The 56013-nt window shown below is 70.1% G+C and carries 52 protein-coding genes (1 of these 52 only partly in view); 22 read left to right on the top strand and 30 right to left on the bottom strand.

Features of this window, described 5'->3' with window-relative positions:
* Positions 1-165 carry the 5' portion of a winged helix-turn-helix transcriptional regulator gene (locus ACIO3R_RS34210; RefSeq protein WP_402110924.1) on the bottom strand. The gene continues 270 nt to the left of window position 1, outside the view, so only the first 165 of its 435 coding nucleotides appear in the window; its start codon is at positions 163-165; the stop codon falls past the left edge of the window.
* A gap of 108 nt (positions 166-273) precedes the next feature.
* Here ACIO3R_RS34210 and ACIO3R_RS34205 point away from each other — a divergent pair, with 108 nt between their 5' ends.
* The 6 genes from ACIO3R_RS34205 to ACIO3R_RS34180 all read left to right on the top strand — a co-directional run bounded on the left by ACIO3R_RS34205 (position 274) and on the right by ACIO3R_RS34180 (position 6679).
* Entirely contained in the window at positions 274-1134 is an 861-nt protein-coding gene (locus tag ACIO3R_RS34205; protein ID WP_402110922.1) for an SDR family oxidoreductase, read from the top strand.
* Positions 1135-1289: 155 nt separating this feature from the next.
* Entirely contained in the window at positions 1290-2300 is a 1011-nt protein-coding gene (gene rarD, locus ACIO3R_RS34200) for an EamA family transporter RarD (RefSeq protein ID WP_385035459.1), read from the top strand.
* Between the two features lie 112 nt (positions 2301-2412).
* Positions 2413-4005, top strand: coding sequence for an FAD-dependent monooxygenase (locus ACIO3R_RS34195; protein WP_402110920.1), 1593 nt, complete (start codon positions 2413-2415; stop codon positions 4003-4005).
* 57 nt (positions 4006-4062) lie between these two features.
* Complete coding sequence (locus tag ACIO3R_RS34190; protein WP_402110918.1) at positions 4063-5523, top strand: hypothetical protein; 1461 nt, start codon at positions 4063-4065, stop codon at positions 5521-5523.
* A complete protein-coding gene (locus ACIO3R_RS34185) occupies positions 5520-6164 on the top strand; it encodes a class F sortase (RefSeq protein ID WP_402110916.1) in 645 nt (214 codons plus the stop codon). Before ACIO3R_RS34190 ends, ACIO3R_RS34185 begins: the two co-directional genes overlap by 4 nt.
* Before the next feature lie 65 nt (positions 6165-6229).
* A complete protein-coding gene (locus tag ACIO3R_RS34180; RefSeq protein ID WP_385037707.1) occupies positions 6230-6679 on the top strand; it encodes a VOC family protein in 450 nt (149 codons plus the stop codon).
* A 35-nt stretch (positions 6680-6714) separates the two neighbouring features.
* On the opposite strand, the gene ACIO3R_RS34175 is transcribed toward ACIO3R_RS34180, so the two are convergent.
* Entirely contained in the window at positions 6715-7251 is a 537-nt protein-coding gene (locus ACIO3R_RS34175; RefSeq protein ID WP_402110914.1) for a GNAT family N-acetyltransferase, read from the bottom strand.
* A 92-nt stretch (positions 7252-7343) separates the two neighbouring features.
* Between ACIO3R_RS34175 and ACIO3R_RS34170 the strand changes: the two genes are divergently transcribed.
* Positions 7344-8189 carry an HAD family hydrolase gene (locus ACIO3R_RS34170; protein WP_385037701.1) on the top strand — a complete coding sequence of 282 codons (846 nt, stop codon included), beginning with the start codon at positions 7344-7346 and terminating at the stop codon, positions 8187-8189.
* On the opposite strand, the gene ACIO3R_RS34165 is transcribed toward ACIO3R_RS34170, so the two are convergent.
* Together ACIO3R_RS34165 and ACIO3R_RS34160 are read right to left on the bottom strand one after the other, a co-directional pair.
* Complete coding sequence (locus ACIO3R_RS34165; RefSeq protein WP_402110912.1) at positions 8156-8902, bottom strand: class I SAM-dependent methyltransferase; 747 nt, start codon at positions 8900-8902, stop codon at positions 8156-8158. The two genes, ACIO3R_RS34170 and ACIO3R_RS34165, sit on opposite strands and share 34 nt — an antisense overlap.
* A gap of 62 nt (positions 8903-8964) precedes the next feature.
* The gene (locus ACIO3R_RS34160) at positions 8965-10110 is read right to left on the bottom strand and encodes an FAD-dependent oxidoreductase (RefSeq protein WP_402110910.1); all 1146 of its coding nucleotides are present in this window, start codon (positions 10108-10110) and stop codon (positions 8965-8967) included.
* A 171-nt stretch (positions 10111-10281) separates the two neighbouring features.
* Here ACIO3R_RS34160 and ACIO3R_RS34155 point away from each other — a divergent pair, with 171 nt between their 5' ends.
* On the top strand, positions 10282-10902 hold the full coding sequence (locus ACIO3R_RS34155) for a TetR/AcrR family transcriptional regulator (RefSeq protein WP_385037692.1): 621 nt from the start codon (positions 10282-10284) through the stop codon (positions 10900-10902).
* A gap of 48 nt (positions 10903-10950) precedes the next feature.
* Here the strand turns inward: ACIO3R_RS34155 and ACIO3R_RS34150 are convergent, their stop codons facing one another.
* The 5 genes from ACIO3R_RS34150 to ACIO3R_RS34130 form a co-directional block, all read right to left on the bottom strand.
* A complete protein-coding gene (locus ACIO3R_RS34150) occupies positions 10951-11538 on the bottom strand; it encodes a TetR/AcrR family transcriptional regulator (protein WP_363024372.1) in 588 nt (195 codons plus the stop codon).
* 197 nt (positions 11539-11735) lie between these two features.
* Positions 11736-12626: an ABC transporter permease gene (locus ACIO3R_RS34145; protein ID WP_385037688.1), complete on the bottom strand. Its 891-nt coding sequence runs from the start codon at positions 12624-12626 to the stop codon at positions 11736-11738.
* Positions 12613-13614, bottom strand: coding sequence for an ATP-binding cassette domain-containing protein (locus ACIO3R_RS34140; protein ID WP_402110909.1), 1002 nt, complete (start codon positions 13612-13614; stop codon positions 12613-12615). The genes ACIO3R_RS34145 and ACIO3R_RS34140 overlap by 14 nt, the downstream gene beginning before the upstream one ends.
* A gap of 156 nt (positions 13615-13770) precedes the next feature.
* Entirely contained in the window at positions 13771-15003 is a 1233-nt protein-coding gene (locus ACIO3R_RS34135; protein ID WP_402110908.1) for an outer membrane lipoprotein carrier protein LolA, read from the bottom strand.
* Between the two features lie 252 nt (positions 15004-15255).
* Positions 15256-16266 carry a polyprenyl synthetase family protein gene (locus ACIO3R_RS34130; protein ID WP_385037680.1) on the bottom strand — a complete coding sequence of 337 codons (1011 nt, stop codon included), beginning with the start codon at positions 16264-16266 and terminating at the stop codon, positions 15256-15258.
* Positions 16267-16422: 156 nt separating this feature from the next.
* Between ACIO3R_RS34130 and ACIO3R_RS34125 the strand changes: the two genes are divergently transcribed.
* The 5 genes from ACIO3R_RS34125 (at position 16423) to ACIO3R_RS34105 (ending at position 22740) form a co-directional block, all read left to right on the top strand.
* On the top strand, positions 16423-17922 hold the full coding sequence (locus tag ACIO3R_RS34125) for a peptide MFS transporter (protein ID WP_402110907.1): 1500 nt from the start codon (positions 16423-16425) through the stop codon (positions 17920-17922).
* Positions 17923-17931: 9 nt separating this feature from the next.
* Positions 17932-19956, top strand: coding sequence for a CocE/NonD family hydrolase (locus tag ACIO3R_RS34120; protein WP_402110906.1), 2025 nt, complete (start codon positions 17932-17934; stop codon positions 19954-19956).
* A 160-nt stretch (positions 19957-20116) separates the two neighbouring features.
* Positions 20117-21346, top strand: a complete 1230-nt coding sequence (fahA, locus tag ACIO3R_RS34115) for a fumarylacetoacetase (RefSeq protein ID WP_402110905.1) — start codon at positions 20117-20119, stop codon at positions 21344-21346.
* Positions 21343-21993 (top strand): GPP34 family phosphoprotein, encoded by a 651-nt coding sequence (locus tag ACIO3R_RS34110; RefSeq protein WP_402110904.1) that lies wholly within the window; start codon positions 21343-21345, stop codon positions 21991-21993. The genes fahA and ACIO3R_RS34110 overlap by 4 nt, the downstream gene beginning before the upstream one ends.
* A 132-nt stretch (positions 21994-22125) precedes the next feature.
* Entirely contained in the window at positions 22126-22740 is a 615-nt protein-coding gene (locus ACIO3R_RS34105) for a Uma2 family endonuclease (protein WP_385349840.1), read from the top strand.
* A 24-nt stretch (positions 22741-22764) separates the two neighbouring features.
* Here ACIO3R_RS34105 and recQ read toward each other — a convergent pair whose 3' ends face one another.
* The 15 genes from recQ to ACIO3R_RS34030 all read right to left on the bottom strand — a co-directional run bounded on the left by recQ (position 22765) and on the right by ACIO3R_RS34030 (position 41047).
* Positions 22765-24819: a DNA helicase RecQ gene (gene recQ / locus ACIO3R_RS34100; RefSeq protein WP_402110992.1), complete on the bottom strand. Its 2055-nt coding sequence runs from the start codon at positions 24817-24819 to the stop codon at positions 22765-22767.
* A 134-nt stretch (positions 24820-24953) separates the two neighbouring features.
* Positions 24954-26618, bottom strand: a complete 1665-nt coding sequence (gene nuoN, locus ACIO3R_RS34095) for an NADH-quinone oxidoreductase subunit NuoN (protein WP_385036960.1) — start codon at positions 26616-26618, stop codon at positions 24954-24956.
* Positions 26615-28210: an NADH-quinone oxidoreductase subunit M gene (locus tag ACIO3R_RS34090; RefSeq protein ID WP_385036962.1), complete on the bottom strand. Its 1596-nt coding sequence runs from the start codon at positions 28208-28210 to the stop codon at positions 26615-26617. The genes nuoN and ACIO3R_RS34090 overlap by 4 nt, the downstream gene beginning before the upstream one ends.
* 4 nt (positions 28211-28214) lie before the next feature.
* Positions 28215-30110 carry an NADH-quinone oxidoreductase subunit L gene (gene nuoL, locus ACIO3R_RS34085; RefSeq protein WP_402110901.1) on the bottom strand — a complete coding sequence of 632 codons (1896 nt, stop codon included), beginning with the start codon at positions 30108-30110 and terminating at the stop codon, positions 28215-28217.
* Between the two features lie 15 nt (positions 30111-30125).
* Entirely contained in the window at positions 30126-30425 is a 300-nt protein-coding gene (nuoK, locus tag ACIO3R_RS34080) for an NADH-quinone oxidoreductase subunit NuoK (protein ID WP_024493678.1), read from the bottom strand.
* Positions 30422-31252, bottom strand: coding sequence for an NADH-quinone oxidoreductase subunit J (locus ACIO3R_RS34075; protein WP_385036966.1), 831 nt, complete (start codon positions 31250-31252; stop codon positions 30422-30424). Before ACIO3R_RS34075 ends, nuoK begins: the two co-directional genes overlap by 4 nt.
* The gene (gene nuoI, locus ACIO3R_RS34070) at positions 31249-31977 is read right to left on the bottom strand and encodes an NADH-quinone oxidoreductase subunit NuoI (RefSeq protein ID WP_402110899.1); all 729 of its coding nucleotides are present in this window, start codon (positions 31975-31977) and stop codon (positions 31249-31251) included. The genes ACIO3R_RS34075 and nuoI overlap by 4 nt, the downstream gene beginning before the upstream one ends.
* A complete protein-coding gene (gene nuoH / locus ACIO3R_RS34065; RefSeq protein ID WP_402110898.1) occupies positions 31970-33373 on the bottom strand; it encodes an NADH-quinone oxidoreductase subunit NuoH in 1404 nt (467 codons plus the stop codon). Before nuoH ends, nuoI begins: the two co-directional genes overlap by 8 nt.
* Positions 33370-35877, bottom strand: coding sequence for an NADH-quinone oxidoreductase subunit G (locus ACIO3R_RS34060; protein ID WP_402110896.1), 2508 nt, complete (start codon positions 35875-35877; stop codon positions 33370-33372). Before ACIO3R_RS34060 ends, nuoH begins: the two co-directional genes overlap by 4 nt.
* Positions 35874-37238: an NADH-quinone oxidoreductase subunit NuoF gene (nuoF, locus tag ACIO3R_RS34055; protein ID WP_363024345.1), complete on the bottom strand. Its 1365-nt coding sequence runs from the start codon at positions 37236-37238 to the stop codon at positions 35874-35876. The genes ACIO3R_RS34060 and nuoF overlap by 4 nt, the downstream gene beginning before the upstream one ends.
* The gene (nuoE, locus tag ACIO3R_RS34050; protein WP_385036990.1) at positions 37238-38053 is read right to left on the bottom strand and encodes an NADH-quinone oxidoreductase subunit NuoE; all 816 of its coding nucleotides are present in this window, start codon (positions 38051-38053) and stop codon (positions 37238-37240) included. Before nuoE ends, nuoF begins: the two co-directional genes overlap by 1 nt.
* A gap of 29 nt (positions 38054-38082) precedes the next feature.
* The gene (locus tag ACIO3R_RS34045) at positions 38083-39405 is read right to left on the bottom strand and encodes an NADH-quinone oxidoreductase subunit D (protein WP_123524255.1); all 1323 of its coding nucleotides are present in this window, start codon (positions 39403-39405) and stop codon (positions 38083-38085) included.
* Positions 39405-40118 carry an NADH-quinone oxidoreductase subunit C gene (locus ACIO3R_RS34040; RefSeq protein WP_385349860.1) on the bottom strand — a complete coding sequence of 238 codons (714 nt, stop codon included), beginning with the start codon at positions 40116-40118 and terminating at the stop codon, positions 39405-39407. The genes ACIO3R_RS34045 and ACIO3R_RS34040 overlap by 1 nt, the downstream gene beginning before the upstream one ends.
* Entirely contained in the window at positions 40115-40669 is a 555-nt protein-coding gene (locus ACIO3R_RS34035) for an NADH-quinone oxidoreductase subunit B family protein (RefSeq protein ID WP_024491742.1), read from the bottom strand. Before ACIO3R_RS34035 ends, ACIO3R_RS34040 begins: the two co-directional genes overlap by 4 nt.
* Before the next feature lie 18 nt (positions 40670-40687).
* Entirely contained in the window at positions 40688-41047 is a 360-nt protein-coding gene (locus tag ACIO3R_RS34030) for an NADH-quinone oxidoreductase subunit A (protein ID WP_123460983.1), read from the bottom strand.
* A gap of 800 nt (positions 41048-41847) precedes the next feature.
* Between ACIO3R_RS34030 and ACIO3R_RS34025 the strand changes: the two genes are divergently transcribed.
* On the top strand, positions 41848-42690 hold the full coding sequence (locus ACIO3R_RS34025; RefSeq protein WP_385036977.1) for a C40 family peptidase: 843 nt from the start codon (positions 41848-41850) through the stop codon (positions 42688-42690).
* Positions 42691-43031: 341 nt separating this feature from the next.
* Positions 43032-44237, top strand: coding sequence for an MFS transporter (locus ACIO3R_RS34020; protein ID WP_402110893.1), 1206 nt, complete (start codon positions 43032-43034; stop codon positions 44235-44237).
* A gap of 23 nt (positions 44238-44260) precedes the next feature.
* On the opposite strand, the gene ACIO3R_RS34015 is transcribed toward ACIO3R_RS34020, so the two are convergent.
* Complete coding sequence (locus ACIO3R_RS34015; RefSeq protein WP_402110891.1) at positions 44261-44713, bottom strand: ATP-binding protein; 453 nt, start codon at positions 44711-44713, stop codon at positions 44261-44263.
* Positions 44714-44974: 261 nt separating this feature from the next.
* Between ACIO3R_RS34015 and ACIO3R_RS34010 the strand changes: the two genes are divergently transcribed.
* The 3 genes from ACIO3R_RS34010 to ACIO3R_RS34000 all read left to right on the top strand — a co-directional run bounded on the left by ACIO3R_RS34010 (position 44975) and on the right by ACIO3R_RS34000 (position 47564).
* Positions 44975-45823 (top strand): helix-turn-helix domain-containing protein, encoded by an 849-nt coding sequence (locus ACIO3R_RS34010; protein ID WP_402110890.1) that lies wholly within the window; start codon positions 44975-44977, stop codon positions 45821-45823.
* Between the two features lie 10 nt (positions 45824-45833).
* Positions 45834-46034, top strand: coding sequence for a DUF397 domain-containing protein (locus ACIO3R_RS34005; RefSeq protein ID WP_311303850.1), 201 nt, complete (start codon positions 45834-45836; stop codon positions 46032-46034).
* A 666-nt stretch (positions 46035-46700) separates the two neighbouring features.
* Complete coding sequence (locus ACIO3R_RS34000; protein WP_385349913.1) at positions 46701-47564, top strand: glycosyltransferase family 2 protein; 864 nt, start codon at positions 46701-46703, stop codon at positions 47562-47564.
* Positions 47565-47587: 23 nt separating this feature from the next.
* Here the strand turns inward: ACIO3R_RS34000 and ACIO3R_RS33995 are convergent, their stop codons facing one another.
* From ACIO3R_RS33995 to ACIO3R_RS33985, 3 genes are read right to left on the bottom strand one after another with little or no spacing between them, the layout of a single operon-like run.
* Positions 47588-48766, bottom strand: a complete 1179-nt coding sequence (locus ACIO3R_RS33995) for a DegT/DnrJ/EryC1/StrS family aminotransferase (protein WP_385349874.1) — start codon at positions 48764-48766, stop codon at positions 47588-47590.
* Positions 48763-49818, bottom strand: coding sequence for an NAD-dependent epimerase/dehydratase family protein (locus tag ACIO3R_RS33990; protein ID WP_385349877.1), 1056 nt, complete (start codon positions 49816-49818; stop codon positions 48763-48765). The genes ACIO3R_RS33995 and ACIO3R_RS33990 overlap by 4 nt, the downstream gene beginning before the upstream one ends.
* Positions 49819-49838: 20 nt before the next feature.
* Positions 49839-50870: an NAD-dependent epimerase/dehydratase family protein gene (locus ACIO3R_RS33985; RefSeq protein WP_385349880.1), complete on the bottom strand. Its 1032-nt coding sequence runs from the start codon at positions 50868-50870 to the stop codon at positions 49839-49841.
* A 931-nt stretch (positions 50871-51801) separates the two neighbouring features.
* Here ACIO3R_RS33985 and ACIO3R_RS33980 point away from each other — a divergent pair.
* Positions 51802-52821, top strand: coding sequence for a helix-turn-helix domain-containing protein (locus ACIO3R_RS33980; RefSeq protein ID WP_402110887.1), 1020 nt, complete (start codon positions 51802-51804; stop codon positions 52819-52821).
* 23 nt (positions 52822-52844) lie between these two features.
* Positions 52845-53429, top strand: a complete 585-nt coding sequence (locus ACIO3R_RS33975) for an HD family hydrolase (protein ID WP_402110886.1) — start codon at positions 52845-52847, stop codon at positions 53427-53429.
* A 124-nt stretch (positions 53430-53553) separates the two neighbouring features.
* Here ACIO3R_RS33975 and ACIO3R_RS33970 read toward each other — a convergent pair whose 3' ends face one another.
* Entirely contained in the window at positions 53554-54006 is a 453-nt protein-coding gene (locus tag ACIO3R_RS33970) for an ATP-binding protein (protein ID WP_402110884.1), read from the bottom strand.
* Between the two features lie 255 nt (positions 54007-54261).
* Here ACIO3R_RS33970 and ACIO3R_RS33965 point away from each other — a divergent pair, with 255 nt between their 5' ends.
* Positions 54262-55116, top strand: a complete 855-nt coding sequence (locus tag ACIO3R_RS33965) for a helix-turn-helix domain-containing protein (protein WP_385036984.1) — start codon at positions 54262-54264, stop codon at positions 55114-55116.
* Positions 55117-55127: 11 nt separating this feature from the next.
* Positions 55128-55325, top strand: coding sequence for a DUF397 domain-containing protein (locus ACIO3R_RS33960; RefSeq protein WP_363069715.1), 198 nt, complete (start codon positions 55128-55130; stop codon positions 55323-55325).
* A gap of 250 nt (positions 55326-55575) precedes the next feature.
* Here the strand turns inward: ACIO3R_RS33960 and ACIO3R_RS33955 are convergent, their stop codons facing one another.
* On the bottom strand, positions 55576-55800 hold the full coding sequence (locus tag ACIO3R_RS33955; RefSeq protein ID WP_402110882.1) for a hypothetical protein: 225 nt from the start codon (positions 55798-55800) through the stop codon (positions 55576-55578).
* Positions 55801-56013 lie beyond the last annotated feature (213 nt).

The following is a 56013-nucleotide window of genomic DNA, read 5'->3' as shown; positions in this document are numbered from 1 at the left end:
CTCCAGCAGGGCGGCGAGCACCAGGACCCCCCAGCGGCTGGTGACGTGTTCGAGCACCACCCGGGAGGGACACAGCGGCTCCCGCGCACTCGGTTCCCACGCGGTCAGCTCGCGCACGGTCGGCCGGCGCTCATCCGGCTGCCTCTCCACGCTACTTACGCTCATACCAGTACCTTACTTCAAAGTGGGTACTTTCTTTTGGTTAGTGCTGCCTTTAGGGTGAGTAACAGAACGCACGAACGGAACATAAGCACCTAAAGAGGAGCAACACTCATGAGCATCGTCGTCACCGGAGCCACCGGAGAGCTCGGCCGGCTGGTCATCGACCAGCTGCTGACCACCACGCCCGCCGACGGGATCGCCGCCGTCGTCCGCGACAAGGAGAAGGCGGCAGGCCTGGCCGCCCGCGGCGTCGAGCTCCGGATCGCCGACTACAACCGGCCGGAGACCCTGACCGGCGCCTTCCGCGCCGGTGACCGGGTCCTGCTGATCTCCGGCAGCGAGGTCGGCAGCCGGGTCCCGCAGCACGCCGCCGTCATCGACGCGGCCAAGGCGGCGGGCGTGGCGCAGCTCGCGTACACGGGCGTCCTGGGCGGCCCCGACGCGGACTTCCTGCTGGCCGACGAGCACAAGGCGACCGAGGAGCTGATCCTCGGCTCCGGGCTGCCGTACACCTTCCTGCGCAACGGCTGGTACACCGAGAACCACACGGCCAACCTGGCGCCCGTGCTGGCCCACGGCGCCGTCGTGACCAACGCGGGCGAGGGCAGGGTCGCCTCCGCGCCCCGCGCGGACTACGCCGCCGCGGCCGCCGCGGTACTGACCGGCGAGGGCCACCTGGGCAAGGCCTACGAGCTGAGCGGCGACGTCGCCTGGTCGTTCGAGGAGTACGCCGCCGAGGTCGCCAAGGCGTCCGGCAAGGAGATCGTCCACAACGACGTCCCGGCCGCCGCGCACCAGGAGATCCTGGTCGGCGCCGGTCTGCCCGCGGACTTCGCCGCGATCCTGGTGGACGTGGACGAGGCGACGCGGCGCGGACGGCTCGCCGGCACCAGCGGTGACCTGGCCCGGCTGATCGGCCGCCCGACGACCCCGCTCGCCGAGACCGTCGCCGAGGCGGTCGCCCAGCAGTAGCGGAACACCCGGCGGAAGCCGGGGCGGCAGGGGTGCGCACCAGGGCCCCGGACCCGCGTCATGACCGTCTGGCGATACGGCAATGACACCGGGCCCGGCCGGGGTTACCTTCGTCTGGCCGGCGAAGCGCCGGCGCGCACCTGCCGGGAGGGCTCGTGAAGGGGACGAACGAACAGCGGACCGGGCTCCTGTCCGGATTCGCCGCCTACGGGCTGTGGGGTCTGGTCCCGCTCTTCTGGCCGCTGCTGAAGCCGTCCGGCGCGGTCGAGATCCTCGCCCACCGCATGGTCTGGTCGCTCGGCGTCGTCGGCATCGCGCTCCTCGCGCTGCGCCGCTGGTCCTGGATCGGCGCACTGCTGCGGCAGCCGCGGAAGCTGGCGCTGATCACCGTCGCCGCGATCGTCATAAGCATCAACTGGGGCCTGTACATCTGGTCCGTGAACCACGGCCACGTCGTCGAGGCCTCCCTCGGCTACTTCATCAACCCGCTGGTCACCATCGCCATGGGTGTCCTGCTCCTGGGCGAACGGCTGCGCCCCGTGCAGTGGGTGGCGGTCGGCACCGGCGTCGCGTCGGTGCTCGTGCTGGCGATCGGCTACGGGCAGCCGCCGTGGATCTCGCTGGTCCTGGCGTGCTCCTTCGCGACGTACGGCCTGATGAAGAAGAAGGTCAACATGGGCGGCCTGGAGTCGCTCGCCGCCGAGACCGCGGTGGTGTTCGTGCCCGCGCTCGGCTATCTGCTGTGGCTGGGCGCGCGGGGCGAGTCGACCTTCCTCTCCGGGGGCGCCGGTCACGGGGCGCTGCTCGCCTCGACGGGGGTGGTGACGGCCTTGCCGCTGATCCTGTTCGGGGCCGCGGCGATCCGCGTACCGCTCTCGACGCTCGGTCTGCTCCAGTACCTGGCCCCGGTCTTCCAGTTCATCCTGGGAATCGTGTACTTCCACGAGGCGATGCCGCCCGAGCGGTGGGCCGGCTTCGGTCTGGTCTGGCTGGCACTCACGCTGCTGACCTGGGACGCGCTGCGGACGTCGCGGCGCACACGGACGCAGGTGCTGGCCGCGCGGCAGGCCGCGGCGGAGTCGGCAGAGCCCGCCGCGGACGATTCCGCTTCCCCTCCCCCTCCCTCTTCCGCGGTGACGACCCCGACGCCACGACCCGCACCATGACCGCACCGCGACGCACACCGCGACGCACACCGCACAATAATTGACTCAGTTGCTTTTTTAACTCGGTTACGTTTCTATGGATCGCAACGGAAACGGCAACCGAGGAGTACGCGTGCCCAAGCCCCCGACCACCGTGCTGATCACCGGAGCCGGGCCGACCGGCCTGACCCTGGCCGTCGATCTGGCCCGGCGGGACATCGACGTGCGGATCATCGACAAGTCCCCGCAGTTCCCGCGCAGTTCCCGGGCCAAAGGCCCCAACCCCCGCTCCCTGGAGGTCCTGGCGGACCTCGGTGTCGTCGAACAGGTGCTGGCCGCCGGATCTCCGCCGCTGTCGATGCGCAAGTACCGCGGCGCGGAGGTGATCGCCGACACCGACCCGTACGCGACGGCCCGCCCGGCCCCGGACACCCCCTACGACCGCCCGTGGCTGATCGCCCAGTGGCACCTGGAGGAGATCCTGCGCGCCCGGCTCGCGGAGTACGGCGTACGGGTCGAGCTCGGCGCCGAACTCGTGGGGCTGACCCAGGACGACGACTCGGTGACGGCGTCCCTGGCCGGCGGCCGGGAGATCGAGGCCCGGTACCTGGTGGGCTGCGACGGCGGCCACAGCACGGTGCGCAAGCTGCTGGGCGTCCCGTTCGAGGGGAAGACGAACGAGGAGCAGGTGATGGTCTGCGGCGACGTCGAGGCGGAGGGGCCGGACCGCGGCGTCTGGCACCAGTGGTTCGACGAGGACGGCGGCGTGATGCTCTGCCCGATCCCCGGCACCCGGTCGGGCTGGTGGTTCCAGGCCGCCCCCGAGAAGGACGCCGCCGGCCGTCCCGTGCCCCCGTCGCTGGAGAGCTTCCAGCGGCTCTTCGCCCGGCACTCCGGACGGCCCGGCGGCCTCCTCTCGCGGGCCACCCTGCTCTCCACCTACCGGGTCAACGAGCGCATGGCGGAGCGCTACCGGGTGGGCCGGGCGTTCCTGGCCGGTGACGCCGCGCACGTGCACTCCGTCGCGGGCGGGCTGGGCATGAACACCGGCATCCAGGACGCGTTCAACCTCGGCTGGAAGCTGGCCCGGGTCGCCGCCGGCCGGGCGGCGCCGGAGCTGCTCGACACGTACGAGGAGGAGCGGCTGCCGATCGCCGCCCGCACCCTGGACATCACCGCGGAGCGGCTGCGGGTCACGCTGGAGGCGATCAAGCAGCCGGGGGGCGGCCTGGACTCGGCGGTCACCCCGCAGACCTACGGCCTGGGCGACGGCTACCGCTGGAGCTCCCTGGCCCCCGCCGGCGGCACCGCCCGGCTGCGCGCGGGCGACCGCGCGCCGGACGCGCCCTGCCGCGACGCGGCCACCGGAGCGCCCCGCCGGCTGTTCGAGGCCTTCGCCGGACCGCACTTCACCCTGCTCGGCTTCGGCGCGGGCACCGCACAGGCCCTGCGGGAGGCAACCGCGGCACACGGCGACGAGCTGCGGGCGCACACGGTGACCTCGGCGGACGAGGCGGACCGGGCAACCGGGTCGGCCGGGGCCGCCGCGCGGGGCGGGCTGTCCGACGACGGTGGCCTGGCCCGCTCGGCGTACGGCATCGGGCCGGACGAGGACGACGTACTCGTCCTGATCCGCCCGGACAACCACGTGGCACTGATCGCCCCGGCCGGGGACCACCGGGCCGTCGCGGAGTACCTGAAGGGTGCGGCATTGGAGCGGGCTTGAGCGCGTCGCGGCGGGCGTCCCCCGGATGACCCGCTGCTTATATTTTCCTCACACCTTATGACCCGACCCCTGCGCACGTCCGGGACGCCCCGGACGCTCCTGCGTACCGCGACCGCCACCGCCGCCCTGTCCGCCGTGTCCGTCCTCGCCTGCGGGATCGCTCCCCACGCGGTCGCGGACGACACGGTGGTGACCGTCCATCAGGACGGACTCGGCCCCGACGGCCCCTGGCTCCGCCTCCAGGAAACGACCCCGGAGCGGGACCCGGGGGTCCAGGAGGTCTCCCCGAAGCCCGACCCGGTCCATCTGAACGGCAGCCTGCGCCTGGCCATCGCGGCCGGGCAACAGGCCCAGGCCGCGCACTACTTCAACGCGACGTGGACGCCGGAGCCGATGCGGCCGCTGCTGGACGCGGGCCTCTCGTACTGGGCGTACACGGCGTCCGAGGGCTCCAGCGTCACCAACATCGGCGCCAACCTGCAGCTCCCGGCCTCCTGCGGCGGCTTCACCACCCTGTCGTTCGAACCCGGCACCAACACGGACGTACAGGGCGCCGCGCTGAAGCCGGACACCTGGCAGAAGTACCGGCTCACCGGCGACTCCGTGATGCGGACCTCTCGGGCGGTGGCGGGCATCCCGGCCGGCGGGGACGCCCCGCTGTCGCACTTCGTCACGGCGTGCGAGGGGGCGTACGGGGTGATCGCCAACATCGGCCGGCTCGGCGACCCGAACGGCACGCTGAACACGTACGTCGACAACATCACCGCCAAGGGCACCACCTGGGACTTCGCCGTCACCGGCCGGGCCTCGGCGGCGCTCACGCTCCCCGAGGAGATCAGGGCGGGAGACGGCCCCCGCCCGGCGGACGTCTCCTACACCGACCCGGCGGACGGCCCCGAGTACCAGGGCATCGGCACGCGTCTGACCCTCAAGGGACCGGCCGGGCTGGCGCCGGACCAGCTGACCGTCATGTCCGAGGGCTCCTCGGTCCCCCTGACCCGGCAGACGGACGGATCGCTCACCGGCGAACTGCGGACCAGCCTCCGGGCCGGCGCCACGCTGGAGCCCGGCGGCAAGGCCGGGGCCGCGTTCACCCTGGCCGCGGCGGAGGGCGCGCCGACCGGGCGGCTCGACGTGACGACCGAACTGACCGTCACCGTCGGCGGCACGGACGGTCCGGTGGGGACGGGTGTGAGCGCCACGGGCCACAGCCGGATCACCGCCGACAAGGGGCCGGGCCCCTCGCCCTCCCCCACGCACCCCCACCACCCCAGGCCGACCCCGCCCGGCGGCGGACACGGTGACGGACACGGTGACGGGCACTGGGGCGGTCACGGCAACGGCGGCGCGCCCCTGCCGAACGGCCCGGTCGACGCGGGTGACGGTTCCACCGCCCTGGCCGGCTCCGGCTCCGACGGCCTCTCCGGTCCCGGTCTGGCGATCGGCGCGGCCGGGCTGCTGGCGGCCGTCGCCGCCGCTGTCGGCGGGCTCCGCACCGCGCGGCGCCGGCGCGGTTGAGTACCCGCCTCCCGCGTGAGCGGCCGCCCCGGCGGTCGTTCCCGCGCCGGACCGCGGCGGCCGGGCTGGTCCCGGCCGCCGCGGCGGCGCTGGTCCTGCTGCCGGGCTCCCCGCTCGCGGAGCCCGGCACCGGGACCGCCCCCCGGTCCGGCCCCGCGTCCACGGCGGCGCCCCTCCCCGCCGCCCGTCCCGTCCGCATCGACATCCCCGGACTCCGGGTCAGCGCACCCCTGGTGGGCCTGACCCTGGACGACCGGGGCAGGCTCGGCGTGCCCGACCCGGCGGACCGCAACCTGGCCGGCTGGTACCGGGACGGCGTGACGCCGGGGTCCCCCGGCAACGCGATCGTGGTGGCCCACGTCGACACCCCCACGGGCCCGGCCGCCTTCGCCGGGCTCGACGCGCTGCCGCCCGGCGCCACCGTGGACGTCCGCCGCGCGGACCGGAGGATCGCGACCTTCCGCATCTACGCCACCGAGGAGTACGAGAAGAGCGACTTCCCCAGCACCCGCGTCTACGGCCCGACGAAGGACGCCCAGCTCCGCCTGCTCACCTGTGGCGGCGCCTACGACCGCGGCGCGGGCGGCTACCAGTCCAACGTGGTGGCCTTCGCCCGGCTGGTGTCAGTCCGGCCGGGCTGAGGATTCCGCCACGCCCGAACACCAATTCGACCCCACCGTGGGGTCGTCCGGGTAAGAATGGCGCCATGCCTCTCGACTGGAAGATCGTCATCGACGCCGCCGACCCGCACGCCCAGGCCGGCTTCTGGGCCGAGGCCCTCGGCTACGAGATCGAGGACAACAGCCCCTTGGTCGAACGCCTCCTGGGACTCGGAGCCGTACCGGAGGCGATCACGACGACCGCGCACGGCCGGAAGGCCTGGCGCGACCTGGCGGCGGCCCGGCACCCGGACGACCCGTTCGAGCAGGAGAGCGGAACGGGCCTCGGGCGCCGCCTGCTGTTCCAGCGCGTCCCCGAGTCCAAGACGGTGAAGAACCGCCTCCACCTGGACGTGCACGCCGGACCGGACCGCCGCGACGCGGAGGTGGCCCGGCTGGAGGGGCTGGGCGCGAAGGTGCTCCGCGAGGTCGCGGAACAGGGCGGGACATGGACCCTGATGAGCGACCCGGAGGACAACGAGTTCTGCGTCCAGTAGGCGCGCCCCCTCGCACGGCCCGGAACGCGCGCGTTCTACGGCTGCGCCTGCCACTCCTCCGACAGCAGCCCCAGCACGACCTCGTCCGCGAAGGCGCCGTACACCCACGCCGAACGGCGCAGGGTGCCCTCCAGGGTGAATCCGGCCCTGGCCGCGGCCTTGATCATCGGGAGGTTGTCCGAGAGGGTCTCGATCTGGAGCCGCCGCAGACCCCGCACCACGAATCCGTAGTGGCACAGGGCGCGCACGACGTCGGTTCCGAGATCGCGGCCCCGGAAGTCGGGCCGCAGCGAAATCCCCAGGTGCGCCGCCCTGTTGTGGCCGTCGATGCCCCACAGCAGCGCCTCACCGGCCAGCTCCCCCGCGGAGAGCTCAACCACCGAGAAGCACGCCGCGTCGTCGGAGGGTTCACCGATCGCGTAGGGGGAGTGCTCCGAACCCGGCGCGATGGGCTGCCAGGGCCGGGAGTCGGCGCGTGAGCGTGTCACCACGTCGTCGTACAACTCGGACTGGAGGACCTGGACATCACTTGCGTGGCGGGCTCTGAGCCCGATGTTTCCGCTGCTGATCACCCGGCAGTCCTATCCGAAGGGCGGCGGGCGGACAATCCAATTTCGCGGCGTCCCCCGGCGGGCGCCGGGAGCCGACCGTTTACGCTCGGCCCATGCCTCTCCCACCCGCGTACGCTCTCGTCGCCACGGACCTGGACGGCACCCTGCTGCGCGGCGACGCCACCGTGAGCCCGCGCACCCGCGCCGCGCTCGGCCTCGCCACCGCCGCCGGGGCCCGCCACCTGGTGGCCACCGGCCGACCGGTGCCTGCCGTACGGGAGTTGTTCGCCGCGCTGGGGTACCGGGGGCTCGCCGTCTGCGGGCAGGGAACGCAGGTGTACGACGCCGGAACCGGCCGCATGATCCGTGCGGTCGGCCTGGACCGGGAGGCGGCCGCCACCGCGCTCGGCAAGATAGAGGCCCAGGTGGGGCAGGTCTTCGCCGCGGTGGACCAGGACGGGATCGACGGCGAGACGCTGATCGAGCCGGGCTTCCCCATGCCGCGCCCCCCGCTGTCGGCCCGCCGCACGCGCCACCGCGACGAACTGTGGGCGGCTCCGGTCATCAAGGTGCTGATCCGCCACCCGGAGCTCGACGACGACGCACTGGCGGCCGCCGCCCACGCGGCCGTCGGGGATCTGGCGACCGTCACGCTGTCCGGGCCGGGCACGGTCGAGCTCCAGCCGTACGGCATCGACAAGGGCGCCGGGATCGCGGTCGTCGCCGAGCACCTGGGGCTGGACCCGGCGACCGCGATCGCCTTCGGTGACATGCCGAACGACCTGCCGATGTTCCGCCGGTGCGGGTACGGGGTGGCGATGGCCAACGCCCATCCGCTCCTGCGGACCGCGGCGGACGAGGTGACCCTGTCCCACGAGGACGACGGGGTCGCGGTCGTCCTGGAGCGGGTCTTCGGCCGACCGGGTCAGCGGGTGGCGACAGCCAGGCTGACCACGTAGTGCTCCTCGACGGTCCCGTCCGGGAAGACCTCGGCCAGCACCTCGCGCTCCTCGGCGAGAAAGGCTTCCGTCGCCTCCTTGCCGAGGACCAGGAAGTCGGAGTAGCTGGCGAGGTTGGCGAGATGCGTGTCGAGCGGAACGGTCCGGGTCCACGGCACGTGCCGGTGGACGAAGCCGAGTCCGGCCGGCAGCCGGCGGAACCGGGCCAGGGGGTCGTGCGGGCTGTCCTCGGCGCCGAAGAGGCGGCGCAGGCGCGCGTCCTGGCCGGCGATCCAGCCGAGGGTGCTGTCCGAGTCGTTCCACCAGAGGGCGAGCGCACCACCGGGGCGCAGGACCCGGAGGGCTTCCGGGACGGATGTGCGCTGATCGGTCCAGTGCCAGGCCTGTGCGTAGGTGATGACGTCGACGGAGGCGGAGGCCAGCGGCAGGTGGTCGCCGTCCCCGATCACGAGGGGGACCTCGGGCAGGCCGAGACGGAACTGCGCGGCCATCCCGGGGCCCGGTTCGACAGCGATGACGTGCGCGCCGCGGTCCCGGAGAAGCCGCGTCGCCAGACCGGTGCCCGCCCCGACGTCCGCGACGCGCGCGCCTTCCCACGGGCGGCCGGTCAGTTCCGCGACCGCGTCGAGCAGTTCGGGCGGGTACGAAGGGCGGTTCGCGGCGTACGCGGCGGCGGCCGTGTCGAACGAGCGGGCCTGCGAGGTGATGGTCATACGGACATTGTTGACGGCCACGGGTACGCGGCGCCGTGCTTTTCGCGCCTTCCCCGGCAGGGTCAGGAGCGGCCGTGACCGGGCCGGTCCTCGTCGGGGCCGGGCACGGCCAGCAGGAATTCGGCGCCGCCCTCGAGCATCCGCGCCACCTCGGCCGAGCGCGGGAGCATCGTCTTCTCGTAGCCGCGCACCGCGTCGTCGACGGTGGCGGAGCGTACGAGTGAGAGCGCGAGCTCGCTGGCGTCGAGCATGGCGAGGTTGACGCCGACGCCCAGCGGCGGCATGAGGTGTGCGGCGTCCCCGAGGAGTGTCACGCCGGGCGAGTGCTCCCAGGTGTGCGGCACCGGCAGGGCGAGGATCGGGCGATCGACGTAGGGGCCGTCGTTGTCGGTGATCATCCGGAGCACCTCCGGTGACCAGCCCGCGAACTCGCCGAGCAGCCGCGCGCGGATGCCCTCGGTGTCCTCGGGGCGCAGCCCCGCCGCGGCGGTCCAGTCCAATGGGGCGCGCCGCATGATGTAGACGCGCAGGTGGCCGCCGCTGTTGCGCTGCGCGAACAGGCCGCGCTCCCCGTCGGCGGCGTGGGCGCTGCCGTTCCCGACCAGTGCGGCGAGTTCGGGGTGGGCGGTGTCCACGGCGTCGAACCGCGCCTCCAGGAAGCCGACCCCCGTGTAGTGCGGTGTCGCGGGCGACAGCGCGGCGCGGACGCGGGAGAAGGCGCCGTCCGCACCGATCACGAGATCGGCCTCCGCGGCCGTCCCGTCGGTGAACGTCAGCGTGCGCGGTCCGCCGGCCGCTCCGCTCACCGACTCGAGAGCGCGACCCCACCGGACCGTCCCCGGTGCGAGCGAGCGCAGCAGGAGATCGCGCAGCTGTCCGCGGTCGATCTCGGGGCGGGCGGTTTCGCCCTCGTCCGGGACGTGGTGGGCGATCATGCCCCCGGCCGGGTCCAGTTGGCGCATCTCCTGCCCCTCGAACCGGGCGAGTGCGAGGAACTCCTCCAGCAGGCCGGCCTCGCGGAGGGCGAGTTGGCCGTCGTCCTCGTGCAGGTCGAGCGAGCCTCCCTGGTTCCGGGAGGTCCGGTCCGGATCGCGGTCGTACACGGTCACCGCCATGCCGTGCCGCTGGAGGACGCGTGCGCAGGTCAGGCCTCCCGGACCTGCGCCGATGATGCCGATGCGGGCGTCGGCGGGCGTCGGACTGTTCATGGTGGGTTCCTCTCGTCGGCGGGGTTCCGGTGACGCCGCGGCGCGGCGATGTCCGGTGTCGCGGCCCGATCGGCGGCGACCCCTGTCGGTACCCAGCAAAGCAGGAACGAGTGAATAACTGCAACCATTACAGTTTCTGCTTCATTCCACCCATGGGGTACAGTGGGCGCCATGCCCGAGACTCCGACCGTTGGCCGCCGCGAGCGCAAGAAGGCCGCGACCAGGCAGGCCATCGCCGACGCCGCCCTGGAACTCTTCCTGGAGCACGGATTCGAACAGGTGAGCGTCCGAGATGTCGCGGAGAAGGCCGACGTGTCGACGACGACCCTCTTCGCGCACTTCCCGGGCAAGGAGGCGCTGGTCTTCGACCGCGAGGCGGAGGTCGAGGCCGAGCTGATCGCCGCCGTCCGCGATCGGCCCGCGGGCCAGGACGTGGTCGAAGCGCTCCGCGCTCACGCCCTGAGGTCCTGGGTGCGGGTGGCGTCGGATCCGCGCCGGGACCGGTTCACCGCACTGGTGGACGGGACGCCCGCGCTGCGCGAGTACTGGGAACGCATGTGGATGCGGCACGCGGGCGCGCTCGGCGCGGCCATCGCGGCGGAACTCGGCCGGGAGGCCGACGATCTCGCGTGCTCGGCCCTCGCGCGGTTCGTCCTGGAGGTCCCGGCCCTGGCCATGGCCGGACACGATCCGCGTGCCTCCGTGGACACGGTGTTCGATCTGCTCACGCACGGCTGGCAGTCGTCACAGCCCGGCTCCGGGGACACGGCCGCGGAGCGCCGGAAGAGCTGACACGGCCGGCCGGACCGGCTCCGGTCCGGCCGGGGATCGCGCGAGCGCTCAGGCAACCGCCCCCATCGACCGCAGCACACGGTCGACCAGCGCCGCCACCGCCTCCGGGTCCTGCATCGGCTTGCGCAGCAGGTGCCGGTAGTAGACCGGGCCGTACAGCATCTCCACCGCCAGCCGCAGATCGGCGCCCGGCGGGATCCGGCCCCGTTCCTGAGCGACGCGCAGCCGGGTGACCACCTCTTCGAAGCGGGGTTCGATCAGCTGGGTGCGGACCGTTTCCGCCAGTTCGTCGTCGTGGTGGATCTCGGAGAGTATGCCGGCGTACGCGGGGCCGAAGGGCGGCACGGAGAGCACGGCGACCGCGCCGTTCACATGGGTCCGCAGGTCCGCGGCGATGTCATCGGTGTCGGTGGGCGGGTTGCCCTGGACCAGCGCCTCCGTGAACGCCTCCAGCAGGACCGCGCTCTTCGACGGCCACCAGCGGTAGATCGTCTTCTTGCTGACACCCGCCCGTGCCGCGATGGCCTCGACGGTGACGCGGCCGTACCCCTTCTCCGTACAGAGGGCGAGGGCCGCGTCCAGGGTCGCCCTGCGTGAGCTCTCGCTGCGGCGCAGTGAACTCGGCGATGTGATCATTCGGTGAGCATAGGGCCGTTCGAGCCAATCGTTGTTGACAGTCCGTCGCCAGAAGTCGAACAATGCTCAGGCGGAAACGGAACGTAGCGTGTCGGCTCGTTCCCACCCTTCGCACCGTTCGTGCCGTTCGTGCCGCGACGAGCCGATCGGGGGACGGCTCGCCCGGCCGACGGTACGGGTGAGAGCCCCGGCCGCCCTCAGGCCGTGATGTCCTTCGCCGTGAAACGCGCCCAGGCCGCCGAGCCGAACACCGCCGCGTACAGCCCCTGGAGCTCCAGGTTCCTCACCAGGTCGTCCCAGTAGACCGGGGCGCGCAGCAGGTCCGCGAAGGACAGCCAGTAGTGCGGGAAGAGGTACGGGTGAATCCCGTGCAGCTGCGGAATGGTGTCCACGATCTGCACCGTGATCAGGACCCCGACCGTCGCCGCCATGGCCGCGATGCCGCTGTTGGTGAGGGTCGAGACGAACAGTCCGAGCGCCGCGAAGCCGATCAGCGACACCGCGACCGCCACCGCGACCAGCACCGCCCTGAACAGGCCCTCACCGAAGCCGATCCGGGTGCCGGAGATCGTCGTGACGTCGCCGACGGGGAACAGCAGCGCGCCCACGGCCAGCGCGGACGCCGCCACGACCAGGGTCGCGATCAGGCAGAAGGCCAGCGTGGTGGCGTACTTGGCGAGCAGCAGCCTGGTCCGGCCGGCCGGTGCGACCAGCAGATAGCGCAGCGTTCCCGCGTTGGCCTCGCCCGCGACGGAGTCCCCCGCGATGACGCCCACCGCCATCGGGAGGAAGACCGGGAGCGTCGCGGCGAGGGAGGCGAAGACCAGGAAGAGGCCGTTGTTCGTCACCTGGGAGAGGAACGCGGGCCCGGCCCCGCCCTCGCCGGGACCGGCCGGTGAGCCGTCCGCCGTCTCGATCCGGACCGCGATCCCGATCAGTACGGGGACGGCGGCCAGCACCCCGAGCAGGGCGAGGGTGCGCCAGCGGCGCAGGGTGGTGGTCAGTTCGGAGCGGAGGATGCCGAGCGTCCACAGCGGGTTGCGCCGGAGCGGGAGGGCCTCCTCGCGTACCTGTTCAGCCTGCGACATCGAATCCCTCTCCGGTGAGCGCGACGAAGGCGTCCTCCAGGGAGGCCCGTTCGACGCCGAAGGACCTGACCCGTACTCCGCCGTGCACCAGGGCGGCGTTCAGGTCGGCGAGTTCGGCGGAGCCCGGCGGGGCGTCGGCCCGTACCCGGTCCCCGTCGAGGGTGAGCCCGGTGACTCCGTGTTCCTTCAGGACGCGGGCGGCCGCGGCCGGGTCCGGGGTGGTGACGGCGAGCCGGCCGCGGGTGCCCGCCGCGAGGTCGGCGACCGGGCCCTGGATGAGCAGCCTGCCCCGTGCCATGACCGCCGCGTGCGTGCAGACCTGCTCGATCTCGTCCAGGAGGTGGGAGGAGAGGAAGACCGTGGTGCCCTCGGCCGCCAGCTCCCGGACCAGGGTGCGGATCTCCCTCATGCCCTGCGGGTCCAGGCCGTTGGTCGGCTCGTCCAGGACGAGCAGCCGGCGGGGCCGGAGCAGGGCCGCGGCCAGGCCGAGCCGCTGCTTCATGCCCAGCGAGTACGCCCGTGCCTTCTTGCCGCCCGCGACGGCCAGGCCGACCCGCTCCAGGGCGCCGTCGACGCGGGCGCGGCGGGTGCGCGGATCGGCGGTCGGGTCGGCGCGGTCGTAGCGCAGCAGGTTGTCCCGGCCGCTCAGGAACCCGTACAGCGCGGGCCCCTCGATCAGCGCGCCGACGTGCGGGAGCACGGTGCGGGCCGCGTCCGGCATGGGGCGGCCCAGGACCCTCACCGTGCCGGACGTCGGGTCGATCAGCCCCATCAGCATCCGGATGGTGGTGGTCTTCCCGGAGCCGTTGGGGCCGAGGAAGCCGAAGACGCTGCCGCCGGGGACGGTGAGGTCGAGCCCGTCGACGGCGAGCTGGCCGCCCCGGTACCGCTTGGTCAGGCCCCGGGTCTCGATCACGGGCGCCGCGTCCGCCGCCGGCCGTGGGCCGTTCACGGTCCCGGGGCCGGTCACCGGCTCGGTCTCGGTCATGCGTACTCCCCAGGGGTTCGCCGGAGCGGATGCGCGGCGGCGGGCGCCGGACCGCGTCCGCCCCGCCGTACGGAGGCTACGGCGGGGCGGACGCGTGGTGCACGCGTGGGCGACGGTGTCGCGTGACAGGGACTGCCGGGTCACCCGACGGGCTGCTCAGCCGGCGTTGTCCGCCGCCTTCACCAGCGCGTCCTTCGTGACCGCGCCGACGTACATCCGGCCGTCATCGGTCATCAGCGCGTTGACCAGGCGGGTCTTGAAGACCGTGCCCGAGCCGAACTTCCCGGTGACCTTGTCACCGAACGAGTCCAGGAGCCCCTGTACCTCCGCCGGTACGTCGCCCGACGCCTTCGAGGGGATGCCGGTGCCGCCGGGGGTCTTGATCTCGGCGATCGCGGTCCAGCCCTTGCCGATCACGTTCATGTCCTTGAGCGCGCCCAGGCCGCCCTCGGCCTTCTCCGCCTTCCGGGCCTCCGCACGGCTTCCGGCACCGTCCGCCTCGGTGACCTCGGCGCCCTTGGGCGGGGTGAAGGAGAACGAGGACGCGTCGGGCTTGCCGAAGTCGACGGAGGTGAACCCCGCGTCGACCGCCGCCTTGCCGCCGCTGCTGGGCCGGAGCGTGAACTTGAGCGGCACGCCGGTCTTCGCGTCCACCGCGACGGTGATCGAACCGATCGTGGAGCCGCTCTGCTCGGGCTTGATGACCAGCCGGTACGCGTCGCGGCCCGCGACCTGCGCGGTGCCCCCGACCGTCACGGACGTGGTGCCGTCGGCGGCCTTGAGGGCCTGCTCGGCGAAGGCCTTCGGGGTGGTCGGTACGCCGTCCGGGGCCGGGTGCTCGCCGCGCTTCGTCGCGCCCCCCGCCTTCTCCTTCGCGTGGTAGACCGCGTTCGACTTGCTGTCGTACGCCCAGACCTGGTCACCGTTGTGGATGAGGCTGTACTCGGACGCGTTGTCCAGGACGGACACCCGCTGCCGGTCGGGGCCGTCGGCGGCCACCCGGAGGGTGTGCGTGCCGGACGCCAGCTCCGTCAGCTTCGCCTGCGGGTCGGCGCTCGACGCGCCCTTGTCCCCCGCGTCGTCCGGGATGAAGGAGCCGGCCAGGCCGTCGAGGGACGGGATGCCGAGGTCGGTGCTGATCTTCACCGTGCCGGACAGCTGCTGCGTGTCCGAGGCGGCGATCTTCTCGATGAGTTCCTGTGCGCTGATCTCCGGCAGATCGGGGTCGCCCGAGCTCGCGAGCGCCGGGACCAGCCCGATCGTCGCGGCCGCCACGCCCGCCACCGCTACCGGGACGATGTAGCGCACCGCCTTCCGGCGGCCCGCGACGGTGCCCGTGGTGCCGTGCGGGGCCGTGTTGCCGGTGCCCGCGCTGTCGTTCGGTGCCATGTGTGCCCTACCTCCGTGGTCGGCGGCTTCCGTCGGGATGCACTCGTCCACTCCGTGCCGCCATTGTCACCCGTTTTGGTCAGGAGTGGTTGTTCTCCATCTGACCAAATCGGGCGGCCTGAAGCGTCAGCCCGGGGGAGCAACTCCGCGTACCTCTTCGGTATGACACCGAGGGGCTGTCGCCCCACCGACCCGTAGGGGACGGCGAGCAGACCGCGTCCGCCATCCGACCGAAGGTCACCCGACAGGCTCTCAGCCCGCGCGGTGCACCACGGCGTCGCACATCTCTTCCAGCGCGGACTTGGCGTAACAGCCGGGCAGCGGCGCCAGCGTGGCCCGCGCCTCCTGCGCGTACCGGATGGTGTCGTGCCGGGCCTGGTCGAGCGCCGGGTGGGCGCGCAGCCGGCGCAGCGCCTCCGCGAGCCGGCCGCCGTCGGTCAGGTCGCCGTCCAGCAGCTCGACGAGCTCCAGGTCGTCCGGCTTGCCGTCGGCCTCGGCCTGCGCCCTCAGATGGAGCACGGGCAGCGTCGGGATGCCTTCGAGGAGGTCGGTGCCGGGGGTCTTGCCGGACTCGTGGGAGTCGGAGGCGATGTCGAGGACGTCGTCGGCGAGCTGGAAGGCGACGCCGAGCCGTTCGCCGTACTGGGTGAGGGTGTCGGTCGCCGAATCACCGGCACCGGCCATCATCGCGCCGAACCGGCAGGCCACGGCGACCAGCGAACCGGTCTTGCCGCGCATCACCTCGAGGTAGTGGTCGACCGGGTCGCGGCCGTCGCGCGGCCCCGCCGTCTCCAGGATCTGGCCGGTGACCAGGCGCTCGAACGCCTCCGCCTGGATGCGCACCGCCTCGGGGCCGAGGTCGGCCAGGATGTGCGACGCGCGCGCGAAGAGAAAATCGCCGGTCAGCACCGCCACCGAGTTGCCCCAGCGGGAATTGGCGCTGTCGACCCCGCGCCGAACGTCGGCCTCGTCCATCACGTCGTCGTGGTAGAGCGTCGCGAGGTGCGTCAGCTCGACGACCACGGCGGCGGGCACCACGCCCGGGGCGTCGGCGTCACCGAACTGGGCCGCGAGCATCGCGAGCAGCGGCCGGAACCGCTTGCCCCCCGCGTGCACCAGGTGCTGCGCGGCCTCTGTGATGAAGGGCACCTCGCTCTTGGTCGCATCGAGCAGCCCCGACTCGACAGCAGCCAAACCGGCCTGGACACCGGCTTCAAGAGCCTGGTCCCGCACGCTCAGTCCGAACGGCCCGACGACGGTCACGAGGGGATCTCCTGTCTGCTGACGATCACACGGAATGTCGATGTGTCGCTGTCATCACTCAAGTCAGCGTATCCGGTCCCCTTTGGATCACCGTGGGCGCCTTCCCGCCACCGCCGGTATGTTCGGGATCAGCTCATACGATCAGGAGTTGTCCCTTTGTCCCACACCGCCACCGACACCGAACCCGCCCAGCCCCCGCCCGGCGACGACCACGCCTTCTTCGGCCAGCCACGGGGTCTGATGACCCTGTCCGGCCTGGAGGTCTGGGAGCGGTTCTCGTTCCTCGGCATGCAGGCGATCCTGGTCCTCTACTTCGCCGACACCGTCGCCAACGGCGGCATGGGGATGGAGGCGGGTACCGCCGCGTCCGTCTCCGCCGCCTACGGCACCCTCGTCTACCTGGTCTCCGTGGCCGGCGGCTGGCTGGCCGACCGGATCCTCGGCTCGTACCGCGCCGTCCTGTACGGCGGCATCCTCATCGCCATCGGCCATTACGCCATGGCGGTGCCCACCGACGCCATGACCTGGGTCGGCCTCGGCCTGATCAGTGCCGGAACGGGCCTGCTCAAGCCCAATGTGGCCACCATGGTCGGCAAGCTCTACCGCACCGACGACGAGCGCCGCGACGCCGGCTTCGCCCTCTACTACATGGGCATCAACATCGGCGCGTTCCTCGGCCCGCTGGTCACCGGCTGGCTCGGTGACCACGCGAGCTGGCACTGGGGCTTCTCGGCCGCCGCCTTCGGTATGACGCTCGGCCTGATCCAGTACGTACTGGGCCGGCGTCACCTGGCCGGGCGTAAGAACACCGCCGAATTCGCCCTCGCCCCCGCACCGATGCGCCGGGCCGTCCGGCTCATCGTCATCGGCGTCCTCGTGTTCGCCGCGCTCGCCACCGCACTGGCGCTGGCGGGCTGGCTGACCATGGACCGCTTCGTCGACCTGCTCACCCTCATCTCGGTGATCGCACCGGTCGTGTACTTCGTGGTGATGTTCAGGAGCCCCCGGGTCAGCGCCGAGGAGCGCGGCAGGCTGCGCCCGTACGTGGTGCTGTTCCTGGCCTCCGTCGTCTTCAACTTCATCCTCTTCCAGGCGTACTCGACGATGATGCTGCTGGCGTCGACCAACGCCCGCACGGAGATCTTCGGGTTCCACTTCCCGGCCAGCTGGTACGCCTCCGCGCTCGGCGCGTTCGAGGTGGCACTCGCTCCGGTGGTCGCCGCCGTCTGGGCGAGGATGGGCCCGCGCCAGCCGCACGCGTCCAACAAGATCGCGATCGGCGTGATCCTCGGCGGGCTCTCGTTCCTCCTGATGGTCCTGCCGACCTCCGGGCACTCCGACGACACCTACAAGATGGCCGCCTGGTGGATCGTCGGCTCGTACCTGCTGCTCGGGCTCGGCGACATCCTGCTGGAGACCTCCGGCATGTCCGCGACCACGAAGCTCGCCCCCAGGGCGTTCGCCAGCCAGACGATGGCGCTCTGGTTCCTCTCACTGGCCCTCGCCAACGGAATCCAGGCCCAGATCGTGAAGCTGTACGGCGAGGTATCCAACCCCGCCTACTTCGGTGTCAATGGCGCTATCGCGGTGGTGGCCGGTGTGGCCGTCGTCGCCGCCGCCCCCTGGCTCAAGCGCACCATGCACCCCGTCCACTGAGGTACCCCCATGCACATCCGCACCGAATTCCCGTACGAGACGACCCGCGAGGACATCTGGATCCCGCTGCCCGGGGGCACCTCCCAGGCCGAAGGCTCCGGGGGAGGCACCCGGCTGTACGCCCGGATCTGGCGGCCGGTCACCGACGAACCGGTGCCCGCCCTGCTGGAGTACCTGCCCTACCGGCTCAGCGACTGGACGGCGCCGCGCGACGCGCAGCGCCACCCCTGGTACGCGGGCCACGGCTACGCCTCGGTACGCGTCGACGTGCGCGGCCATGGCAACAGCGAGGGGCTGCCGGGCGACGAGTACGACGCGACCGAGCTCGCGGACGGTGTCGCCGTCATCCACTGGCTGGCCCAGCAGGAGTGGTGCTCGGGCCGGGTCGGCATGTTCGGCATCTCCTGGGGAGGCTTCAACTCCCTCCAGATCGCCGCGCTCGCACCCGAGCCCCTGAAGGCGATCGTCACCGTGTGCTCGGCGGACGACCGCTACGACAACGACGTCCACTACATGGGCGGCTCCGTCCTCGCCGTGGACATGCACGCCTGGGCCGCCACGATGCTGGCCTTCGTCTGCCGGCCGCCCGACCCGGCCCAGGTCGGCGCCGGGTGGAAGGACATGTGGCTGGAGCGGCTCGAAGCGGTCGACCCCTTCATCCACACCTGGCTGGCCCACCAGACCCGCGACGACTACTGGAAGCACGGCAGCGTCTGCGAGGACTACTCCGCCATCAAGGCGAACGTCCTCGCGGTCGGCGGCTGGCACGACCCGTACCGCGACACCGTGCTGCGGCTCGTCGAGCACCTGGACCCGGCGAAGGTCCGGGGGCTGATCGGGCCCTGGTCGCACCAGTACCCCGACCGCGGTCTGCCGCCGGGGCCCGGCATCGGCTTCCTCCAGGAGACGCTGCGCTGGTGGGACCAGCACCTGAAGGAGAAGGACACCGGCGTCATGTCGGAGCCGCTGCTGCGGTCCTGGATCAGCGAGTCGCACCGGCCCGCCACGGTGTACGAGACGCTGCCCGGCCGCTGGGTCGGGGACACCAGCTGGCCCTCGGAGAACGTCGCGCCGGTCGCGTACGCCCTCAAGGGCGGACCCCAGATCGTCGACTCGCCGCAGCAGACCGGGGTGGACGCGGGCCGGTTCTTCCCGTTCGGCAACGACGCCGACCTGCCGCCCGACCAGCGCGACGAGGACGCCAAGTCGGTGTGCTTCGAGTTCCCCGTCGAGGACGCCCCGATCGAGATCCTGGGCCGCCCCCGGGTGCGGCTGCGCATCTGGATGGACGTACCGCGCGGCCAGGCCGTCGCCCGGCTCTGCGATGTCGCCCCCGACGGCTCCTCCACGCTCGTCACCCGCGGCGCCCTCAACCTCGCCACCCGGCACGGCCGGGACCGCGCGGAGGACTGGCCGGTGGGGGCGGCCGAGGACGTGACGTTCGAGCTGAACGGCATCGGGCACACCTTCCCGCCCGGCCACCGGATCAGGCTCGCGGTCTCCTCCTCGTACTGGCCCTGGATCTGGCCGCAGGCCGGCTCCGCGGGCTTCACCCTGGACGCCGGGGGCAGCCTCGTCGAACTGCCGGTGCGCCGGCACACCGAGGACCCCGCGATCCACTTCGAGGAGCCGGAGCAGTCGGAGCCGCTCGGCGTCGTCCACCCGGCCACGCTCGACGAGCAGCGCCCCGAGCGCCTGGTGATCCGCGATGTCGCCAAGGGCGAGTGGCGGATGGAGGTGGACCCGCGCTACGGCGGCACCCGGGTCTACCCGGACGGCCTCGAATTCACCGAGGACGCCGTCGAGACGTACGCGATCCAGGAGAACGACCCGCTCTCCGCGCGCACCCGTTCCGACTGGACGGTCCGGCTGCACCGGCCGGAGATGGCCTGGGACGCCCTGATCGAGACGCACTCCGAGATCACCGCCGACGCGACCCACTTCCTCACCTCCAACGAGGTGGTCTGCAAGGACGGCGGCGAAGTCGTCTTCCACCGGACCTGGGAGAAGCGGATCCCGCGCACGGCCGGGTGAACCGTTCCGCCGTATCCCCGCCGTGTCCCCGCGTTCCGCCGGATACGCGGGGATACAGCGGCACTTTCCGGGCATAGGGGGGTAGTTGGGGCTCTGCCGCCGGGTGACACCCCCGACGTAACGTGTCCCCCAAGCGACCTGGAAAGCGAGGCAGCAACAGATGCCCGAGCAGAGCAGCCCGCTCGATCTGGCCGAGGGCGACCCCTTCGGTCCGCACAACCTTCCGTACGGCGTCTTCTCCGCGCCCGACCGGCCCGGAGAACGACGCGTCGGCGTCCGCATCGGCAGCCATGTGCTGGACGCCGGGGCGGCGGCGCTGGCCCTCGGCTCGCCCTACGCGCAGCTGCTGGCCCAGCCCGACCTGATGCCGCTGCTCGCGGCCGGCCGCACCGCCTGGAGCGATGTACGCCGGGCGCTGACCGCGTGGGTGACGGTCCCGGCCCACCGCGCCGACATAGAGCCGCTGCTGCACCCGGTGGACTCCGTGACGCTCCATCTGCCCTACCGGGTGGCGGACTACGTCGACTTCTACGCCAGCGAGCACCACGCCACCAACGTCGGCCGGATCTTCCGCCCGGACGGCGACGCGCTCACCCCCAACTGGAAGCACCTGCCGATCGGTTACCACGGCCGCGCGGGCACCGTCGTGGTCTCCGGTACGGACGTGGCGCGCCCCTCCGGCCAGCGCAAGGCCCCCACGGACCCGGCGCCCGTCTTCGGCCCGTCCGTGAAGCTGGACATCGAGGCCGAGGTCGGCTTCGTCGTCGGCGTCGGCTCGGAGCAGGGCCGGTCCGTCGCCCTCGCCGACTTCCGCGAGCACGTCTTCGGGCTCTCGCTGCTCAACGACTGGTCGGCACGGGACATCCAGGCATGGGAGTACGTCCCGCTGGGCCCCTTCCTCGGCAAGTCGTTCGCCACGTCCGTGTCGGCGTGGGTGACGCCGCTGGAGGCCCTGGACGCCGCGCGCACCGCTCCGCCGGCCCGCGACTTCCCGCTGCTGCCCTACCTCGACGACGCGGACGACGAGGAGCCCGGCGGATTCGACCTGCGGCTCTCCGTCGCGATCAACGGCCAGGTCGTCGCGGAGCCGCCGTTCTCCACCATGTACTGGACGGCCGCCCAGCAGCTCGCGCAGATGACGGTCAACGGCGCCTCACTGCGGACCGGTGACCTCTACGGTTCCGGCACCATCAGCGGCGCGGAACCGGCCCAGCGCGGCTCGCTCCTCGAACTCACCTGGAACGGCCGCGACCCCCTCGAACTCCCCGACGGCAAGCGGACGTTCCTGGAGGACGGCGACACGGTGACGCTGACGGCGTGGGCACCGGGACCGGACGGCACCCGGGTCGGTCTCGGGGAAGTGACCGGCCGGATCGTCTCCGCGCCATGATCCCGCCGCCGCCCGAGCCGACGCTGCCCGAGGAACTGCTGCTGCTCGCGCTGGACCCGCAGCGCGGCAAACCGTACTGCCGCAACCGCTTCCTGGAGTACGCGATGGCCGGGGCGGCCCTGGCCGAGCTGGAGCTCCAGGGGTGGATCGCCGAAGAGCGCGGGCAGGCCCGGCTGGCCAAACCGCTGGAGCCGCCGGACCCGCTGCTCGCCACGCCGGTCCGGAGCCTGCCGGCCCCCGGCAAGGGCCGGCGCGGCTCGGGCGTATCGGCGACGCGCCTGGTGCGGCAGTCGGGCCGGCAGGTCACGGGGCAGTACCTGGACGCCCTCGTGCAGCGCGGCGTCCTGCGCCGGGAGACCCACCGGTTCCTCGGCCTGCTGCCGTACCACCGCCACCCGGTGGTGGCGAAGGACCTGGCCGCGCAGGCCCGCCACCGCTTCGCCAGCGCCGAGCGGGCGGGCTTCCCCGACCCCCGGAGCCGGGCACTCGCCGCGCTCGTCTCGGCGGCGGGCCTGTCCCGCTTCCTCGCCGCGGACCGGGCCGGGCGCGCCGCGATGCGCCACCTGATCCGCGAACAGTGGCCGGCCCACGCGGTGCACCGCAACGTCCGCCGCGACCGGTCGAACCAGTCGGGGGGCGGGGGGTAGGCCCTGGGTCGGGCGGCCCGGGGGACGACGGTCAACAGCGCGTGACCCGCTCACGCGTGGGGGGGTGTCCTGGCTCCTCTGGCCGGCGTACGGGCCGGCCGGAACACGAGACTCCTTCGTATGCGAGTACCGATGAGCGCCGAGCCCCCGCCCGCCGAGCCACGGTGGCCGGTTCCGCCCGAGGGCGGATGGACCTCCGATGACCTGGACATGCTTCCGGATCTGCCTCCGCACACGGAGCTGATCGACAGCAGCCTGGTTTTCGCGGTTCCTCAGACCCTCTTCCATGCGCGGGCCGTCAGCGAGTTCAGCCGGTGGCTGCGGTCCTCGGCGCCGCCCCGCCTGGAGGTCCTGTCCCGGTTCACGATCGACATCGACCGTTGGAACCGGCCCGAACCCGACGTGGTCGTCGTCCGCGCGGACGCGGTCGAGAGTCTGTGGCAGACACGGTTGCCCGCGAGCAGCGTGCTGCTCGCGGTCGAGGTCGTGTCCGAGGAGTCCGTCACGCGGGACCGGGAGACCAAGCCCGTGAAGTACGCCCGGGTGAAGATCCCGCACTTCTGGCGGGTGGAGAACCACGACGGCCGCGCCGTGGTCCACGTCTTCGAACTGGAGCCGGCCACCGGGGCCTACACCTCCACCGGCATCTTCCACGACCGGATGAAGGTGTCCGTGCCCTTCCCGGTCGACCTCGACCTCACCGCCATCACCCCGCGCCGCCGGGGAGCGGCGGCGGACCCGCGGTAGGTCCGCCGTACCCGGCGCCCCGTCTCAGTCGAACTCCGGCGGCTCCTCGTCCCAGCCGAACTCCGGATCGGCGTCCGGGACGGTGGGGCGGGGCACCGCGGCAGGTGCGGGCGCGGCCGCCGGTGCGGGGGCCGCTTGCGGGTCCGGGGCCGGGGCGGGAGCCGGGGGCTGTGCCGGGGCCGGGGGCTCCGTGGGTGCGTCGCCGAACGAGGCCAGCACCTCCAGCACCCCGTCCCCGTACGTCGCGAGCTTCTTCTCGCCGAGGCCGCTGATGCCGCCGAGCTCGGCGGTCGAGCCCGGACGCAGCGTCGCGATCTCGCGCAGCGTCGCGTCGTGGAAGATCACGTAGGCCGGGAGGCCCAGCTCCTTGGCCTGGGCGCCGCGCCAGGCTCGCAGTGCCTCGAAGACCGGCACGGCCTGCTCCGGCAGCTCGGCGACCGCCGCCGAGGACTTCGCCTTCCGGTCGCCCTTCGAGGAGCGCGACGCGGGCTTCGGGGCCTCCTTGCGCAGCAGCACCTCGCGCTCCCGGCCGAGCACAGAGCCGCTCTCCTCCGTGAGCACCAGCGTGCCGTACTCGCCCTCGACGGCGAGCAGGCCCTGGGCCAGCAGCTGCCGGACCACGCCGCGCCACTCCGCCTCGGCCAGCTCCTCGCCGATGCCGAACACCGAGAGCTGGTCGTGGTCGAACTGAATGATCTTCGCCGTCTTGCGGCCCAGCAGGATGTCGATGATCTGGCCCGCGCCGAACTTCTGCCCGCGCTCCCGCTTCAGCCGTACCACCGTGGACAGCAGCTTCTGGGCGACCACCGTGCCGTCCCACGTCTCGGGCGGGGCCAGGCAGGTGTCGCAGTTGCCGCAGGAGGCCGTGGTGGGCTCCTGGCCGAAGTACTTCAGCAGCTGGGCCCGCCGGCACTGCACGGTCTCGCACAGGGCCAGCATGGAGTCCAGGTGCGAGGCGGCCCGGCGGCGGAAGGCCTCGTCGCCCTCGCCGCCCTGGATGAGCTTGCGCTGCTGGACGACGTCCTGGAGTCCGTAGGCCATCCAGGCCGTGGAGGGGGCGCCGTCCCGGCCGGCCCGGCCGGTCTCCTGGTAGTACCCCTCGACGGACTTCGGCAGGTCGAGGTGGGCGACGAAGCGCACGTCCGGCTTGTCGATGCCCATGCCGAAGGCGATCGTCGCGACGACGACCAGGCCCTCCTCGCGCAGGAAGCGGGACTGGTGGCGCGCGCGGATTCCGGCGTCCAGACCCGCGTGGTACGGGACGGCCTCGATGCCGTTGCGGCAGAGGTACTCGGCGGTCTTCTCGGTGGAGTTGCGCGAGAGGCAGTAGACGATGCCCGCGTCCCCGGCGTGCTCCTCCTTGAGGAAGGACAGCAGCTGCTTCTTCGGGTCGGCCTTGGGCACGATGCGGTACTGGATGTTGGGCCGGTCGAAGCCCGCCACGAAGTGCTTGGCGTCGGGCATCCCCAGGCGCTGGGTGATCTCCTGGTGCGTGGCCGCGGTCGCCGTCGCCGTCAGCGCGATGCGCGGTACGTCGGGCCAGCGCTCGCCCAGCACGGACAGGGCCAGGTAGTCGGGCCGGAAGTCGTGGCCCCACTGGGCGACGCAGTGCGCCTCGTCGATCGCGAAGACGGAGATCTCACCGCGCGAGAGCAGACCGAGGGTGGAGTCCAGCCGGAGCCGCTCCGGGGCCAGGTACAGCAGGTCCAGCTCGCCCGCGACGAACTGGGCCTCCATCGAGCGGCGCTCGTCGAGGTCCTGCGTGGAGTTGATGAATCCGGCCCGCACGCCCAGCGCCCGCAGGGCGTCCACCTGGTCCTGCATCAGGGCGATCAGCGGCGAGATGACGATGCCCGTACCGGACCTGACCAGGGACGGGATCTGGTAGCAGAGCGACTTGCCGCCACCGGTCGGCATGAGCACGACGGCGTCCCCGCCCGCCACCACATGGTCGACGACCGCTTCCTGCTCGCCCCGGAACGTCTCGTACCCGAAAACCCGGTGGAGCGTCTGCCGCGCATCGCTCTCGGTCACATCCACGGTCACATCTGTCACGCCTGTTACGCCCGTCCCGCTCATCGCTCTGTCCCCCGGCATCCGGCCCGTTCCGTCCCTGTTCTCCCCTGCCACGATAGGCGCCGGCTACGACAGCGCCGGACGGGCTTGACTCACAAGCCCGTCCGGCGCTGTTCCAGCGGTGGTGCCCCATCGCCCTACCGCACGAAGACTCCCGCCTGGCTCGCCAGGTCCAGGAAGTACTGCGGGGCCAGGCCCAGCACCAGCGTGACCGCGACACCGACCGCGATCGTGGTCATCGTCAGCGGGGACGGGACGGCGACCGTGGGGCCGTCCGCCTTCGGCTCGCTGAAGAACATCAGCACGATGACCCGGATGTAGAAGAACGCGGCGATCGCCGAGGAGATCACACCGACGACGACCAGTCCGCCGGCGCCGCCGTCCGCCGCGGCCTTGAACACCGCGAACTTTCCGGAGAACCCCGAGGTGAGCGGGATACCGGCGAAGGCCAGCAGGAACACCGCGAAGACCGCGGCGACCAGCGGCGAGCGACGGCCGAGCCCGGCCCACTTCGACAGGTGCGTCGCCTCGCCGCCCGCGTCGCGCACCAGGGTGACGACGGCGAAGGCGCCGACCGTCACGAAGGAGTACGTGGCGAGGTAGAAGAGGACCGAGGAGATGCCCTCCGGCGTGGCCGCGATGACACCGGCCAGGATGAAGCCGGCGTGCGCGATCGAGGAGTAGGCCAGCAGCCGCTTGATGTCGGTCTGGGTGATGGCGACGATCGCGCCGCCCAGCATCGTGACGATCGCGATGCCCCACATGACCGGCCGCAGGTCCCAGGTGAGGCCCGGCAGCACCACGTACAGCAGGCGCAGCAGCGCGCCGAACGCGGCGACCTTCGTGGCCGCGGCCATGAAGCCGGTGACCGGGGTCGGGGCGCCCTGGTAGACGTCCGGGGTCCACATGTGGAAGGGGACGGCGCCGACCTTGAAGAGCAGGCCGGTCAGGATCATCGCGCCGCCGATGAGCAGCAGCGCGTCGTTGCCCATGGTGTCCGCGAGCGCCGGGTCGATCTGCTGGATGGAGCCGTCCACGACGGAGGCGATCCTGGCGTACGAGACGGAGCCCGCGTACCCGTAGAGCAGGGCGATCCCGAAGAGCAGGAACGCCGAGGAGAAGGCGCCGAGCAGGAAGTACTTCACCGCGGCCTCCTGCGACATCAGCCGCTTGCGGCGGGCGACGGCGCACAGGAGGTAGAGCGGGAGCGAGAAGACTTCCAGGGCCACGAAGAGCGTCAGCAGATCGTTGGCCGCGGGGAAGACCAGCATGCCCGCCACCGAGAAGAGGATCAGCGGGAAGACCTCGGTGGTGGTGAACCCGGCCTTGACCGCGGCCTTCTCGCTGTCGCTGCCGGGGACCGAGGCGGCCTGGGCGGCGAACGAGTCGACGTGGCTGCCGTGCGACGCGGGATCGAGCCGCCGCTCGGCGAAGGTGAAGACGGCGACCAGCGACGTCAGCAGGATGGTGCCCTGGAGGAACAGGGCGGGCCCGTCGATGGCGACGGCCCCCATCGCGGCGATGTGCGCCTTTGTCGTACCGTATCCGCCGGCCGCCAGGCCGACCACCGCGGCGAACGCGGCGACCAGGGCGACGACCGTGAGGAAGACCTGCGTGTGGTAGCGGGCCCGGCGCGGCACGAAGGCCTCGACGAGCACGCCGAGGACGGCGACTCCGATCACGATCAGGACCGGGGTCAGCTGGGCGTACTCGATGACCGGCGCCTTGAACTTCTCGTCAGGGGCGGCCGATGTCACCCCGCCCGCCATTGTCCACAGGCTGTGGACAGCTGTTGCGCTCACTTGGCGGCCTCCACCTCGGGCTGGGGGTCCTTCTTCTGTACGTCCGACATGGTGTGCTGCACCGCCGGGTTGACGATGTCCGTCAGCGGCTTCGGGTAGACGCCCAGGAAGATCAGCAGTGCGATCAGCGGGACGACCACCACCAGCTCACGGACCTTGAGGTCCGCCATGCCCTGGACCTCGGCCTTGACCGGTCCCGTCATCGTCCGCTGGTACAGGACGAGGACGTAGATCGCGGCGAGCACGATGCCGGTGGTGGCGATGATGCCGACCGCCGGATACGCGGAGAACACGCCGACCAGGACCAGGAACTCACTGACGAACGGGGCGAGCCCCGGCAGCGACAGGGTGGCCAGACCGCCGATCAGGAAGGTGCCGGCCAGGATCGGTGCCACCTTCTGCACTCCGCCGTAGTCGGCGATGAGCCGCGAGCCGCGCCGGGTGATCAGGAAGCCCGCCACCAGCATCAGCGCGGCCGTCGAGATCCCGTGGTTGATCATGTAGAGCGTCGCGCCGGACTGGCCCTGGCTCGTCATCGCGAAGATGCCGAGGACGATGAAGCCGAAGTGCGAGATCGACGCGTAGGCGATCAGCCGCTTGATGTCGCGCTGACCGACGGCGAGCAGCGCCCCGTACACGATGCTGATCAGCGCCAGGACCAGGATCACCGGCGTGGCCCACTTGCTGGCCTCCGGGAAGAGCTGGAGGCAGAAGCGCATCATCGCGAAGGTGCCGACCTTGTCGACGACCGCGGTGAGCAGCACGGCGACCGGGGAGGTCGCCTCGCCCATGGCGTTGGGCAGCCAGGTGTGCAGCGGCCACAGCGGGGCCTTCACCGCAAAGGCGAAGAAGAACCCGAGGAAGAGCCAGCGCTCGGTGCTGGTCGCCATGGAGAACGTGCCGTTGGCGCGGGCCTCGGCGATCTCGGAGAGCGAGAACGTCCCCGCGACCGTGTAGAGCCCGATCACCGCGGCCAGCATGATGAGGCCGCCGACCAGGTTGTAGAGGAGGAACTTCACCGCCGCGTAAGAGCGTTGGGCCGCGGCGTTCTCGTCGCCGCCGCCCTCCGCGGCGGCTGCCGCGGAGGAGGTGGCCCGGTCGCCGAAGCCGCCGATGAGGAAGTACATCGGGATGAGCATGGCTTCGAACAGGATGTAGAAGACGAAGACGTCGGTGGCCTCGAAGGAGAGGATCACCATCGCTTCCGTCATCAGCATCAGGGCGAAGAAGCCCTGGGTCGGCCGCCAGCGCCGGCTCTGGTTTTCCAGGGGGTCGGCGTCGTGCCAGCCCGCCAGGATGATGAAGGGCATGAGCAGCGCGGTGAGCGCCATGAGCGCCACGCCGATGCCGTCGACGCCCAGCTCGTACCGGACGCCGAAGTCCTTGATCCAGGCGTGCGATTCGGTGAGCTGGAAGCGGCTGCCACCCGGTTCGAAGCGGGCGAGCACGACTCCCGCGAGCACCAGGGTGCCCAGCGAGAAGAGCAGCGCCAGCCATTTGGCGGCGGTGCGCCGCGCGGCCGGGACGGCGGCGGTGGCGATCGCGCCGATCGCCGGGAGCACCGCCGTCGCTGTCAGGAGGGGAAAGGACATGTGATCAGACCGCCCTCATCAGCAGGGTCGCGGCAATGACGACCGCCGTACCGCCGAACATCGAGACCGCGTAGGAGCGGGCGTAGCCGTTCTGCAGTTTTCGCAGCCGGCCGGAGAGCCCGCCCATCGAGGCGGCCGTGCCGTTGACGACACCGTCGACCAGGGTGTGGTCGACGTAGACCAGGGAGCGGGTGAGGTGCTCGCCGCCGCGGACGAGGACGACGTGGTTGAAGTCGTCCTGGAGGAGATCGCGGCGGGCGGCCCGGGTGAGCAGCGAGCCGCGCGGGGCGACCGCGGGCACGGGCTTGCGCCCGTACATCATCCAGGCGATGCCGACACCGATGACGAGCACCACCATGGTGGCGGCGGTGACGGTGGTCGCGCTGACCGGGGCGTCGCCGTGGTCGTGCCCGGTGACGGGCTCCAGCCAGTGCAGGAAGCGGTCACCGATGGAGAAGAAGCCTCCGGCGAAGACCGAGCCGAACGCCAGGACGATCATCGGGATGGTCATGGACTTCGGGGACTCGTGCGGATGCGGCTCGTGGCCCTCCGCGTCGGGCTGCCAGCGCTTCTCGCCGAAGAACGTCAGCAGCATCACGCGCGTCATGTAGAACGCGGTGATCGCGGCGCCGAGGAGGGTGACCGCGCCGAGGATCCAGCCCTCGGTGCCGCCCTTGGCGAAGGCAGCCTCGATGATCTTGTCCTTGGAGAAGAAGCCGGACAGTCCGGGGAAGCCGATGATCGCGAGGTAGCCGAGGCCGAAGGTGATGAAGGTGACCGGCATGTACTTACGCAGGCCGCCGTACTTCCTCATGTCGACCTCTTCGTTCATGCCGTGCATGACCGAACCGGCGCCGAGGAAGAGCCCGGCCTTGAAGAAGCCGTGCGTCACCAGGTGCATGATCGCGAAGACGTAGCCGATCGGGCCGAGCCCGGCGGCCAGGATCATGTAGCCGATCTGCGACATCGTCGAGCCGGCGAGGGCCTTCTTGATGTCGTCCTTCGCGCAACCGACGATCGCCCCGAAGATCAGCGTGACCGCACCGACGATCACGACGACCAGCTGTGCGTCCGGGGCGGCGTTGAAGATCGCGCCGGACCGGACGATGAGGTAGACGCCCGCGGTCACCATGGTGGCGGCGTGGATCAGGGCCGAGACCGGGGTCGGGCCCTCCATCGCGTCGCCCAGCCAGGACTGGAGCGGCACCTGGGCGGACTTGCCGCAGGCGGCGAGCAGCAACATCAGGCCGATCGCCGTCAGCTTGCCCTCGGTCGCCCCGTCGGTGGCCGCCAGAACGGGACCGAAGGCGAAGGTGCCGAACGTGGTGAACATCAGCATGATCGCGATCGACAGGCCCATGTCACCGACCCGGTTGACCAGGAAGGCCTTCTTCGCGGCGGTGGCCGCGCTGGGCTTGTGCTGCCAGAAGCCGATGAGCAGGTACGACGCCAGACCGACGCCCTCCCACCCGACGTACAGCAGCAGGTAGTTGTCGGCGATGACCAGGATCAGCATCGCCGCGAGGAACAGGTTCAGATAGCCGAAGAAGCGGCGCCGGCGCTCGTCGTGCGCCATGTAGCCGATCGAGTAGATGTGGATCAGCGTGCCCACACCGGTGATCAGCAGCACGAACGTCATCGACAGCTGGTCGAGCTGGAAGGCCACATCGGCCTGGAAGCCCTCGACCGGAATCCAGCTGAACAGCTTCTGGTGCAACGCCCGGTCGTCGGCGCCCTTCCCCAGCATGTCGAGGAAGAGCACCACGCCGATGACGAAGGAGGCGGCGGCGAGCAGGGTGCCGAGCCAGTGGCCCACACGGTCAAGGCGTCGGCCGCCGCAGAGCAGCACCGCCGCTCCGAGCAGGGGCGCCGCGACAAGCAGCGCAATCAGGTTCTCCACGGTTCCAGGCTCCCCTTACAGCTTCATCAGGCTGGCGTCGTCGACCGAGGCCGAGTGGCGGGAACGGAACAGCGACACGATGATCGCGAGCCCGACGACGACCTCCGCGGCGGCGACGACCATCGTGAAGAACGCGATGATCTGGCCGTCGAGGTTGCCGTGCATCCGGGAGAAGGTGACGAACGCGAGGTTGCAGGCGTTGAGCATCAGCTCCACGCACATGAACACCACGATCGCGTTCCGCCTGATCAGCACCCCGGACGCGCCGATGGTGAACAACAGTGCGGCGAGATAGAGGTAGTTGACCGGATTCACTTGGCGACCTCCTCTTCTTCGGTGTTGTCCCGGCCGAGCCGTTCGCCGGAGCGCTGCTCAAGGGCCTTGAGCTCGGCCAGCGACTCGTGGGAGACATCGCGCATCTGTCCGCGCTTGCGCAGCGTCTGCATCACGGTGAGTTCGGACGGTGTGCCGTCGGGGAGCAGTCCGGCGATGTCCACGGCGTTGTGCCGGGCGTAGACGCCGGGGGCGGGCAGCGGCGGCAGATGGCTGCTGCGGACGCGCTCCTCGGACATCTCCCGCTGGGTCTTGGCCCGTTCGGTGCGCTCGCGGTGGGTGAGCACCATCGCGCCGACGGTCGCCGTGATCAGCAGGGCGCCGGTGATCTCGAAGGCGAAGACGTACTTGGTGAAGATGAGGCTGGCGAGCCCCTCCACGTTCCCGCCGTGCTCGGCGTTGGCGGCGCCGAGCCCGTTGAAGCTGTTCAGTGAGGCGTTGCCGATGCCGGCGATCAGGAGGACACCGAAGCCGAGACCGCAGGCGACGGCCAGCCAGCGCTGGCCCTTGAGGGTCTCCTTCAGCGAGTCCGCCGCCGTGACACCGACGAGCATGACCACGAAGAGGAACAGCATCATGATGGCGCCGGTGTAGACGACGACCTGGACGATGCCCAGGAAGTAGGCACCGTTGGCGAGGTAGAAGACCGCCAGGATGATCATGGTCCCGGCGAGGCTCAGCGCACTGTGCACGGCCCTCCTCATCAGGACGGTGGACAGCGCGCCGATCACGGCGACGGTGCCGAGCAGCCAGAACTGGACGGCCTCGCCGGTCGAGGTCTGGGAGGCCGCGGCGGCCAGGCCGGTCATGCGTCCACCTCCTGCGTCGAGCCGTTGCTCGCGCTGTCGCCGTCGGACGGCTTCTCGCCCTTGGAGACGGCGACCTGGCGCTGCGTACCGGGGGCGACCTCGGTCACCAGGCCCCGGTAGTAGTCCTGTTCGTCCGTGCCGGGGAAGATCGCGTGCGGGCTGTCGACCATGCCTTCCTCCAGGCCCGCGAGCAGCTCGTCCTTGGTGTAGATGAGGCTCTCGCGGGTGGTGTTGGCGAGCTCGAACTCATTGGTCATCGTCAGCGCCCTGGTCGGGCAGGCCTCGATGCACAGTCCGCAGAGGATGCAGCGCGCGTAGTTGATCTGGTAGACGCGGCCGTAGCGCTCCCCCGGGGAGTAGCGCTCCTCTTCGGTGTTGTCCGCGCCCTCGACGTAGATCGCGTCCGCCGGACAGGCCCAGGCGCACAGCTCGCAGCCGATGCACTTCTCCAGGCCGTCCGGATGGCGGTTGAGCTGGTGCCGGCCGTGGAAGCGCGGCGCCGTCACCTTCGGCGTCTCCGGATACTGCTCGGTCAGCCGCTTCTTGAACATGGCCTTGAAGGTCACGCCGAAGCCGGCCACCGGATTCTGGAACTTGTCGTCCGAGGACTGCGGGGACTGGGCGGACCCGCCGGCCCCCGAACCCCCGGAAGCCACGCTCGACCCCGTCGGCCCGGTGGCCTTCGGGGGCCTCTCGGACCCCCGCGACTCAGGCAGTTCAGACATGGTCGGCCTCCTTTCCGTCACTCGGATTTCCGTCACTCTGAGTATCCGCGCCACCACTGACAACGAGCTCCCGCTCACGTCGCGGCGCGCGCCGCGGCACCGGCGGCAGGGTCTGTCCGGGCAGCGGTGGCACCGGGAATCCGCCCGCCATCGGGTCGAACGCCGGCTCCGGCTCCGCCTCGGCCTCCGCGGCTCGGCCCTTCTTGTCGCGGAACATGTCCACGACGAAGGAGATCAGCAGGACCGCGATCACGGCCCCGGCCACGTAGAGCAGGATCTTCGAGTAGTCGTAGCCCTCGTTGCGCAGCGCCCGCACCGTGGCGACCAGCATCAGCCAGACCACGGAGACCGGGATCAGGACCTTCCACCCCAGCTTCATCAGCTGGTCGTAGCGGACCCGGGGCAGCGTGCCGCGCAGCCAGATGAAGAAGAACAGCAGCAGCTGGACCTTGAGGACGAACCAGAGCATCGGCCACCAGCCGTGGTTCGCGCCCTCCCAGAAGGTGCTGATCGGCCACGGGGCCCGCCAGCCGCCCAGGAACAGGGTGATGGAGACCGCGGAGACGGTGACCATGTTGACGTACTCGGCGAGCATGAACATCGCGAACTTGATCGACGAGTACTCGGTGTTGAAGCCGCCGACCAGGTCGCCCTCGGACTCCGGCATGTCGAACGGGGCGCGGTTGGTCTCACCGACCATCGTGATGATGTAGATGATGAACGAGACCGGCAGCAGCAGGATGAACCAGCGGTCCTGCTGCGCCTCCACGATCTTCGAGGTCGACATCGACCCGGAGTAGAGGAACACCGAGGCGAACGCGGCGCCCATCGCGATCTCGTAGCTGATCATCTGCGCGCACGAGCGGAGACCGCCGAGCAGCGGGTACGTCGATCCGGAGGACCAGCCCGCCAGCACGATGCCGTAGATACCGACCGAGGCGACCGCGAGGATGTAGAGCATCGCGATCGGGAGGTCGGTGAGCTGCATCGCCGTACGGTGCCCGAAGATCGAGACCTCGTTGCCGGACGGGCCGAACGGGATCACCGCGATCGCCATGAACGCCGGTACGGCGGCGACGATCGGGGCGAGGATGTAGACGACCTTGTCCGCCCGCTTGACGACCAGGTCCTCCTTCAGCATCAGCTTGATGCCGTCGGCGAGCGACTGGAGCATGCCCCAGGGGCCGTGCCGGTTGGGACCGATGCGCAGCTGCATCCAGGCGACGACCTTGCGCTCCCACACGATGGAGAAGAGCACGGTCACCATCAGGAACGCGAAGCAGAAGACCGCCTTGACGACGACCAGCCACCAGGGGTCGGTGCCGAACATCGACAGGTCCTCGGCGGCGAGCACCGCGCCGTGCGGGGCCGCGGCCAGTTGAGCGAAGGCAGTCACGCTCGCACCTCCGGTGTGACGTCGGGAGTACCCGGTGCGGCGGGACCGATCCGCACCAGACCGCCGGGCCGGGCGCCGGTACCGGCCGGCACACCCCGTCCGACGGAGTTCAGCGGCACCCAGACCACCCGGTCCGGCATGTCGGTGACCTGGAGCGGGAGTTCGACACTGCCCGCCGGGCCGCTGACGGCCAGCAGATCGCCGTCCTTGACGCCGGTCTCGGCGGCGGTGACGGCGGAGAGCCGGGCGACCGCGGCGTGCCGGGTCCCGGCCAGCGCCGTATCGCCCTCCTGGAGCCGGCCCAGGTCGAGCAGCAGCCGGTGGCCCGCGAGGACCGCCTCGCCGTCGCCGGGCCGGGGCAGCGGCCGGGAGGGCTCGCGCGGGTCGTCCGCGTGCGTGCCCTGCCAGCCGCCGAGGCGGTCCAGCTCGCGGCGCACCGACTTCAGGTCCGGCAGCGCGAAGTGGACGTCGAGCGCGTCGGCGAGCATGTGCAGCACCCGGGCGTCGCCCGGCGCGAGGGTCCGGGTCATCTGCTCCGGCTTCAGCGCGGCCTCGAACATCCGCGCCCTGCCCTCCCAGTTGAGGAAGGTGCCGGACTTCTCGGCGACCGCGGCCACCGGGAACACCACGTCGGCGCGGTCGGTGACCTCACTGGGGCGGAGCTCCAGCGAGACCAGGAAGCCGACCCGGTCCAGTGCCTCCAGGGCCCGGTCCGGATCGGGCAGGTCCGCGGTCTCGACGCCGGCGACGAGCAGTGCGCCCAGTTCGCCGGTGGCCGCGGCCTCGATGATCTGGCCGGTGTCGCGGCCGAACCGGGACGGGAGTTCGGCGACGCCCCAGACGGCCGCCACCTCGTCCCGGGCCCGCGGGTCGGTGGACGGGCGGCCGCCGGGCAGCAGCGACGGGAGTGCGCCCGCCTCCACCGCACCGCGCTCGCCGGCCCGCCGGGGAATCCACACCAGGGTGGCGCCGGTGGCGGTGGCGGCCCGTACCGCGGCGGTCGGACCGCCCGGCACTCCGGCCAGCCGCTCCCCCACCACGATCAGGGCGCCCGCACCGCGCAGCGCCTCGGCGGCGGCCGCGCCGTCGCCGTCCAGGCCGACACCGCCGGCGATCGCGTCCAGCCACTCCGTCTCGGTCCCGGGGGCGGCGGGCAGCAGCGTGCCGCCCGCCTTCGTGAGCCCGCGGGTGGCGTGCGAGGCGACCGCGAAGGTCCGCTGTCCGTGGTTGCGGTGGGCCTTGCGCAGCCGCAGGAAGACGCCGGGCGCCTCCTCCTCTGACTCGAAGCCGACCAGCAGCACGGCCGGCGCCTTCTCCAGCGAGGTGTACGTGACCCCCACGCCGTCCAGGTCGCGTCCGCGCCCGGCGACGCGGGCGGCCAGGAAGTCGCCCTCCTCGCTGCTGTGCACCCGGGCCCGGAAGTCGATGTCGTTGGTGTCCAGGGCGATCCGGGCGAACTTGCTGTACGCGTAGGCGTCCTCGACGGTCAGCCGGCCGCCCGTGAGGACTCCGGCCCGGCCGCGCGCGGCGGAGAGTCCGGCGGCGGCCGCCGCCAGTGCCTCGGGCCAGCTCGCCGGTTCCAGCTCGCCGGACTCGCCCCGTACCAGCGGAGTGGTGAGCCGGTCGCGCTGCTGCGCGTAGCGGAAGCCGAAGCGGCCCTTGTCGCAGAGCCACTCCTCGTTGACCTCGGGGTCGTTGGAGGCGAGCCGCCGCATGACCTTGCCGCGCCGGTGGTCGGTGCGGGTGGCGCAGCCGCCCGCGCAGTGCTCGCACACCGAGGGCGACGACACCAGGTCGAAGGGGCGGGAACGGAACCGGTACGCCGCCGAGGTCAGCGCCCCGACCGGGCAGATCTGGATGGTGTTGCCGGAGAAGTACGACTCGAACGGGTCGCCCTCGCCGGTGCCGACCTGCTGGAGCGCCCCGCGCTCGATCAGCTCGATCATCGGGTCGCCCGCCACCTGGTTGGAGAACCGGGTGCAGCGGGCGCAGAGCACGCACCGCTCACGGTCCAGCAGCACCTGGGTGGAGATCGGGACGGGCTTCTCGTACGTCCGCTTCTTCCCGTCGAAGCGGGAGGTCGCGTCGCCGTGCGACATCGCCTGGTTCTGCAGCGGGCACTCGCCGCCCTTGTCGCAGACCGGGCAGTCCAGCGGGTGGTTGATGAGCAGCAGCTCCATCACTCCGCGCTGCGCCTTGTCGGCGACGGGCGAGGTGATCTGCGACTTGACGACCATGCCGTCGGTGCAGGTGATGGTGCAGGACGCCATCGGCTTGCGCTGGCCCTCGACCTCGACGATGCACTGGCGGCAGGCGCCGGCCGGGTCGAGGAGCGGGTGGTCGCAGAAGCGCGGGATCTCGATGCCGAGGAGTTCGGCGGCCCGGATGACCAGGGTGCCCTTGGGCACGCTGATCTCGATGCCGTCGATGGTCAGCGTGACGAGGTCCTCGGGCGGGAGCGCCGCCTCGCCGCCCCCGGAGGGCGCACTCGTGGTGACTGTCATGCGTTCACCCCCCGGTGAGCGTTCTCGTCGTCGGCCCAGACGGTCGACTTGGCGGGATCGAAGGGGCAGCCCTTGCCCGTGATGTGCTGCTCGTACTCCTCGCGGAAGTACTTGAGCGAGGAGAAGATCGGTGAGGCGGCGCCGTCGCCGAGGGCGCAGAACGACTTGCCGTTGATGTTGTCGGCGATGTCGTTCAGCTTGTCGAGGTCCGACATCTGTCCCTTGCCGGCCTCGATGTCGCGGAGCAGCTGGACGAGCCAGTAGGTGCCCTCACGGCACGGCGTGCACTTGCCGCAGGACTCGTGGGCGTAGAACTCGGTCCACCGGGTGACGGCCCGCACGACGCAGGTCGTCTCGTCGAAGCACTGGAGCGCCTTGGTGCCGAGCATGGAACCGGCGGCGCCGACGCCCTCGTAGTCGAGGGGCACGTCGAGGTGCTCCTCGGTGAACATCGGGGTGGAGGAGCCGCCCGGGGTCCAGAACTTGAGCCGGTGGCCGCGGCGCATCCCGCCGCTGATGTCGAGGAGCTGGCGCAGCGTGACGCCGAGCGGGGCCTCGTACTGGCCGGGGCCCGAGACGTGTCCGCTGAGCGAGTAGAGCGTGAAGCCCGGGGACTTCTCGCTGCCCATGGACTTGAACCAGTCCTTGCCCTTGTTCAGGATCGCGGGAACCGAGGCGATGGACTCGACGTTGTTCACCACGGTGGGGCAGGCGTACAGACCGGCGACCGCGGGGAAGGGCGGCCGCAGCCGGGGCTGGCCGCGCCGTCCTTCGAGCGAGTCGAGCAGCGCGGTCTCCTCACCGCAGATGTACGCGCCGGCGCCCGCGTGCACGGTGAGTTCCAGATCGAGTCCGGAGCCCAGGATGTCCTTGCCGAGATAGCCCGCCTCGTACGCCTCGCGCACGGCCTCGTGCAACCGCCGCAGTACGGGGACGACTTCGCCGCGCAGGTAGATGAAGGCGTGCGAGGAGCGGATCGCGTAGCAGGCGATCACGATGCCTTCGATGAGGCTGTGCGGGTTGGCGAAGAGGAGCGGGATGTCCTTGCAGGTCCCGGGCTCCGACTCGTCGGCGTTGACCACCAGGTAGTGCGGTTTGCCGTCGCCCTGCGGGATGAACTGCCACTTCATCCCGGTGGGGAAGCCCGCGCCGCCGCGGCCGCGCAGACCGGAGTCCTTGACGTACGCGATGAGGTCGTCCGGCGACATGGCCAGCGCCTTGCGCAGTCCCTCGTACCCCTCGTGGCGGCGGTAGGTCTCCAGGGTCCAGGATTCGGGCTCGTCCCAGAAAGCGGACAGGACCGGTGCCAGAAGCTTCTCGGGACTGGTCCCGTTCTCGTCGATTTCGGCGGCCAACGTCATCACTCCCCCTCCTCGGCGGCGGGACCGGCCGGGTGTTCCGGGTCGGATGCCGAGGTCTGCTGTGGTGCGTCATGGGAGCTGAGGTGCTCGGCGCCCTTCTGCGGTTCGTCGCGCGGGGCTTCGCCGCGCGGGCTCACCACGCGGGGCCGCGGTGTGGCCTCGCCCTTGGCGAGCTTGAGGCCGATCAGCGACGCGGGGCCGGCTCCGCCGGTCGCCTCGACCGCACCGGGGCGCTCGTCGGGGAATCCGGCCAGTATCCGGGCGGTCTCCTTGTACGAGCACAGCGGGGCGCCGCGGGTCGGCTCGACGGTGCGGCCGGCGATCAGGTCGTCGACGAGTCGCGTCGCGCTCTCGGGCGTCTGGTTGTCGAAGAACTCCCAGTTCACCATCACGACGGGTGCGAAGTCGCAGGCCGCGTTGCACTCGATGTGTTCGAGGGTGACCTTGCCGTCCTCGGTCGTCTCGTCGTTGCCGACGCCGAGGTGGTCCTTGAGCCGGTCGAAGATCGCGTCGCCGCCCATGACCGCGCAGAGCGTGTTGGTGCAGACGCCGACCTGGTAGTCGCCGCTCGGCCTGCGCCGGTACATCGTGTAGAAGGTGGCGACCGCGGTGACCTCGGCGGTGGTGAGACCGAGCAGCTCGGCGCAGAACGCCATGCCCGTACGGGAGACGTACCCCTCCTCCGACTGCACGAGGTGCAGCAGCGGCAGCAGCGCGGAGCGGCTGCCGGGGTAGCGGGCGATCACCTCCTTCGCGTCCGCTTCGAGCCTGGCGCGCACCTCGGCCGGGTAGGCGGGGGCGGGGAGCTGCGGCATCCCCAGACTGACTTCGCTGCGTGCTTCGGTCACCGGTCGACGCCTCCCATCACGGGGTCGATGGACGCGACGGCGACGATGACGTCGGCCACTTGGCCGCCCTCGCACATCGCCGCCATGGCCTGGAGGTTGGTGAAGGACGGGTCGCGGAAGTGGACCCGGTAGGGGCGGGTGCCGCCGTCGGAGACGACGTGCACGCCGAGTTCACCCTTGGGCGACTCGACCGCGGTGTACGCCTGCCCGGCCGGGACCCGGAAGCCCTCGGTCACCAGCTTGAAGTGGTGGATCAGGGCCTCCATGGAGGTGCCCATGATCTTCCTGATGTGGTCGAGCGAATTGCCGAGTCCGTCCGGTCCGAGCGCGAGCTGCGCGGGCCAGGCGATCTTCTTGTCGGCGACCATGACCGGGCCGGGGGCGAGCCGGTCGATGCACTGCTCGACGATCCGCAGCGACTGGCGCATCTCTTCCAGACGGATGAGGAAGCGGCCGTAGGAATCGCAGCTGTCCGCCGTGGGGACGTCGAACTCGTAGTCCTCGTACCCGCAGTAGGGGTCGGTCTTGCGCAGGTCGTGCGGGAGTCCGGCGGAGCGCAGGACGGGGCCGGTGGCGCCGAGCGCCATGCAGCCGGTCAGGTCGAGGTAGCCGACGTCCTGCATACGGGCCTTGAAGATGGGGTTGCCGGTGGCGAGCTTGTCGTACTCCGGCAGGTTCTTCTTCATGGTCTTCACGAACTCGCGCAGGTGGTCGACCGCGCCCGGGGGCAGGTCCTGGGCGAGTCCGCCGGGCCGGACGAACGCGTGGTTCATCCGCAGGCCGGTGATCAGCTCGAAGAGGTCGAGAACGAGTTCACGATCGCGGAAGCCGTAGATCATGATCGTCGTGGCGCCGAGCTCCATGCCGCCGGTGGCGATGCACACCAGGTGCGAGGAGATCCGGTTGAGCTCCATCAGCAGCACGCGCAGGACGGTGGCCCGGTCGGGGATCTGGTCCTCGATGCCGAGGAGCTTCTCCACCCCCAGGCAGTACGCCGTCTCGTTGAAGAACGGCGTCAGGTAGTCCATGCGCGTGACGAAGGTGGTGCCCTGCGTCCAGTTCCGGAATTCGAGGTTCTTCTCGATGCCGGTGTGGAGGTAGCCGATGCCGCAGCGGGCCTCGGTGACGGTCTCGCCGTCGATCTCCAGGATCAGCCGGAGCACACCGTGGGTGGACGGGTGCTGGGGGCCCATGTTGACGATGATGCGCTCGTCGTCGGAGGCGGCCGCCGACTGGACGACCTCGTCCCAGTCGCCGCCGGTGACTGTATATACAGTCCCCTCGGTCGTCGCGCGGGGTGTCGCGTGGGGAGTGGTCATCAGGAGTACGACCTCCGCTGGTCCGGAGCCGGGATCTGGGCGCCCTTGTACTCGACGGCGATGCCGCCGAGCGGGTAGTCCTTGCGCTGCGGGAAGCCCTGCCAGTCGTCCGGCATCATGATCCGGGTGAGGGCCGGGTGCCCGTCGAAGACGAGCCCGAAGAAGTCGTAGGTCTCGCGCTCGTGCCAGTCGTTGGTCGGGTAGACCGCGACGAGGGACGGGATGTGCGGATCGCTGTCCGGCGCGGACACCTCCAGCCGGATGAGCCGGCCGTGGGTGAGGGAGCGCAGGTGGTAGACGGCGTGCAGCTCGCGTCCCTTGTCACCGAGGAAGTGGACGCCGCTCACCCCCGTACAGAGCTCGAAGCGCAGTGCCGGGTCGTCGCGCAGGGTCCTGGCGACGGTGGGCAGGTGCTCCCGGGCGATGTGGAAGGTCAGCTCGCCGCGGTCCACGACGGTCTTCTCGATGGCGTTGGCCGGGAGGAGATCCTGTTCCTCCAGGGCCCCTTCGAGCTCGTCGGCGACCTCGTCGAACCAGCCGCCGTACGGGCGCGAGGTGGCGCCCGGCAGGGCGACCGTGCGGACGAGCCCGCCGTAGCCGGAGGTGTCGCCGCCGTTGTTGGCGCCGAACATGCCCTTGCGCACGCCGATGACCTCGCCGTGCTCGTCGCGCGGTGAGGGGACGCCGTTGGTGTTCTGCTCCTGGTCGCTCATCGCAGGAGCCCCTTCATCTCGATCAGGGGCAGTGCGTTGAGCGCCGCTTCCTCCGCCTCGCGGGCGGCCTCCTCCGCGTTGACCCCGAGCTTGGAGCCCTGGATCTTCTGGTGGAGCTTGAGGATCGCGTCGATCAGCATCTCGGGACGCGGCGGGCAACCCGGCAAATAGATGTCAACCGGGACAATATGATCAACACCCTGAACAATGGCGTAATTATTGAACATCCCGCCCGATGACGCGCAAACCCCCATGGAGATGACCCACTTGGGGTTCGGCATCTGGTCGTAGACCTGCCGCAGAACGGGCGCCATCTTCTGGCTGACCCGCCCCGCCACGATCATCAGGTCCGCCTGCCGCGGCGATCCGCGGAAGACCTCCATCCCGAACCGGGCCAGGTCGTAGCGACCGGCCCCGGTCGTCATCATCTCGATGGCGCAGCAGGCGAGGCCGAAGGTGGCGGGGAATACGGATGACTTCCGTACCCAGCCGGCGGCCTGCTCGACAGTGGTCAGCACGAAGCCGCTGGGCAGCTTCTCTTCGAGTCCCATGGTGTGCCCCTCAGCCCCTCAGTCCCATTCCAGGCCGCCGCGACGCCATACATACGCATAGGCGACGAAGACGGTGAGCACGAAGAGCAGCATCTCGACGAGCCCGAAAATCCCCAGGGCGTCGAAGGTGACCGCCCAGGGATAGAGGAAGACGATCTCGATGTCGAAGACGATGAAGAGCATCGCCGTCAGGTAGTACTTGATCGGGAAGCGGCCGCCTCCGGCTGGGGTGGGGGTGGGTTCGATACCGCACTCGTACGCTTCGAGCTTTGCCCGGTTGTACCGCTTGGGGCCGATAAGCGTGGCACTGACCACGGAGAAGATCGCAAACCCTGCCCCGAGGGCGCCGAGCACGAGGATGGGCGCGTAGGCATTCACGCTCCTCGCTCCTTCCAGTCGTCCTTGACCGTTGGACCGCATCGGGCAATCTGGCTCGCCACCTCACCAAGATCGTGCACATGTGAGGCAGTTCACAAGCCCGACTGCCCCGCATCCTATGCCCGACGTCCTGTGATCTGCGACACGGGGTACGACAACGTCTTTGTGATCTCCACCACCTGACGAACGATCATGAAGTCGGATGAGCGGTGATCTTCGTACACGAAGCGGCCGAGTGATCACGAGACGTGACATCCGGTGCCGTTACCCCTGGTCAAAGAGGTGTCGCCCTATCAAGCGATGGTGGCTACAGCCAAATTGGCGATGGACGCGATGCGGTGATATAGGGATCTGCCCCACTCTGGGGTCCCGGCGGCCGCCCCACGGCCGCCCGCGGCCGTCGGGACCGAATCCGCGAGGGACGAAATGGATGCATCGCGGCATCTCCGTCCTTACGGACGAATAACCCATCGCGCACCGCCAGTTCCGCACTCACTCCACACCTCTCGCGCGAGGTGCTCGTATGCCCGTCACGCCGAGACCATGCTGTGACCTGCGTCACTCGACCACCCTCGCCACACAAGCGGGCTTGGCCAACGGTGTGAACGGATGGTAAGTGACGGGCAATTCGGGCGTATTGCCGAAAACCCGTGATCACAGCCGTGATCACGTCCGTCCGATTTGCCCGTTACGGCGTCAATAAAGGCCACCAGAAAGCGGATTCACAGATTCCGGACGTAACTGTGTCGCAACACACGTTTCTTGATGGGACCCCTGAGGCCCTGATAGCGCTAGTACCCATGTCCCACACCGCTCTCATACCCAGCCACCGGAAGCCCCGCCAAAGCGCCTCGAAATCGGCGCTGCGGGCCGGAGTTGCCGGTGGCGTCCTCAGCACCATCGCGGTCGCAGGCGCTGCCGCTCCGGCCCAGGCCGAGCCGGTGACCCAGACCATCGAGATGCCCACCATCACGGCCGGCCTCTCCACCACCGTCGCGGCGTCCGCCGAGGCCACCCAGCAGGTCGCCCTGGACCTGGAGACGCAGGCCCAGGAGGACGCGGCGGCCACGACCGCCGCCAAGGCCGCCAAGAAGGCCAAGGCGGAGGCCGTCCGCAAGGCCGAGGCCAAGAAGAAGGCCGAGGCAGCCGCCAAGGCCAAGGCGGAGGCCGCCGAGCGCGCTTCCCGCACCGCCGAGCGCACGACGCTCAGCGCCCCCTCGGGCTCCTCCTCGTCCGGTTCCACTTCCTCGGCTTCGACCGCCTCGGCGCCGGTATCCTCCTCCGCCACGGGCTCCGCGGCCTCCGTCGTGTCGTTCGTGCAGATGCAGGTCGGGGACGCGTACGTGCCCGGCGGCACCGGACCCAACTCGTGGGACTGCTCCGGTCTCGTCCAGGCCGCGTTCCGCACGGTGGGCGTCGACCTGCCGCGCGTCTCGCAGAGCCAGTCGACCGCGGGCACCCAGGTCGGGCTCGGCAACCTCCAGCCGGGCGACATCCTGTACTGGGGCAGCGCGGGCAGCGCGTACCACGTCGGGGTCTACGTGGGCGGCGGCCAGTTCGTCGGCGCGCAGAACTCCTCCACCGGTGTGGTGCAGCGCCCGCTGGACTACGACATGCCGACGGGTGCGGTCCGCATCCTCTGAGTCGCGTCCTCCGGGTCGCGCTCTCTGAGTGGCATCCTCTGAGTCGCGTCCTCCGGGTCGCGCTCTCTGAGTGGCATCCTCTGAGTTCACGGATTCACAAGCGCCTCGGCGCACCTCGAAGAGCCGTCGCTCCCCCGCTCGGGAGCCGCGGCTCTTCGGCGTTTCCAGCCGAGGTCGCCGGTCGCGTTCGCCATCGGCGTTCGCGGCGGACGTTTCCGGCGGAAACCCGACGTCATCCACGGCAGAAGACGTTGACGTCGCGAACCTGCCGGACACCGGCCGCGTGCGCTTGTGAACTGGAGCGAACAGCCCCGCCCCGGCGAACACAGGACGGCCCCGCCATGCCCACGACCGTCACCACCGGCACCACCAGCGCCTCACCCCACACACGCTTACGCGGCTGGTGGGCCGTGTTCTCCCTGACGCTCGCTCTCTTCGCCATCGTCACCACCGAAATCCTGCCCATCGGTCTGCTGACGCCGATCGGGGCCGAGTTCGGCGTCTCCGACGGCACAGCGGGCCTGATGATGACCATGCCGGGGCTCCTCGCCGCCGTCGCCGCCCCGACCGTGACCGTCGCGACGGCCCGCGTCGACCGCAGGCTGATGCTCTGCGCCCTCGTCCTGCTGCTCGCGGTGGCCAACTTCCTCACCGCCACCGCGGCGGCCTTCTGGGTGGTGCTGGTCGCCCGGGTGCTGGTCGGCATCACCATCGGCGGCTTCTGGTCGATCGGCGCCGGACTGGCCGGCCGGCTGGTCCGCCCGGCATCGACGGGACGGGCGACGGCGGTGATCTTCTCGGCCGTACCCCTCGGCTCCGTCCTCGGCGTCCCCGCCGGCACGCTCGTCGGTGATCTGGCGGGCTGGCGCACCACGTTCGCGGCGATGGGGCTGCTGAGCACCGCCGTACTGGCCCTGCTCCTCCTGACCCTGCCCGCCCTGCCCCCGGCCGAGGTCACCCGCCCCTCGGTCCTCCGCGCCCTGCTGCGCGGCACGGGCACCCGGTACGCCCTGCTGATGACGTTCCTCGTCGTACTGGCCCACTTCGCCGCGTACACCTACGTCACCCCCTTCCTGCGGCAGGTCACGCGGGCCGATCCGGGGCAAATCACCGGATACCTGCTGATCTACGGCGCCGCCGGGGTGGCGGGCAACTTCATCGGCGGCGCCCTGGTCACACGCGCCCCGCGCCTCGCGTTCGGAGCCGCCGCCGGGACGATCGCCGCCGCGACCGCGCTGCTGCCCGTCCTCGGCCGGGGCGACGCGGGCGCGCTCGCGCTGCTCATCGTCTGGGGACTCGGCTACGGCGCGGTCCCGGTCTGCTCCCAGACCTGGTTCGCCCGCGCCGCCCCGCGAACACCCGAGGCCGCCACGGTCCTGTTCACCGCGTCCTTCCAGGCAACACTGGCCGCCGGCGCGCTGACCGGCGGCGCGGTCGTCGACCACACCTCGCTCGACGCGGTCATGTGGTGCGGGGCGGTGACGGCGGGTCTGGTGGTGCTCGTGGCGGGCGCCCGGACTGCGGAGCTTCGTCCGCCGGGCCGTTGAGGACGCGCGGGCGGTTCCCCGGTTCACAAGCGGTCAGGGGCGCGTTCGGCGAGGACGAACCAGACGGTCTTCGCGGTCCGTACCCGCCCGCCGCGCGTCGTGGTTCCCCACCGATCGGTCAGGCTCTCCACGATGAAGAGCCCGCGCCCGCTCTCAGCGTGCGGCGCGACGCCCGGCCTCGGCAGGCGGCCCGGTTCGTCGTCGGTCACGTAGACCATGACCTGACGGCGGTTCACCGTGACATCGACCTGGATGCGCGCCGACCGCGTGTGGCAGTGCGCGTTGGACACCACCTCGCTCACGCACAACCGGGCATCGTCGACCAGCCCCGGGTGCTCGGTGGTCCGCAGCAGCGCGCCCACGAAGTCCCGCGCGACGCGGGGTGCGGTGGGGGTGTTGGGCGCGACGAGCCGGTAGCGCTCACCGCGCTGCGGGAGGTACGGGGCGGGCGGGGGCGGAACGGTTACGGGGGTCATGGCGCGGTCTCCCTACGGGTGCGGGTCTCCGGTACGTCGCCGGACCGTTCCGCTGCGCCGTGGCGTCGGCCGGTCCCGCGCGAGGGCAACTCGCTTACGGGTGGCTGCACTTCGGAGCACCGAGCCGATTCCGGTCGATACACCCGGACACTAGGGTGCAACATTGGGACGGCGCAACAGTGGGACGGCTGTAACACTCATACGAGTGGACCAGCAGCACAGTGGCGCGGCACACTCGTACCCGCACGAAGGGGAGGGCCGATGCCACCAAGGAGCTACCCGACCGCCAGGCAGAAGCGATTGGGCGCGGAGCTTCGCAAGCTGCGCGAGCGCGCCGGAATGTCCGGGAGCGAGGCCGCCGCGTTCCTGGGCGGCGAGCGCGCGCAGATCAGCCACATCGAATCCGGTCGCTACGGCGTGAGCGACCAGCGCGTCCGTCGCTTGGCCGCCCATTACTCGGCCGGTACGAAACACCTGGTGGACGCACTCGCGAGTATGGCCGAGGAGCGCACCAAGGGCTGGTGGGAGGACTACCGGGGAATACTCTCACCCGGATTCCTGGACCTGGCCGAGCTGGAGCATCACGCCATATACATCCGCACCATTCAGATGCTCTATGTACCCGGCGCGTTTCAGACGGAGGCATATGCGAGAGCGCTCATTCGAGGCGGCCTCACCGACCTCCCGGCCTCGGAACTGAATACTCGCGTCGAGCACCGCACCAGGCGCCGGGATATCTTCGACCGCCCTCAGCCCACCCCGTTCGAGGCCTTCATCCACGAGGCCGCACTTCGCATGCGGTACTGCGACGCCGACACGATGCGCGAGCAACTGGAGTTTCTGCGCACGGTTTCCACTTGGCCGTCCGTGACCGTCCGCATCATTCCGTTCTCCGCGCAGATCACCAGTTCGGTGCACTCGATGCTGTACGCCGGAGCAACTATTCCGGCACTCGACACAGTCCAGATCGACAGCTCGTTCAACTCGGGCTTCCTGGACGCCGAGGCCCAAGTCGCCAAGTACCGCGCACTGCTTGATTCCGTCGAGTCGATCGCCCTCGGGCCGAAGGAATCGGACCAATTCATCCAACGCGTCGCAAAGGAAATGTGAGCCAACGGGCATGACAGAGGCAATCAACTGGCAGAAATCCTCTTTCTCGGGACCGGACGACAATCAGAGCTGCATCGAACTGGCGCCCGTGGACGGCGCGATCAAGATGCGCGAGAGCGATGACCCCGACCTGGTCGTCACGACGAGCGTCGCCAAGCTCCGCGCCTTCGTCCTGGGCGTCAAGGCCGGCGAGTTCGACCACCTGATCTGACCGACTCGGCCGAGCGCCCTCCGCCTGAATGCCAGGTGGAGGGCGTTTCGCGCGACTCGGCACAACTTTGGAACGTCCCACTGCCGCGCCGCTCACATCGGTGACGCTACGGTCACCGTACGTCGCCGCCCCGGCTGGGCGCACCGCTCAACCGCGCCAGGAAACGCCGTAACTCTGCGCGCATGAGCGCCAGTTGCGGGCCGCGTATCCCACGCTGTGATCGGACGGGACCATGCGTACGTCACCCCGCACCACCTCCGTAGAGGCCCGCGTCGAACGCGGCTTCCGGTTCGAGGTGCTCCGGTTTGCCGGTGCGGCTTCAGCACCATCGCGGTCGCAGGCACTGCCGCTCCGGCCCAGTCAGAGCCGGTGACCCAGACCATCGAGATGCCCACCATCACGGCAGGCCTCTCCACCACCGTCGCGGCGTCCGCCGAGGCCACCCAGCAGGTCGCCCTGGACCTGGAGACGCAGGCCCACGAGGACGCGGCACACATCGAAGAGCCGTCGCTCCCCCGCTCGGGAGCCGCGGCTCTTCGACGTTTGCGCAGGACCTGTATGGGGTTGTCCCGTGGAGGAAGGATCGGGAAGCGGTTCACATTCACCACTTGCCGCACCGTTAAGCTCGGCATCATGCCCAAGACGCCTCCCGTTTCTTCTGCGCCCATGCTTGGCAATGTGATTCTCACCATGGGTGATCGCCCGGCCGAGGTGGCAGCGCTCCTGGAGTCGGTAGAGAAACAGGACGGGGGGCCGGTACCCACCGTTGTGATCGGGCAGGGTGCCCCCTTGCCGCCGATGCCGGCCTGGGTGGACGCCGTCGAGCTGGCGGAGAATCTGGGTATCCCGGGGGGTCGCAATGTCGGTGTGCAGCGCCTGCGGGATCGTGGCGACATCGATGTGGTGGTGGTCCTGGACGATGACGGTTTCCTGCCGCGCCAGGACACGATGCAGCTCATCCGTGAGGCCTTCGCCGCGTCACCCGACCTCGGCGTAGCGGGTTTCCGTATCGAGGACGAGGAGGGGCTGACGCAGCGGCGCCACGTCCCGCGTCTGCGCGCGTCGGACCCCATGCGTTCGGGGAGGGTAACCACCTTCCTCGGCGGCGGCCACGCGATCCGGATGAGCGTGATCAACGAGGTGGGTGATTTCCCGGCCCCGTTCTTCTACGCGCACGAGGAGACCGATTTCGCATGGCGCGCGCTGGATGCCGGCTGGGACATCGAATACCGGGCCGACATGGTCCTCCGGCACCCCCGTACATCCCCGGCCCGGCATGCGGCCTACTACCGAAACGTGGCACGCAACCGGGTGTGGCTGGCCCGTCGGCATCTTCCCGCTGTCCTGGTCCCTGTCTATCTGGGGGTCTGGGCACTGCTCACGATGGTGCGCCGCCCGCCACTGTCCGGACTTCGAGCATGGTGGGGCGGGTTCTTCGAAGGCGTACGGACGCCATGCCCACCCAGGCGGCCTATGCGCTGGAGGACGGTCTGGCGGATGACACGGCTGGGCCGTCCACCGGTCATCTGACCAGATGGACGACCCGGAACAGATCAGCTCAGGACAGTGTGCAACGCACCCACGACCCTCATGCCGTCGTCGTCAGTCATCGCCGGGTAGCAGGGCAGCGAGAGCTGCTGACCTGCAACACGGTCGGTGACCTGGAGACGGTGCGTCTTCTGACCGCCACGCAGATGGCTGCTCGGCTGGTGACGGTCGTAGGCCGCGAGGGCGTGCACCGGCTTGAAGTGGCAGCTCGTTCCGATCATGTGGTTCGTGAGCAGCTGTTCGGCCACAATGTCGCGGGTCATGCCGCAGGCGTCCGGGGCGATCAGTACGGAGTAGAGGAACCACCCGTGCTCAACCCCGTCGAGGACAGTGGGCAGGACCAGGCCGGGCAGGCCCGCGAGCTCACTGGTGTACATCTCGGCGATCTCTCGGCGGCGGGCCGTGAAGACGGGAAGTTTCCGGAACTGCTGGAGCCCGACGGCTGCCGTGATATCGGACATGACGTACTTCAAGCCCGGGACCGTGACTTCGTAGTCGGCAGTGCTCCGGCGCCTGTGACGCTGCCACACCGATGAGTCGATGCCGTGGCGCCCTAGCAGCCGGGCTCGTTCGACGAGACGCCGACGCCCCAGGAGCATTCCTCCCTCTCCGCTGGTGATGACCTTGTTCGCGTAGAACGACAGGGTCGTGAGGTCGCCGACGCTGCCGGCCCGATGACCGCCGCGGCTTGCCTGGAGCGCGTGGGCGGCGTCCTCGATGAGGACCAGACCGTGTTCGTCGGCCAGCTTCCGGAAGGCGAGCAGGTCGCAGGGGTGTCCTCCGTAGTGCATCACCACGATCGCCTTGGTGTCGTTGGTAATCGCGGCCTGAGTCGCAGCCAGGTCGAGGTTGTACGTGTCGGGGTCGACGTCGACGAACACCGGATCGGCTCCGGTTTGCACGATCGCGTTGGGGGCGGCACAGAACGTCAGGCTGGGGGTAATCACCTGGTCCTCTGGGCCAATGCCCGCAGCAAGCAATCCGAGGTGCAGAGCGGCGGTGCAGGAGGACACGGCGAAGCTGTCTTCCTGGCCCAGTGCCTCACGTACTTCGCACTCGAACTGAATGGCCTTGGGCCCGTGGGTCAGCCATCCCGAACGGAGAGTGTCGGTGACCTCGGCGATCTCCTCATCTCCGATGGACGGCCTGTTCCATGGGAGAAAGGCGTCGGAGCCGGCGTTCATCGTCCGTCTCCGAAGGCAGTCACGTACTCGTTGTGAAGACGTTCACAGTCCGGCGAGCCGAGTACGGCTACCCGGCTGCCGGCCATGGCGAAGCGCAGCCCGGCGTGGTTGTCGTACTGCGGATCCTGCGGATCCTTGACCATGCCAGTGGCGACGGCCGTGGCGATCTCCTCCACACCCTGCTTCAGCGTGGTGGAGCAGGAGTCGGGCATCGCTTCCCGCAGCCGCGCGAAGGACACCCGGTAGTCGCGGGCGTCGGTCTCGTCGAGCTCCGGGCCGTAATCAATCACGGCCAGCGGAACAACGGCCTCGACGGTTGCGGCGATGTCGCCGATGGTGTGGTTCTCCTGATCGCTGCCGACGTTCCAGACGTGGTCGCCGGGCATGGTCAGGGACTCCGTCAGGACGTGTACGACGTCGTTGACATGCACGAGAGGACGGCGCTGGCCGCCACCGTTGAGAGGAATGCGCCCGTCGGCCACGGCACGCGAGGTCATCCGGTTGACAACCGAATCCAGGCGCTGACGCGGCGACCGCCCATGGACCGTAGCCAGCCGCAGGATGGTGGTGGGGATATCTCCCAGGACCGCGGGCAACCGCCTCTCCGCCAGGACCTTGGTCCGGGCGTAGATCCCCAGCGGGTTCGTCGTAGTGTCCTCGTCCACGGTTCCCTCGTGACGGCCGTAGACGCTGCACGAAGAGATGAAGACGAACCGCCCAACGCCGGCCTTCACAGCGGCGTCCCCGGCCAGCATCGGGGCCGCATAGTTGAGTTCGACCGCGAGCCGCTCGTCGACGGCGCAGGCAGGCTCACCCACGAGTCCGCCGAGGTGCACGACCACGTCCGCCCCGGCCGAGACGTCCCCGAGAACGACGGGGTCACGCAGGTCGCCCTGAACGAACCTCACTGCCAGGGGGAGGAGTTTGGTGGGGTCGTCGTCGCGGTTGTAGATCAAGCCGTCGACCACGGTGACGTCGTGGCCCTGGCGTACGAGGTAGTCGGCAGCGACAGAGCCGATGTATCCGGCTCCGCCCAGCAGGACAACGCGCATGGTTCTCTCCTTCGACTGGGTCAGACGGTGGGGGCGGGTGCGGGAACCATCCAGTCGGGCACAACGTCCGGGTTGGACTTGAGCCACTGGACGTAGCGGTCGATGCCCACCTCAAGCGTGACGGTCGGCTTCCAGCCAAGGAGCTCCCGGGACCTGCGTGTGTCCGCATAGCCGCCGAGCGGGTCGCCTTCCGGCAGGGGTGCGTTGACGAGTTCGACGTCCGGGTAGTGGCGGCCGATCACCTCAGCGATCTCGCGGACCGACGTCGCCCGTCCGCTACCGACGTTGATCGTCTGACCCGAAGCACCGTCCGCGATGAGCGCCAGCACCGTCGCGCGGGCGATGTCATCGACGTGCACCATGTCGCGTACCTGCCGGCCGCCACCGTTGAGACGCATGGGCATTCCGAGCTGGGCCGCCATCGAGAGCCAGGGGACCATCCACGAATGCGATCCGGGCTTCGGCACCTGAGGGTCGCCATAGACGGAGAAGTACCGCACCACCGAGTACTGCTGCGATTGAGAGCCCCCAAGCATCAGCCGCACCTGGTGTTCGCCCCACAGCTTGGTGTTGGCGTAGACGGAGATCGGCACCAGCGGCTGACTCTCGGTGAACTCCTGCACACCGTCGCCGCCACCGTTGCCGTAGACAGAAGCCGAGGACACGAACACCAGCCGCTTCACTGGCGACCCGAGAGTCTCCTCCAATACGGTCTGTGTCCCCTGAAGGTTCGCTGCGAATGCGACCTCCGGCTGACGGGTGCATGCCGCGACATCCGCGTAGGCGGCTGCGTGGATCACGTAATCGGCTCGCTGAACCAGTGACCGGACGGTTGCCGCTTCGCGGACGTCGCCAAAGACCACTCTGGCTGCGTTCACATCCACGTCAAACAGCCCGCGGACCGAGTGCGGGTAGGCATCGAACCGGTCCAGAACACTCGCGTGGGCTCCGTTCGCGTTCAGCAGCGCAACGATGCGGCTGCCGACAAGACCGCCGCCCCCTGTCACAAGTACGCGGGCGCCTTCGAGCTCCCGTAAGCGCGAATCGCTCATGATTGTGGCCTTTCAGGATGCTGATGCATTCGGATGGGTTTCCGTTATCGGTTTGCTTCACGACGCCGCGGGAGCCCGGATTCGGGCAACTGCGAGGGTCTGGTCCGGCAGATCGGGCGGAGTCACGATGCGTCCGGAGCAGTGGGGACAGAGCGGGCCGCCCGCTGGGCATGACGGACGTTCTGCCGCCATGCCATGCCCTCCACAAACCGAGGAATCGGCGGAGCTGGTACGACTGCATGGTGCTGCCGGCCATATCAGGTGTCTGCCACAGGCAGCCGGACAGCTCCGGCTCCACATCCTCGGTCGCTGGTCGCCGAGGTTCCGGAGGCCCGCACCATGTCGGACGCATACCGCTGGAGTCGAACATCCGCGACCACTGGCCCGTGCGGCACATCCGGTGTACCGATGCCCGCCAATCGCCCGCGCTCCGCGAGACTGCTCATGCCCGCGGCCGCATCAAAGGCAAGATCAGGGACTCACACCGACCCGGCGTCAATCTCGCGGCGCTTCTCCTCGGCCTCGGGCGGGCGACAGGACGCACGTCGGTTCGCCCGGCCTTTATCGAGAGCAGGTTCACTGGTACCCCTCACCGGCGGTCCGGCCACCAGGCCCAAGCCACCTTTGCCCAAGAGTCGTTCAACGTGACGGCATTTGCCGCGTCTACGGATGCTGGTCGCGATAGCCGCTGCCGCAGTACGCTCGGGCCCTCTCAGAAGGCCCATAAGCCATGCCCTCACGCTACGCAGACGGGCGTTGGGAGAGGACTGACTGCGGGTACGAGTAAGAGCAGGCCCAACCGCCAAGGGGAGGCGCCATGGCCGCAGGCAGCAGAAGGGCAGCCCACGCAACACTGACTGGGAGCAGCCCTGCACGACGGCCACGTGAAGGTGCGGTCACGGGCCACCTCTTCAAGGTGATACGCGAGCACGTGCCCCGCACTCAGGACGAACTGGCTGAAGCCCTTGGTGTGGACAAGACGACGGTCCAGGGCTGGGAGTCGGGGCGCCGCCCTCTCACCTCGACCCAAGCAGGGAACCTCCGCGCCATCTCCCGCACCCTGCTGCGCCTCGGGGCGCCCTCCATGATGCTGACGCTCCTGGATGAGGCGGTGGATGCGGACGCCGTGATTGCTCACGCCTTGTCCGGGCCGCCATCAGTCACGCTCTCCCAACACCCTTTAACGAACTGGGTGTTCACCCGTGATACCGCACACATGCTGGCTTGGGCACTGAACGGCACCTCGCCGGCTGCGCTCCCCGCCTCCGCCCCGAAGGGTCGGCGTGGACCGGCTCGTTCCTCACCACTCCTCGATCCCAGCGATCAACAGGCCTTCTACGACCACATGCGGCGTGCAGCCGAGCTGGCAGACCACGCAGGGGAGAGCGGCGCCCTGCTGCGTCGCCAGGCCCTCTACCTCTGCTCGTACGACAAAGCTCCGGACACGCGGTCTTGGCTCGCCAACATGCGCCGCCACGCCCCAGGCATTCGCTCCGGTTGGACGCCTCATTGGGCAGACAGCCGCTCGGTCGCTGCATCGCTGACCCGCCACGGCGATCGTGAGCCGTTGTACGCCTTCATCCGTAACGGCATGGGCGACGAAACCGGCGAGTTCGCCAACCTCAACTACTGGGCTTACTGGCTCGGCATCGACCAACTCCCCCGGTCTGACGACACCTTCATGATTGACCGGTCCGACACCACATGGGACGGGCTCGCGCTCCTTCGGAAGCTGGCTGATCGCCTCGCCCCCGACCTGGGCTGCATCGATCTCAACGCCCACACCGTGTGGGCCCTGCTCTCCTCACGCCGCGGCCTCCTCTTGGCCGACCCGCACCTGAACCGCCTCCTCACCAACCAGGTCACGGTCCTTCTGGACGGCGCCGGAATCTCCCCTCAGACCAGGCGCGAGATGGAATCCGTGCATTACGGTCTGACTCTGCACACCTGATCAACTCCACTGGAGGGGACGCCATGACAGACGCCAGCAGCACCAACCACGACACCGGAACAACTGGTTACCTGCTGGAGATGGGCGCTCTGAAGCGCGGCAAGCGCAGCGGCTGGTGGATTGCCGGCGTCAAGGACCCGGAGACAATCGCCGAGCACTCCTGGCGCACTGCGGTCGTCGGGTCCGTCCTGGCCATGATGGAAGGCGCCGACCCTGCCAAGGTCGCCCTCCTCTGTACCTTCCACGACACGCAGGAGACCCGCATCGGCGACATCCCGTGGATCGGCCGCCGGTACATCAAAGTGGCCAGGAACGAGGACGTCACAGCCGATCAGGTTTCCGATGCGCACCCCTCGGTGGCAAGCGGGATCAAGGCGATCGTCGACGAGTACGAGAACAGCGATTCGCTTGAAGTCCTCGTAGCCCATGACGCCGACAAGCTGGAGTGCATGATTCAGGGGCTGGAATACCTTCAGCAGGGTTACCCGGCAGCGCAGGAATGGGTTGACTCGACCAGGGCCAAGCTCAAGACCCCCTCGGCTCTCGCGCTCGCCGATGCTGCGCAGAAGATGTCCCTCGCCGAGTGGCAGCGCACCTACCTCCGATAGCCACGCCCACTAGCACTCCAGCAGGATTTTACGGTCTGACCTGCGTGTTTCGCCTGGCAGCTGAAGTACCAGGGCCAGGGGCGTCTCCGCAGGGCCGTTGACGGATCGGTCCGCGTTCCTCTGTTCACAAATGTTCTCGGGCGTTCTCGGCGAGGACGAACCAGACGGTCTTCGCGGTCCGTACCCGCCCGCCGCGCGTCGTGGTCCCCCACCGATCGGTCAGGCTCTCCACGATGAAGAGCCCGCGCCCGCTCTCAGCGTGCGGCGCGACGCCCGGCCTCGGCGGCCGGCCCGGTTCGTCGTCGGTCACGTAGACCATGACCTGACGGCGGTTCACCGTGACATCGACCCGGATGCGCGCCGACCGCGTGTGGCAGTGCGCGTTGGACACCACCTCGCTCACGCACAACCGGGCATCGTCGACCAGCCCCGGGTGCTCGGTGGTCCGCAGCAGCGCGCCCACGAAGTCCCGCGCGACGCGGGGTGCGGTGGGGGTGTTGGGCGCGACGAGCCGGTAACGCTCACCGCGCTGCGGGAGGTACGGGGCGGGCGGGGGCGGAACGGTTACGGGGGTCATGGCGCGGTCTCCCTACGGGTGCGGGTCTCCGGGGTGGTGCGCGGTGGGCCTTGCTCGTGGCATCGGTCGATCCGGCGGGCAATCAACTTGCCTATGGATGACTGCACTTCGAGCTGCAACGTCTTCGAGCACCTACCAGTGGGACCATAGAGAGCAAGAAAGCCACGTAGCAAGATTGCCCCTTCCTTTTCACGCGATCGGGTGGGCCGTCGTAGCTCCGGCACGCGAGACTGCACACGAGCGAAGGATGGTGACATGCCACCAAGGGACAACCCGACTGCGCGCCAAGCACGTTTGGGCTGCGAGCTGAGGAAGCTGCGTGAGCAGGCCGGCCGGACCGCCCGCGAGGCAGCCGCGCTCATCTCGACCGACCAGGCGAAGATCAGCCACACCGAATCGGGCCGCATCGGTATCAGCGAGGAGCGAATCCGCCGCCTGGCCAGTTTCTACGCCTGCGACGACGCCCCGTTGATCGAGGCGCTGTGCGCCATATCGCGAGAGCATCGGGGCCAGTTCTGGTGGGACGAGTACCGTGGCGTGCTGGCGCCGGGCTTCCTGAACATCGCGGAGCTGGAACACCACGCGAGCTACCTCCGCTGCCTCCAGGCCATGACGCTGCCGGGGCTGCTCCAGACCCCTGAGTACGCACGCGCACTGTTCGAAGGCGTGCTGCCCAAGCTACCCGAGGACGAAGTGGAGGCGAGGGTCGAGCACCGCATGCGCAGGGGCGCGGTACTCGACCGCGAGAAGCCTCCAAAATTCGACGTCATCGTCCATGAGGCAGCCCTCCGGATGCGGGTCGGCGGCCGAAAGGTCGCACGGGCACAACTGGAACGCTTCCTGGAGGCGTCGGACCGCCCGTCGATAACTGTGCGCGTGATCCCTTTCGCGAGCGAGAGGTTCGTCGAAGTGACACAGACCGTGCTGTACGCGGGCGGGGTCACGCCACATCTGGACACCGTCCACATCGACGCCCCGTTCAAAGGCGTCCAACTGGACGCCATGGCCGATCTGCACCGGTACCGCCTTCAGCTCGACTACGCGGAGCAGGTCGGCCTCGACCCCGAGGAGTCGCGGAGCTTCATTCACCACCTCACTCGCGACCTGTGATAATCCGCGGCATGAACACTGAAATCAGGTGGCAGAAGTCGTCGTTCTCCGGCGGCGGAGAGCAGTGCGTCGAGGTGGCACAGGACGCAGAACAGATCCTGATGCGTGAGAGCGACGATCCCGGCGCCGTGACCACCACGAGCCGGGCCAAGTTCGCCGCGTTCATCAAGGGAGTCAAGGCCGGCGAGTTCGACCACTTCGCCCAGTAGGAACCTTCAGCCGCATCGACCACGAGAGCCCCCTGCCCAGCGGCGGGGGGCTTCAGCACGTCTCGAACACATACCTGCCCCGGGGCATGGTTGCGCCGCAAGGCCGGGTGACGCAACCGTCACCGTACGTCGCCACCCGGTCGAGCCCACCGCTCAACCGCACCAGGAGACGCCGTAACTCTGCCCACACTCAGGCAAGTTGCGGGCCGCGCGCCCACACGCTGTGATCGGACGGTCGACCATGCGCACGTCACCCCGCCCCACCCCCGTAGAGGCCCGCGTCGAACACGGCTTCCGGTTCGAAGTGCTCCGGCACTTCCCCGCCGCCGGCTTCGTCCCGGAACCGGTCGACCTCCGCGTCCTGCCCGCTCCCCGCGAAGCCATCCGCGTCACCGATCAGAGCGTCCTCGGCGCAGCGCACCGCGAGATCCGCCCCGCCTGCGAGGAGCGCCGGGTAGACCGTGCTCGTGAACACGCCCTCAGGGCGGCCCCGTCCACGCGTCGTCGTTCGTCCTGACCCAAACGGCCCCGGTGACGACATTCCGGCAAGCAATGGGCCGGAGACAAGTGATGTCGTGAACTCAGCGGCCCTAACAACGGCTAACACAATGAGGTGGATCGGTCCTGTTGACCGTGTCCGCGTCAGAGATTCAGCGTTGTTCGGGCATGGGGACTTCGCCGTGGATCG

The sequence above is a fragment of the Streptomyces sp. NPDC087428 genome, assembly GCF_044744085.1.
GTDB lineage: Bacteria > Actinomycetota > Actinomycetes > Streptomycetales > Streptomycetaceae > Streptomyces.
Note: the sequence above shows the minus strand (reverse complement) of the source record. Positions and strands in the feature narration are given on the sequence as shown.

What these genes read in the sequence shown, in the direction of transcription:
- ACIO3R_RS34205 (WP_402110922.1), top strand. Translation starts at nt 274, where the DNA reads ATGAGCATCGTCGTCACCGGAGCCACCGGAGAGCTCGGCCGGCTGGTC.
- ACIO3R_RS34190 (WP_402110918.1), top strand. Translation starts at nt 4,063, where the DNA reads ATGACCCGACCCCTGCGCACGTCCGGGACGCCCCGGACGCTCCTGCGT.
- ACIO3R_RS34180 (WP_385037707.1), top strand. Translation starts at nt 6,230, where the DNA reads ATGCCTCTCGACTGGAAGATCGTCATCGACGCCGCCGACCCGCACGCC.
- ACIO3R_RS34170 (WP_385037701.1), top strand. Translation starts at nt 7,344, where the DNA reads ATGCCTCTCCCACCCGCGTACGCTCTCGTCGCCACGGACCTGGACGGC.
- ACIO3R_RS34165 (WP_402110912.1), bottom strand. Translation starts at nt 8,902, where the DNA reads ATGACCATCACCTCGCAGGCCCGCTCGTTCGACACGGCCGCCGCCGCG.
- ACIO3R_RS34160 (WP_402110910.1), bottom strand. Translation starts at nt 10,110, where the DNA reads ATGAACAGTCCGACGCCCGCCGACGCCCGCATCGGCATCATCGGCGCA.
- ACIO3R_RS34155 (WP_385037692.1), top strand. Translation starts at nt 10,282, where the DNA reads ATGCCCGAGACTCCGACCGTTGGCCGCCGCGAGCGCAAGAAGGCCGCG.
- ACIO3R_RS34150 (WP_363024372.1), bottom strand. Translation starts at nt 11,538, where the DNA reads ATGATCACATCGCCGAGTTCACTGCGCCGCAGCGAGAGCTCACGCAGG.
- ACIO3R_RS34145 (WP_385037688.1), bottom strand. Translation starts at nt 12,626, where the DNA reads ATGTCGCAGGCTGAACAGGTACGCGAGGAGGCCCTCCCGCTCCGGCGC.
- ACIO3R_RS34140 (WP_402110909.1), bottom strand. Translation starts at nt 13,614, where the DNA reads ATGACCGAGACCGAGCCGGTGACCGGCCCCGGGACCGTGAACGGCCCA.
- ACIO3R_RS34135 (WP_402110908.1), bottom strand. Translation starts at nt 15,003, where the DNA reads ATGGCACCGAACGACAGCGCGGGCACCGGCAACACGGCCCCGCACGGC.
- ACIO3R_RS34120 (WP_402110906.1), top strand. Translation starts at nt 17,932, where the DNA reads ATGCACATCCGCACCGAATTCCCGTACGAGACGACCCGCGAGGACATC.
- fahA (WP_402110905.1), top strand. Translation starts at nt 20,117, where the DNA reads ATGCCCGAGCAGAGCAGCCCGCTCGATCTGGCCGAGGGCGACCCCTTC.
- ACIO3R_RS34110 (WP_402110904.1), top strand. Translation starts at nt 21,343, where the DNA reads ATGATCCCGCCGCCGCCCGAGCCGACGCTGCCCGAGGAACTGCTGCTG.
- ACIO3R_RS34105 (WP_385349840.1), top strand. Translation starts at nt 22,126, where the DNA reads ATGAGCGCCGAGCCCCCGCCCGCCGAGCCACGGTGGCCGGTTCCGCCC.
- recQ (WP_402110992.1), bottom strand. Translation starts at nt 24,819, where the DNA reads ATGAGCGGGACGGGCGTAACAGGCGTGACAGATGTGACCGTGGATGTG.
- ACIO3R_RS34090 (WP_385036962.1), bottom strand. Translation starts at nt 28,210, where the DNA reads ATGTCCTTTCCCCTCCTGACAGCGACGGCGGTGCTCCCGGCGATCGGC.
- ACIO3R_RS34075 (WP_385036966.1), bottom strand. Translation starts at nt 31,252, where the DNA reads ATGACCGGCCTGGCCGCCGCGGCCTCCCAGACCTCGACCGGCGAGGCC.
- nuoI (WP_402110899.1), bottom strand. Translation starts at nt 31,977, where the DNA reads ATGTCTGAACTGCCTGAGTCGCGGGGGTCCGAGAGGCCCCCGAAGGCC.
- ACIO3R_RS34060 (WP_402110896.1), bottom strand. Translation starts at nt 35,877, where the DNA reads ATGACAGTCACCACGAGTGCGCCCTCCGGGGGCGGCGAGGCGGCGCTC.
- nuoF (WP_363024345.1), bottom strand. Translation starts at nt 37,238, where the DNA reads ATGACGTTGGCCGCCGAAATCGACGAGAACGGGACCAGTCCCGAGAAG.
- nuoE (WP_385036990.1), bottom strand. Translation starts at nt 38,053, where the DNA reads ATGCCGCAGCTCCCCGCCCCCGCCTACCCGGCCGAGGTGCGCGCCAGG.
- ACIO3R_RS34045 (WP_123524255.1), bottom strand. Translation starts at nt 39,405, where the DNA reads ATGACCACTCCCCACGCGACACCCCGCGCGACGACCGAGGGGACTGTA.
- ACIO3R_RS34040 (WP_385349860.1), bottom strand. Translation starts at nt 40,118, where the DNA reads ATGAGCGACCAGGAGCAGAACACCAACGGCGTCCCCTCACCGCGCGAC.
- ACIO3R_RS34035 (WP_024491742.1), bottom strand. Translation starts at nt 40,669, where the DNA reads ATGGGACTCGAAGAGAAGCTGCCCAGCGGCTTCGTGCTGACCACTGTC.
- ACIO3R_RS34025 (WP_385036977.1), top strand. Translation starts at nt 41,848, where the DNA reads ATGTCCCACACCGCTCTCATACCCAGCCACCGGAAGCCCCGCCAAAGC.
- ACIO3R_RS34020 (WP_402110893.1), top strand. Translation starts at nt 43,032, where the DNA reads ATGCCCACGACCGTCACCACCGGCACCACCAGCGCCTCACCCCACACA.
- ACIO3R_RS34015 (WP_402110891.1), bottom strand. Translation starts at nt 44,713, where the DNA reads ATGACCCCCGTAACCGTTCCGCCCCCGCCCGCCCCGTACCTCCCGCAG.
- ACIO3R_RS34010 (WP_402110890.1), top strand. Translation starts at nt 44,975, where the DNA reads ATGCCACCAAGGAGCTACCCGACCGCCAGGCAGAAGCGATTGGGCGCG.
- ACIO3R_RS34005 (WP_311303850.1), top strand. Translation starts at nt 45,834, where the DNA reads ATGACAGAGGCAATCAACTGGCAGAAATCCTCTTTCTCGGGACCGGAC.
- ACIO3R_RS34000 (WP_385349913.1), top strand. Translation starts at nt 46,701, where the DNA reads ATGCTTGGCAATGTGATTCTCACCATGGGTGATCGCCCGGCCGAGGTG.
- ACIO3R_RS33995 (WP_385349874.1), bottom strand. Translation starts at nt 48,766, where the DNA reads ATGAACGCCGGCTCCGACGCCTTTCTCCCATGGAACAGGCCGTCCATC.
- ACIO3R_RS33990 (WP_385349877.1), bottom strand. Translation starts at nt 49,818, where the DNA reads ATGCGCGTTGTCCTGCTGGGCGGAGCCGGATACATCGGCTCTGTCGCT.
- ACIO3R_RS33985 (WP_385349880.1), bottom strand. Translation starts at nt 50,870, where the DNA reads ATGAGCGATTCGCGCTTACGGGAGCTCGAAGGCGCCCGCGTACTTGTG.
- ACIO3R_RS33975 (WP_402110886.1), top strand. Translation starts at nt 52,845, where the DNA reads ATGACAGACGCCAGCAGCACCAACCACGACACCGGAACAACTGGTTAC.
- ACIO3R_RS33970 (WP_402110884.1), bottom strand. Translation starts at nt 54,006, where the DNA reads ATGACCCCCGTAACCGTTCCGCCCCCGCCCGCCCCGTACCTCCCGCAG.
- ACIO3R_RS33965 (WP_385036984.1), top strand. Translation starts at nt 54,262, where the DNA reads ATGCCACCAAGGGACAACCCGACTGCGCGCCAAGCACGTTTGGGCTGC.
- ACIO3R_RS33960 (WP_363069715.1), top strand. Translation starts at nt 55,128, where the DNA reads ATGAACACTGAAATCAGGTGGCAGAAGTCGTCGTTCTCCGGCGGCGGA.